The organism is Peribacillus sp. P4_D6, from assembly GCF_056401795.1.
Genome location: NZ_JBFUIQ010000006.1, coordinates 1 through 57671 on the forward strand (window position 1 = coordinate 1; position 57671 = coordinate 57671).

Genomic DNA, 57671 nt, shown 5'->3' on the forward strand with positions numbered 1-57671 from the left:
GTCCTGATCATACATGGTGAAAAAGATGACAATGTCGCCATAGAACACGCATACCGGCTGGAAAAAAGGTTGAAAATGCATGACAAAGAGGTCGAAAGCTGGTATTTCCCTCAATTCACGCATTTCTTCCCGCCTGCCGTAAACAGAAAAGTAGTCGAAGATTTAACATCTTGGATGAAAAGTAAAACCGAATAATGATAGAATGAAGGATATACTAAGTATATTGGCAAGAGGAGGAGATACACATGGGCATGCCTATGGAGCTAAATACCATGATCGTTACAAAAGGGAACGAAACCCGTGAAGAAGAAAACATTTTTCGGCTGGCGAAAGCTGGTTACAGGTTATACCCTATCGATATTCCAATCGATGTCCGCAAAACGATCCAATCTGATTCAAGCGGAACAGCCGTTATCCAAAAAATTGAATGGACCAGTGAAAAGACCATCATTACGTACCAACTGCTATCACTGAATTCAACTAACTAAATAGACAAGCGCTTGCCGGGAATCGCCTCCGCTGCAAGCGCTTTTTTTGTTTTGGCGGAATTCGACAGATGCACGGAAAATTCGTGAAAAAAATCCGACTCAAGTAAAACGGGATTTTATCAGCGTGAAATCCCTGGTGGATATTCAATCTTCGAAATGATTGTCACGAAAAGAGTGGTAAAATGGTGTAAAGTGCATGAGGCGGGGTGGTTTGATGATTTTGGTGAGTTCTTGTTTAGCGGGCCTTGAGGTAAGATACAATGGTACTCACAGCTTGGATGATGGAATTATGGCATTGATGAGGGAGAAAAAAGCTATAGCGGTTTGTCCTGAATTGCTTGGCGGTTTTTCGACACCGAGGGAACCTGCTGAGATAGTTGGCGGTGAAGGTGGGGATGTCCTTGATGGAAAAGCGAAGATCATTGAAAAGTCGGGCAGGGATGTAACGGAACTGTACATAAAGGGAGCGAATCTCACGTTATTGAAAGCACAGGAGGTAGGGGCGACATTAGTCGTTTTAAAAGAAAATAGTCCATCCTGCGGGAGTGCCACGATTTATAATGGGGAATTCAAGGGGAAGAAGAAGGTCGGGAATGGAGTGACCGCGGCTTTGCTTAGGAGGCATGGGTTCACGGTCATTTCAGAAGAAAGGTTATTCGATTATTTGGATGGAAAATGAGTAATGGCATTTTAGATAGTGCTTTTGAAAGAAGGGGAATACATGGAGGATATCAATCTCTATACTTTGCTATTTTTAGTACTTGCGGGTTTTATTGCCGCATTCATCGATTCCGTAGTGGGCGGGGGCGGGTTAATTTCCATTCCTGCTTTATTGTTCACGGGGATATCGCCTTCAGCGGCACTTGCCACTAACAAGCTGGCGGGTACCATGGGGTCTTTAACGAGTACGATTTCATTCATTCGGGCTGGAAAAGTGGATTTCAATTTCGTCATCAAGCTGTTTCCAATCACCGTGATTGGAGCGGCGTTAGGAGCATACGTTGTACATTTCGTTTCCGCAGAGATATTGAAGCCCCTCATTTTGATCTTGCTGGTCATTGTCGCGATTTATACGTTGGTAAAAAAGGATTGGGGTAAAGATGCAAAATATAAAGGGCTGACAAGGAAGAAAATGATTCTCTTGATAGTCATAATATTTGCGATTGGTTTTTATGATGGCTTTCTTGGACCAGGCACAGGTTCCTTTTTATTATTTTCATTTCTGATCATTGGGTTTGATTTTGTCCAGGCTGCCGGGAATGCAAGAATATTGAATTTTGGAARCAATATTGCCGCACTTATCATTTTTTTATCTATGGGGACCGTCAATTTTGCCTATGGAATCCCGATGGGTCTTGCAATGGTCGCGGGAGCATTGGTAGGAACGAACTTCGCCATAAAGAAAGGTGCTTCCTATGTCCGTATCTTATTCATTTGCGTCACGGTTTTATTGATTGGAAAAAATGCCCTTAATTATTTTCATATTTTTTGATGGAGTGTTCAGCGAATGAATTCCTATTAAAAATGGCCGTGGATACAAGGCGTATTTTCGGCCATTTTTAAACAAGGTCATTCGCTTCTTCAGGTGTTGGGAAATCAGCTTCCCCGTAGGTTTGCAGTACGCCATGAAATACTTCTACATAAAAGGCCAATGCGAATATTGCTGTCCATCAAAAATTAAATAGGGGGTAACTTGATTTTTCATACTAATCCTCCTGTTTCGTGTTGACTATTCATTCGGCAGAATTAAATTTTCTTATCAAAACAAGCTTCGCAGATGAAACTTCCTTCATTTTTTAAATATGCTTTTATTTCAGTCACCCCTTTACGCCTTGGATAACGCATTTTCACAAGAACGACTTCGTCCCCCTTCATTTCTTTACCACATTTAACACAATTGGGATCTTTCCCGAACATTACAGCACCTCCAAGGTAATAGATTGACTTCAATGAAACGCTAAATCTCCCCAAACTATCACATATGTATTTACCATTTACAAATCTAAATTGGACTTTGCTTTAATCCTTCGCTAATGAAAATGGAAGCAGCCGTTTCATAATCTGGCTAAATAGAAAAAGCCTGCCGCTTACGTGACAGGCTTTTCTCTCTATTTTATTTTTTATAATGGAAGGGGGGATTTCACTTCGCAATGCGTTAATAGGATATCGACAATCCGCTTTGAAGCGAATCCATCTCCATATGGGTTGGAAGCTGTCGCCATTTTTTTATAGGTTTCTTCATTTGTAAGTAATTCTGAGGCTAGTTGATAAATCCGTTCTTCCTCAATTCCTGCCAATAAAAGGGTACCGGCATCGATTCCTTCCGGACGTTCTGTTGTATCGCGTAACACAAGGACAGGAACGCCAAGTGAGGGAGCTTCTTCTTGCACCCCTCCGGAATCTGTCAATATGAGATGGGCGTGCGCCGCAAAATTATGGAAATCGAGCACCTCAAGCGGCTCTATTAAGTGAAGCCTTTCCGTTTCACCGAAAATCCGGTAAGCAATTTCACGGACAACCGGGTTTTTATGAAGCGGGAAAACAACTTGGATATCCGTGTAATCTTCAAGCAGCCGTTTGACGGAACGGAATATTTCTTCCATTGGTTTTCCAATATTTTCCCGTCTGTGCGCTGTCATCAATAACATGCGATCTCCATTCAAACCAGATAGAATCGGATGATCATAGTCTTTACTTACTGTTGTTTTCAAAGCATCGATAGCCGTATTGCCAGTAATATGGATACAATCACTCTTTTTATTTTCCGAAATTAGATTCTCTGCCGCCTGATTTGTAGGGGCAAAGTGCAAATCGGCCATGACGCCTGTCAGCTGCCTATTCATCTCTTCAGGATATGGAGAATACTTATTACCAGTCCGCAGACCAGCTTCAACGTGACCAATCTGTATCTTATTATAGAAAGCTGCCAGGCTGGCGATGAAAGTTGTCGTGGTATCCCCATGTACGAGGACGATATCCGGTTTTATGTCTTTCATGAGCGAACTCAATTTTTCAAGCCCTCGAGTTGTAATTTCTTCTAATGTTTGTCTATCCTTCATCATATCCAAATCGTGATCTGGATTTATCTGGAAACATCGCAAGACTTGGTCGAGCATTTCCCTATGCTGGGCGGTGACCACCACGATGGTTTCTATTTCTTCTGGATGCTTTTTCAGTTCCAAAACGACTGGTGCCATTTTGATAGCCTCTGGTCTTGTACCAAATACGGTCATGACCTTAATACGTTGTTTAGGCATGCTCATTTCCTCCCCTTCTGAATGTCTCCCCCATTATAACGGGAAGTTCAGGGGAAATATAAAAACGAAACAATTATTAACAGAATTTTTACAATATTAATAATGACTTTATACTTCTTTAACCTTAAGTTAATATCTGGCATTTACAATATAAAGCAGGAAGTAAGCCAAGCAGAATAGAGGTGATAGGCGAATATGAAAAGCGTCCTGATGATCGTGCAAAACTTTTATCCGGAAATCGGAAGTGCGGGAAATAGAATGAAAAATATATATCTCCATTTAAAAAGAAACGGATTCGAGGTAACGGTCATCACATTGAAGCCGAGTTATCCTAATCAAAGTTTATATCAAGATACAAAGTTTTGGGATGAAGATAGCATTGAAGAAGATGTCATCAGGATTAAGCCGGACAAAGTGAAGAGGTATACAAGCAATATGGGGAAGCGGTTGCTTCATTATCTTGAAGCGATGTGGCTTTTCATTTATACAATCATCCGTCTCGAAAAAAAATATGATTATGTGTTTGCCACGACCCCGCCGATCTTCCCTACATTGGCAGCGTTGATCGCCAAGAAAAAGATGAAGGCGAAACTCATTACCGATGTCAGGGATTTATGGCCGGAATCGTTGATAGGTGTAGGCGTATTTAATAATAAGTGGGTTTTGAAAATCGCTTTCTTCCTGGAAAGGAAGCTATATAGGCATTCAGATTTTATTATCATCAATAGTCCTGGTTTCAGGGATTATATCGTTGCAAAGGGAGTCAAGGAAGAGGCCATCCAATTCATCCCCAATTCGCTTACAGCGGATGAGCTGACGTTAAAGAACTTGCTTACACCCGTATCGGAAAAGGTAATCAAGGTCGTTTATGCGGGGAATATCGGACTGGCCCAGGACTTGAAAAAACTGATAGCCGTCGCTGAAAAGCTAAGAGAACATAAACAAATCGAGTTCTCGATGATTGGATATGGATATCGGATATCCGAAGTGGAGAAGGAGATAAGCTCTAGAGGGCTGACTAATATTAAGATGATTAATGCGATGAATCGAAGAGTGACTCTTCATGAAGTTTCAACGTCTCATATTGCCTATGTGAGCTTGGTTGAAAAAGAAGTCTTCAATAAGGTCCTGCCCGGTAAAATCATCGATTATATGTGTGTCGGAAAACCCATTGTCGGTGATGTGGACGGCAGGGCCAAGAAGATGCTCATAGAGGCGAAATGCGGGTTGGTGGCAGAGAGCAGAAATGTTGATGAAATCTGTCAGCATATATTGACAATGGCCTCAGATCCGGCCCTTCGTGAAGAACTGGGAGAAAACGGTCATCGGTATGCTAAACAACATTTTCAATGGTCTAAAAATATTAAAGGTCTCATCAACGTGATGGAAGCGTCAGGCTGAAAAATCCGGAAGTGGAGGACAACATGGCGAAGAAAGTATGTATGTTCGTGTGGAATCACTTTACGAACGATGCGAGGGTTCTAAGAGAATGCACAGCACTTACAGAAGCGGGTTATGAAGTCGATTTAATTGCCATTCATAACTGGAAAATCGAAGGTTTGGCCAAAAAGGAGAAACACCAAAATGGTTTCTCGGTCACTAGGGTGAATAACCGCTGGGAGGCGCTTAATAAGATTCTCAGGATAGTAGGCAAATTGAAGAAAAAGAAGTTTGAAATCGCCCTATTTGCCTTAGTGATCTGGAATACGTTGTGGAATTTGAACTTGATCAACGGCTGGGTGGGATCGGGAATACTGTTCGGTGCATTTGCACTCCTTGCGCTGGGCACCCTGTTCATCACGAAAACGAAGCTGCCGACACTATTAACGAGGAGCTACATTTTTGGTCAAATGATCTATCATGGCCGGAAAAGGAAATATGATTTCTATCATTCAAATGACTTGAATACGCTCATGCAGGGAGCGATCAGCAGTAAATGGCTGAGAAGGAAAAAGCTGATTTATGACTCGCATGAAGTACAAACGAGCAGAACGGGATATAATAGCCGAATTTACGGGATGATGGAGAAATTCCTATTAATGTTCGTCGATGAAATGATCGCCGAAAACCATACGAGAGCTAAGTATAACGAAGACTTATATGGTCTGTATCCCAAGGTGGTCCATAACTACCCGATTCCAACCAATCCGGAGGAAAGTACGGCCGTGAATTTGCATGAGCTGCTCGATTTACCAGAGAATGAACCGATATTGTTATACCAAGGCGGCGTTCAAATGGGAAGAGGGTTAGAGCAATTGGTTGATGCTGTCCCGATGATCGAGGGCGGAACGGTAGTTTTTATCGGGGATGGAAGGATCAAGGATGAATTAATGAAGAAAGTGAGCGACATGAACCTGGAGCATCGTGTGAAGTTCCTGCCGAAGGTTCCGGTCGACGAGCTGCTCCATTATACAAAAAATGCGTATTTAGGTTTTCAGATATTGAATAATGTCTGCTTTAATCACTACTCCGCTTCTTCAAATAAATTGTTTGAATACATGATGAGCGGTGTGCCAGTGGTTGCCTGCAGCTTTCCTGAAATTCAAAAGGTTGTCGATACGGAAAAAATCGGTGTATGTGTCGATTCGCATGATCCAAAATCAATTGCCGAAGGTGTCAATTACTTATTGAAGCATCCTGAAAAAAGGGCGGAAATGAGCCAAAACTGCCTGAAGGCGCGACAAAAATACAATTGGAAACAAGAGAAGGAAATCTTTATCGAAATCTATCAAACAGCCTAACAAATTTGAGTGCAGCAGAAAAATAGATAGGAGTGGTTTATATGAAACTTTGTACAATCGGACTAGGTTATATAGGACTTCCAACTTCTTTAATGTTTGCGAAATACGGTGTCGATGTTGTCGGCGTGGATATCCATCCTGAAATTATTTCCAATTTGAATAGCGGCAGGCTCCATATCGAAGAACCTGGGTTGGATGAGGTATTAGAAGAAGTGATTGCTTCCAATAAGTTCCGAGCTGCGTTAAGCCCGGAACATGCGGATGTTTTCATCATCGCGGTGCCTACTCCAAATAAAAAGGACATGCACCAATCCTGTGATTTAACACATGTCATGGATGCCACCTCAAACATTCTTCCTTTTATCAAAAAAGGAAATGTCATCATTATCGAATCGACGATAGCGCCAAGAAGCATGGATGATCATATTAAACCGATGATCGAGAGGACGGGCCTTACCATCGGAAAAGACATTTTCCTCGTACATTGTCCGGAACGCGTTTTACCTGGAAGGATTCTTGAAGAGTTGGTTCATAATAACCGTATCGTAGGGGGCATCACCGAAACATGCTCATATAAAGGAAGTCTTGTTTATAAAACCTTCGTTCAAGGGGAGATCATTCAGACCGATGCGAAAACGGCTGAAATGTCCAAGCTGATGGAAAACACCTTCAGGGATGTAAATATCGCCCTTGCGAATGAGCTGACGAAAATCTGTTTCGAGCTGGACATCAATGTTTTGGATGTCATATCGATGGCAAACAAACACCCTCGTGTCAATATACACCAACCAGGACCGGGAGTTGGCGGCCATTGTTTAGCGGTCGATCCGTATTTCGTCGTTGCAAAGGCGCCAGAGTATGCGAGAATCATTAAATTGGCCCGTGATACCAACGTATCGATGCCTTATTACATCGTTAATTCCGTAAGGATGATGCTAGAGGGGATCCGGAAGCCAAAAGTAGCTGTTTTCGGTCTAGCATACAAAGGAAATGTAGATGATATTCGTGAAAGTCCCGCGATTGATGTCGTCAATATCTTGATGGGGATGGAAAACATGGATGTAGCCTTGCATGACCCGCATGTCAAATCTGGAAAGATGCCAGTCGTATCAGTGGAAGACGCTGTAAATGATGCCGACTTGATACTTATCCTGACGGACCATGATGAATTTAAACAGATGGATTATGATAAGCTATCGAATCTCATGAGCAATAAATTAGTTCTGGATACACGCAATTGCATTGATGCAACTAAAACAGATATCCCGGTGGCCAACCTGGGCAATATATATCAATACAAAACGGTGTCCATGAAAAAAGACAGGAATAAAGCGATCATCTAAAAACTTGGACAACATCGATAACGGAATAACGATTAAGGGGGCACTGACTATCACAGTGCCCTTTTTCCACTGAAAAAAAGGACCATGCAAGAACGAGCCCCTTTCAGAACTGGAAACGATCCAGTTGTTTTCAGATCCGCTTCCTGTACGTCAAGCCTCCTCACCGCAAGCATCCTAGCAGAGTCTCTGCTAGCCAATTATTCGAGCACAGCCGCCATATTTCGGGTTATAAGGCAGTAAATTCGACCACAGATGGCGTATTTCGAGCTAAAAGGCAGTGAATTCGACGGTAGACGCGTATTCGTAAGGCAGTAAATTCGAGCGAAGATGGCGTATTTCGAGCTGAAAGGCAGTGAATTCGAGCGCAGCCGCTGTGTTTCGAGCTTCAAGGCAGTTATAATTCGACTACAGATGCCGTATTTCGGGGTACAAGGTAGTAAATTCGACTGAAAGAGCCGTATTTCGTGCTATAAGGAAGTAAATTCGACCACAGATGGCGTATTTCGAGCTGAAAGGCAGTGAATTCGACGGTAGACGTGTATTCGTAAGGCAGTAAATTCGAGCGAAGATGGCGTATTTAGGGTTACTTGGTACTTTATTCGACAGTAGACGAGGTATTTCCCTTTCCATGGCACTTAATAAAGTAATCCATAATCATGGTTCGGGAAGTGACGTTTCTTACCGACAAACTGAAAGGACCAAGCAAGAGCTTGGTCCTTTTGTGTACAATTTATTAAGCTGTCGGGCCGCCAAGTTCTTCGATTTCACTTGGAACGCTTTTGAATTTCTTGAAGTTTGCACGGAATTGTGCGGCAAGGTCTGTTGCTGCTTCTTTATAAGCGGCAGGATCTGCCCAAGTCTTGATTGGTTGAAGCACTTCATCAGGAACACCAGGAACATGAAGCGGGATATCCAAACCGAAGATATCATCTTTGATCGTTTCGATGTTCGCTAATTCACCTTCAAGCGCCGCTTGTACCATTGCACGGGTGTAAGCAAGTTTCATACGGCTTCCAGTTCCGTATGCACCGCCAGTCCATCCTGTGTTGACAAGGTATACCTTTGCATTGTGCTCGTCAATTTTATCACCAAGCATCTCAGCATAGCGTGTAGCAGGAAGCGGTAAGAATGGTGAACCGAAGCAAGTGGAGAATGTAGCTTCCGGTGAAGTTACGCCTCTTTCAGTACCAGCCAATTTACTAGTGTATCCGCTTAGGAAGTGGAACATTGCCTGTTCTTTGGAAAGCTTGCTGATTGGAGGCAGAACGCCTGAAGCATCAGCCGTTAAGAAAATGATTGTATTTGGATGTCCTGCAATACTTGGGTTCACGATGTTATCGATTGCTTGCATTTGGTAAGCAGCACGAGTGTTTTCAGTCAATGAACTGTCGTCATAGTTCGCTTCACGCGTATCCGGATCAACAACAACATTTTCCAATACAGCACCAAAACGGATTGCATCGAAAATTTGCGGTTCTTTTTCACGTGAAAGGTTGATTGTTTTCGCATAGCAGCCGCCTTCGATGTTGAATACGCCGTTAGAAGACCAGCCGTGCTCGTCATCGCCAATCAATTTACGGCTAGTGTCTGCTGATAAAGTTGTTTTGCCCGTACCGGACAGTCCGAAGAATAAAGCGACGTCCCCTTCACGTCCTACGTTGGCAGAGCAATGCATTGGAAGGATTCCAGCCTCTGGAAGTAAGTAGTTCATGATCGAGAAGATCGATTTTTTCATTTCTCCTGCATATTCCGTTCCGCCGATCAGGATCGTACGGCGTTCAAAAGAAACGATGATGAACGTTTCGGATGTAGTTCCGTCCACTTCTGGGTCCGCTTTGAAGTTAGGTGCAGAAACGATCGTGAATTCAGCTTCGTGACCTCTCAGTTCCTCTTCGTTTGGACGGATGAACAAAGTATGGGCGAAAAGGTTATGCCAAGCATATTCATTAACAACACGGATGGGAAGACGTGATGATTCGTCTGCACCAGCGAAACCTTTAAAAACAAAAATCTCTTCTTTTGCTTTTAGGTAGTCAACTACTTTATTATATAGTTTATTGAACACATCTTCGGAAATCGGCCGGTTCACTGGACCCCAATCGATTTTATCTTTAACTGATGCTTCTTCCACGATATATTTATCTTTAGGTGAACGACCAGTATATTTGCCAGTTTCAGCTTTTACCGCGCCGGTTGATGTTAAAACGCCTTCATTTCTGCTTAGTACTTTTTCGACCAATTGAGGAACTGATAGTTGAGTTTGCACATTGTTTCCTGTTAATAATTGGTGTAACTCATTAGAAACATCTACAGAATTCATATATGAGGTACCTTCCTTTGTTTGAGTTTTTAGATTACAATTAGTATAACACATTCATTTAATTAGTCTATACTATTTCTTTTAATTTGTGATTATTTTCAGCTAGCCGCATTAATCATTTTAATCCGGAAGGAACCGAGTCAGGATGATCGCATATACTTTCATGAGGAAAAATTTATTTAAATAGGAAGTAAGTAAACAATATATGTCTAAAGGGAAAGTCAGGATGTCGTTCCTTTTCGATGTTCAATACTTTATTATTAATGGCAATTTACAATATTTCTATTCGTATTTTGCGTTGTAAACCCCACTAGGACTTTGTATCAACATGTTTTTTCAAATGAACGCCATTCTGGGTGGAAATGTTCTTTTTAGAAAAGCATTGACAAATTCCAGCCAGATACGATAATATCTTAAATTGTACGGATTCTCTTATCCCGAGTTGGTGGAGGGACAGGCCCTTTGAAACCCAGCAACCTGCCATATTGAACTTGACTCCAAGATCAATCGCCGAAAATAAAGCGAAGGTCTTCAAGGAATAGTGGTGATGGTGCTAACCTGAGCAAGGTAAAAAACCCTTGAACGATAAGAGTGAAAGGATAGAAGACAGAATTTTAAACCTTTCCTCATTTGCCAGGGAAGGTTTTTGTGTTTTTTATAAGTAATTCTGTGTCTATAGTTGAAACTAATGAGGGAAACGAGTTCCGTAAAAATCAGGCTTATGCCTACAACATACTAACTTCCAAGGAGGAAATATGATGTCAAAGAAACGTCTATTTACTTCTGAATCTGTTACAGAGGGCCATCCGGACAAAATTTGTGATCAGATTTCAGATTCCATTTTAGATGCTATCCTAGCTAAGGATGCAAATGCACGTGTTGCGTGTGAAACTAGTGTAACTACAGGTCTTGTACTTGTTGCTGGTGAAATTACAACGTCTGCTTACGTGGATATCCCGCGTATCGTTCGTGATACGGTTAAAGGAATTGGCTACACACGTGCGAAATACGGTTTCGATGCTGAAACTTGTGCCGTTTTGAGTTCCATTGATGAGCAGTCTGCCGATATCGCAGCTGGAGTCGATAAAGCATTGGAAGCTCGTGAAGGAAACATGTCAGATGAAGAAATCGATGCAATCGGTGCAGGGGACCAAGGTCTTATGTTCGGATTCGCTTGTAATGAAACAGAAGAGCTTATGCCGCTTCCGATTTCATTGGCGCATAAACTTTCATTCCGTTTGACTCAAGTTCGTAAAGATGAAACTCTTGCTTACCTACGCCCTGATGGTAAAACACAGGTAACCGTGGAATATGATGAGAATAACCGTCCTGTACGTGTAGATACAATCGTCATCTCTACACAGCATGATGCAGAAATTACGCTTGAACAAATTCAAGCCGATCTAAAAGAACATGTGATCAAAGCTGTCGTTCCAGCCGAGTTGATCGATGCAGATACTAAGTACTTCATCAACCCGACTGGCCGTTTCGTAATCGGCGGACCTCAAGGGGATGCTGGTCTTACTGGACGTAAAATCATCGTTGATACTTACGGAGGATACGCTCGTCACGGCGGCGGTGCATTCTCTGGTAAGGATGCTACTAAAGTTGACCGTTCTGCTGCATACGCTGCACGTTACGTTGCGAAAAACATCGTGGCAGCCGGCCTTGCCGACAAAGCGGAAGTTCAATTGGCATACGCAATTGGTGTGGCAGAGCCTGTATCGATCTCCATTGATACGTTCGGAACTGGTACAGTTAGCGAAGAAGTCCTTGTTGACCTAGTTCGCGCAAACTTCGACCTTCGTCCAGCTGGTATCATCAAAATGCTTGACCTTCGTCGCCCAATCTACAAACAAACAGCTGCATACGGACACTTCGGCCGTACAGATGTTGATCTTCCATGGGAACGCACGGACAAAGCAGAAACATTAAAAGCTCAAGCGTAATTCATATAAAAAAAGGTGTCCCGTTATTTGCGGGGCACCTTTTTTATGGATTAACTTAGCCGTCTGCGGGAATAATTCAAGAAATCCCAAAGAAATTAAACTTTAAGGGCCATACTCGTGAGCTAGCTCGTGAATTTGGAGCAAATACTCGTGAGTTTCAGCGAAATACTCGTGAATTTGAAGCAAATACTCGTGAGTTGCGTTCACGTACTCGTAATTTTCAGTCAAGTGATCGTGCGTTACTTTATTCGTTCCGCCGTTTTATAGTATTGGCCTTTTTCGGCGTATTCGCGTACGATGCGTTCCATATCCTGACGATCTTCTTCATTGATTTCGCGGATGACTTTAGCTGGACGTCCGAATGCCAACATATTCGGTGGAATGACTTTGCCTTGGGGAACGAGACTGCCGGCACCGATGAAAGCCCCTTCGCCGATTTCGGCTTCATCAAGTACGATCGATCCCATGCCGATTAAAGCTCCTTTGCGGATTTTACAGCTATGTAATATGACCTGATGGCCAATGGTTACTTCATCCTCGATGATCAATGGATTATTTGGGCTTTGGTGCAGGACGCTGTTATCCTGTATACTGACTTTTTTTCCGATGATGGTTGGGGATACATCACCGCGAATGACGGAATTGAACCAGATTGATGTTTCGTCGCCAATTTTGACATCACCTGTGACGACAGCATTTTCAGCAATATAAGCGCTTTCAGCAATTTCAGGTTCTTTGCCTTTATACGGATAAATAATCATTTTCAATCATTTCCTTTCCGAAGTGAATGTTTTTATGTATTATTTTAATATACCGTATGCAAATACACTTGGCTATTTATAATAGCAATGTACAACTTGTTAGATTTCTTTTTTGTCGAAAATCACGAATATGGTTATAATTTATATATATTATTTCAACTATCATGGATCGTACACAACAAGTGAAAAGTGAAAGGGGGATTTCGAATGTGGAAATGGGAGACAGAAGGAGACGCAAAGGGCGTCATTGTCATCATTCATGGGGCAATGGAACATCACGGGCGTTATAAGTGGGTAACACAAATGTGGCTTTCGGCTGGATACCATGTCGTCATGGGCGACCTTCCTGGGCAGGGTATGACTACTCGCGCCTACCGGGGACATATCGATTCCTTTGATGAGTATTTGGACGAAGTGAAAAGCTGGATAGAAGAGGCTTATGAATATTCGTTGCCGGTCTTTTTACTTGGACACAGCATGGGCGGTTTGATTTCGATACGCCTTCTTCAGGAAGAGGAATGGGACATCGCAGGGGTGATTCTTTCTTCTCCTTGCTTGGGCCTCGTGACGAAGCCGCGGAAGTTCCTTACAATGCTCTCGCATGGTTTGAACATCGTTATGCCTCAGTTCAGGGTTGATTCCGGATTGACACCTGAAATGGCGACGAGAAGTGCGGAAATTCGTGAATCGGATAGAAACGATACCTTATATATCACAAAGGTTTCGGTTCGCTGGTATCGCGAGCTTGCACAGGCTATGAAGGATGCTTTTGAAGAGATTCCTGAATTTCAGGATGTTCCGCTTTTGGTGATGCAGGGCGGAGATGACCGAATCGTGAACAAGAAGGCGGTTCGTGAGTGGTTCAATTATAATTTGGCCAGTGAAAAGCAATATAAGGAATGGCCGAAGCTTTATCATGAAATCTTCAATGAACCGGAGCGTGATGATGTATTTCAATATGCGCTGAGTTTTGTTGAAAACCGTTTAAAGATATTAGGGTATGTCGTTTGATTCCGTACATACTTCAGGATAAATGAAAAACTGCCGAAGTTAGCCTTCGGCAGTTTTTTTGGATCAGCCTGCGTTTTTAAGCAATTCGTTCGACTTGATGACCGGTGCCCAGAAAGTAACCGGGTACATAAATTGGTTCAAATGAGGAAGTTCCTTTTTGTTGGATAATGCAGTGGATAGGAGATAAATGGATTTGAAGGTCAAGTCATTGGCGAATAGGTCCAAAAGCGTCGCTTTCATATTCATGATCGCTTCATGGTTTTGGGTGGAAATCATTAAATCTAGCTGTGGCAGGAACTTATCAAAATGATGGTCAAATTGTTTGAGGCCCTCCATGGTTTTTTGTTCTTCTGTCAACGAGTTGAGCGAGCTGACAAAATCCCCGTATTGCTCGCCTGAATCCCTTTTGATTTTTTCAGTCAGTATATCCGTCAGTATTGAAGTAGGCAAATGTTCCATTTTCTGCACCCTCTTATCTATTTTCTATCATTATAATCATTAAAGACGAAAAATTCAAAAAGTTAAGATTGGTAATTCTGCTGCCTGCGAGCTGGGATTGAAAAAACACCGTTCTTATAGAACGGTGTTCAGACTGTAGACAAACTCGATGAAAATCAAGTTTGTCTGCAGTTTTTATGAGGGTTGTAAAATCTCGAACGTCGATTTCCACTCCAGGCACTCGCTTTCCGCGGGCGGTCCGCCATCAGCGCCTGCTGGGTCTCCCTGGACGCGCTTTTCGTGTGGAGTCTTGCACACCCGCTCTAATCAAAATTTAGATAAAACCGCTTTTGTCTACGAATGAACACCGTTCGAATAGAACGGTGCCAGATTTATCATCTCTTTTCAATCGCGACAATGAATGGCGGATTGTTTGCTTGGTTGATGAAACCGTATCTCAGGATATGGGCTTTCTGTTGAGGGAAGTTCTCTACATAATCCATCAATGCATCCCGTTCTGCCGATCCCCCTGGATGACCATGGTATATGACGAGGATGATGATGCCTTCAGGCGCAAGCAATTCGAACAGCTGTTCAATGGCTGATATCGTCGTCGCGGCTTGGGTGATGATTGATTTGTCTCCGCCAGGTAGGTAGCCCAGGTTGAAGATGGCGCCTGTGACCTTTCCGGAATGTTCTTTCCTGATATATTTGCTTAAATGTTCATGCCCATCGTGAATGAGGGTGCAGTGCTCTTGTAAATTCTCGGCGTTCAGTTTTGCCATTGTGGTTTCGATCGCTTCTTTTTGAATATCAAAACTATAGACATGTCCGTCTTTACCTGTAAGTCCTGCAAGAAAGACGGTATCAAAGCCGTTGCCCATCGTGCCATCTATGGTTATATCCCCGTGGCGGACCGCTTTTTCCAGCAGAATCCTGGCGAAAGGCAAAATTCGATCTAGCTTCATGATTGTACCTCCATGTGATGATTTTTCCCCTGCCAGCTGTTGCGGCGTTTCAGTTCGGCGTCAATGGCATTCAGGACATCCCATTTATTGACGCTCCACATTGGACCGATCATCAAATCGATCGGACCGTCACCAGTAATGCGGTGAACGATCATTTCTGGAGGGATTATTTCCAGCTGGTCACATACAAGGCTGACATAATCGTCACGGTCAAGAAACTCGAGCAGACCTTTTTCATATTGTTTGACCATCGGTGTCCCTTTTAATAGATGAAGTAAATGGATCTTTATCCCCTGCACATCGAGTTTGGCGACTTCACGGGCTGTTTCCATCATCATGCCGTAATCTTCCTGAGGCAGGCCATTGATGATATGGGAGCAGACACGGATGCCATGTTTGCGCAGTTTATCGACGCCTTCTTTGTAGCAATCGAAGTCATGGGCGCGGTTGATCATCGTTGCGGTCTTTTCATGGACCGTCTGGAGACCCAGCTCGACCCAAAGGTAAGTGCGTTCGTTCAATTCCGCTAAATACTCGACTACATCATCTGGAAGGCAATCCGGGCGTGTCGCGATGGAGAGTCCGACGACACCTTCCTGGGTCAATACACTTTCATATTTCTCGCGAAGCTCTGCCACGGGTGCATGCGTATTCGTGAATGCTTGGAAATAGGCCATATATTTTCCATCTTTCCATTTGTGGTGCATCCGTTCGCTGATTTTCTTAAACTGGACGTCCAAGGGTTCAACCCTGCTGCCAGCGAAGTCACCAGAGCCTGAGGCACTGCAGAAGGTACAGCCGCCATGTGCGACGGTGCCATCACGGTTCGGACAGTCAAAACCGCCATCCAGGGCAACTTTAAAGACCTTATGTCCAAAATGTTCTCTCAGGTGGTAATTCCATGTATGATATCGTTTGTTGTCCGTTGCATATATAAACGGGTTTGCTTGATTCAAATCAGCAACCTCCTAAATAAAATAAAGCGCAACATATATTATACAACATTCTCGCAGCTAGGTCTTTTTTTGAAAAATAAGCGTATACTGTATACTTGAAGGCTAAATATTTTGCCGCTATTTCCAGTTTATCTTTGAATGACTATATCCAATCGGGAGCTGATGGACATGACCGGTCAAGTTGAAGAAGCGATCAAACAAATGAAAAAGAAATTAGCCGAAAATAATCAGGTGATCGAAGTAAATGAAGATGGGTTCACATACAAAGCCACTTGCACCTTCAATTCACCTGCTTCGGATGAGCAAATTCATTCCTTTGAAAAGAAAACCGGACTGCTTCTGCCTGAGGATTATAAGGAGTTTTTAAAAATAACCAATGGATGCCGTCTGTTCGATAATGTGGAATCAGGCGGGGAAAACGATTTATACAGCTTGGATGATATTATTAATTACACATATGAAAATTCCTACGAGGGATGCTATAAAGTGGCCTGCATTTATCAAGATAATATTGTGATCGATGGGGAAGCCGTCGCCAAAGGCGATAAGGAGTATTTAATGGTAAAAGGCCATATCGATGATTTTGAAGAAGGCGAGAAGCTCCATATGGGCTTTGCCGAATGGATCGAGCAGTTCATTTCCCATCAAGGTGAGAAGTTTTGGGATAAGGGTTGATTGCTCAAAAAAAAATGATAATCCTCCCGTTATTTGCTCAAACTAGAAAAGATGATTCCGAATCATCCAAATGAGACGCGAAGGAGAGGGTTTGAAATGGCAACCAGACAATCCGTCGATCATTTTTTAGAGCAATGTGAAGGGGCTCTCCATTTTGCAGAGTTTGAATGTAACGAGGCCTCACGGCAGGAGCATTATGATGATGAACAATTTCAAAATTCGCAAAGGTATATCGAAGAGGCTTTGACGGATATGGAACGATTGTATGCCAGTTCGAATGACCAGCAACGGGAAATGCTTTCGCGGATGAAGCAGCAGTTGAACGAATTGAGGAATGAAATGATTTTACTGCGACATTAAATGGAAGCAGGGGAGCTATGAATGAATAGCTCCCTTTTTTGCACGAATTTTCCTGATTTCGCATATATAATGAAAAACCTGTCGATAATGTTTATGTACGGCTATTGCAATTATCGGTGAAATTGACTAGAATGAAATAAAATCAATATTCTCATAAAGACTATGATGAGGAATAGTAGCGGTTTAAACCAGTAAAGAGAGTTGACGGGTGGTGCAAGTCAACCTGGGACGGTCGCGAACTCGCCTTGGAGTCCCGGGTGTGAATTAATAAGTAATGCCTGGCGTTTTAATCCATGTTACGGATGTTTTAAGCTGGGCGGATTTTAGCTATCGCCAATGTGGGTGGTACCGCGGGAAGATATACATAATCCTCTCGTCCCTATTTTGGGATGAGGGGTTTTTTATTGTTTTTTAAACGGAAATTAGGAGGAAATCATATGAGTTTTGACCATAGAAGCATAGAAACGAAATGGCAAAAGTATTGGGAAGGCAATAAGACATTCAAAACGGGTGAAGATAGCGGCAAACGCAAATTCTACGCGCTGGATATGTTCCCATATCCTTCAGGGGCCGGTCTTCATGTGGGGCACCCGGAAGGTTATACGGCAAGCGACATCCTGGCACGGATGAAACGGGCACAGGGGTATAATGTATTGCATCCGATCGGGTGGGATGCCTTTGGACTTCCGGCAGAGCAATATGCGATCGATACGGGAAATGATCCAGCTGAATTCACGGAGCACAACATCAACACGTTCCGCCGCCAAATCAAAGCCCTTGGTTTTTCTTATGACTGGGATCGTGAAATAAACACGACAGATCCCGACTATTACAAATGGACGCAATGGATTTTCTTGAAATTATATGAAAAGGGCCTTGCCTATATTGATGAAGTGGCCGTTAACTGGTGTCCGGCACTTGGCACGGTATTGGCGAATGAAGAAGTCATCGATGGGAAAAGTGAGCGTGGAGGCCATCCTGTTGAGCGCCGCCCAATGAAACAGTGGATGCTTCGTATCACGGCGTATGCTGACCGTTTAATCGACGATCTGAATGATGTGGATTGGCCGGAAAACATCAAGGATATGCAGCGTAACTGGATTGGCCGTTCCGAGGGAGCGGAGGTTACATTCAATATCGATGGTTTTGATGAAACATTCACGGTGTTCACGACTCGTCCGGATACGTTATTCGGTGCAACATATGCCGTATTGGCACCTGAACATCCGTTTGTCGATAAAATTACGACAGCTGATCAAAGTGCGGCAGTTGAAGCCTATTTGAATGAAGTGAAACATAAAAGCGACTTGGAAAGAACAGACTTGGCAAAGGATAAATCAGGCGTGTTCACGGGGGCTTATGCGATTAACCCGGTAAATGGCGAAAAAATGCCGATCTGGATTGCCGATTATGTGTTGATCAGCTACGGAACAGGAGCAATCATGGCCGTTCCTGCCCATGATGAGCGAGATTATGAATTCGCAGTAAAGTTCGACTTGCCGATCAAGGAAGTCGTAGCTGGCGGAGACGTGACAAGTGAAGCATATACAGGCGATGGACTTCATGTGAATTCGGAATTCCTTGATGGGTTGAATAAGGAAGATGCCATTTCGACCATGATCAAATGGCTGGAAGAAAAAGAAATCGGCACGAAGAAAATAACATACCGCCTTCGCGACTGGTTATTCAGCCGTCAGCGTTACTGGGGTGAACCGATTCCAATCATCCATTGGGAAGACGGCACGATGTCTCCAGTGAAGGAAGAAGAACTTCCATTGATTTTACCGAAAACTACGGACATCAAGCCTTCGGGTACAGGCGAATCACCACTTGCGAACATATCGGAATGGGTGAATGTAACGGATGAAAACGGACGAAAAGGACGCCGTGAGACGAATACGATGCCACAGTGGGCAGGAAGCAGCTGGTACTTCCTTCGTTATATCGATCCGGATAACAAAGAAGCACTTGCCGATCCTGAAAAATTAAAAGAATGGATGCCGGTCGACATTTATATTGGCGGCGCTGAGCATGCGGTGCTTCACTTGCTTTACGCTCGTTTCTGGCATAAATTCCTGTATGATATCGGTGTCGTGCCAACGAAGGAACCGTTCCAGAACCTATTTAACCAAGGAATGATCCTTGGTGAGAATAATGAAAAAATGAGTAAATCCAAAGGGAACGTCGTGAATCCGGATGATATCGTGGAAAGCCATGGTGCCGATACACTTCGCATGTACGAAATGTTCATGGGGCCATTGGATGCTTCGATTGCCTGGTCCACAAACGGATTGGACGGTTCCCGCAGATTCCTTGACCGTATCTGGCGTTTATTAGTCAACGATGACGGGACGATCACAGATAAGATGACTGAGACGGATGACACGGGCAAGCTCGAAAAAGTCTATCATCAAACGGTTAAAAAAGTGACCGAGAACTATGAGGAATTGAAATTCAATACGGCGATTTCACAATTGATGGTATTCATTAATGATGCTTATAAAACGGATTCGCTTCCTAAGGTGTATATCGAAGGATTCGTAAAGCTGCTTGCACCAGTTGCACCGCATATCGCCGAGGAGCTTTGGTCTAAACTGGGCCATTCCGAGAGCATCACGTACGGAACATGGCCGGCTTTCGACGAAGCGAAGTTAGTGGATAACGAAGTCGAAATCGTCATCCAAATCAACGGAAAAGTCAAAGCGAAATTAATGGTGCCGACTGACACTACGAGAGAAAAACTGGAAGAAATCGCGATGGGTGATGATTCCATCAAAGAACAAATCGATGGGAAAACCATTCGTAAAGTGATTGCCGTACCAGGCAAATTAGTCAATATCGTCGCAAACTAAATAAAAACGATTGGAAGCTGTCCCGCATATTTTTACTGCGGGGACAGCTTTTTTTCGTGGCATTGGCTGATTATAGGAAAAAGGTCATGTTAGGATACTCACCGATTTAACTCTATTAGCGATCAATCTGCCAAATGGACATCTACTATCGTCATGAGAGGAAATCGGAACGTAAATAACTTGCCTAATTGGTTCATGCGAATCATTTTTCAGCTCTTTGGCCAAATAAATCAAGCATTTGACATAAAAAAGGGAAAAAATTGGTTGATAAAATTTTACAGTGTGATAGTTTGGTATAGTACTATATTTTTTTAACCAATTATTGGAGGGAAAACCGTGAAATTTAAGAATGTGAGTCGATTTACGGCGTTTGCACTAATTTTTGCACTGATTTTCAGCTTGATGGTTCCACTGAATTCTCAAGCAGCAGCTGCAGCACCCATTGAAAATGTAAAAACGATTAAAAATGGGGACACCCTGGACGGAAAGTTTGAAAAACCGGATGTTCAATGGTACCAAATCAGTCCCACAACAGAAGAAGTACAAAAGTTCTCCCATATTGAGTTCGAAGTCAATTCGGACAAAATCTTGAATATCTCCGTATATCAAGATAAAGAAAAAGCAGAAAAAGATGAGAGCAATTATATTGTCTCTGCTTATCCTGATGAAAAAGCTGTAGTCGATTTCCCATATGCATGGGAAGGCACATATTATGTTAAAGTTGAATATTTCGGCGATACGGATGATGAGGGAAATCCCATTCCGGATGCGGAAAATGTAGCTGAATACTCCATCAATGCGCATTCAGTAACATTGCCGCCATCTGCCGGGGACGAAGGGGAGGAGCTTGAATCTTGCCCGGTTGAAGTGAGTGTAAACGATAAGAAAACGGGAGAATCCATGTTAAAAACACTCCGCGTGTTTAGAGATGAAGTTCTCACGAAGTCGTCTGAGGGACGCACCCTTTCCTCTTTATACTATAAAGCTTCGCCATTCCTGGCCCTTCACCTGGCTGGTAATAAAACGGCAAGGGAAGCCGTTTATAAACACTTAGTCGAGATTAAGCCGCTTATTGAGGATCTTAATGAAAATGGAGCAAGCAGTACGGCAGTCATTAGCAACAAGCAGCAAGAAGCGATCAAGGCCTTATTCAAAAAGTCGGCAGACGTTGCTCCGGCCGGATTGAAAAAGGATATGGACTCCATTGCAAAGAAAATCAATCTTGATAAGCTTGCAGGTGAGAGGATCGTTGATATCGCAAGCAAAGCGGGAGTCGAACTTCCTGCTTCGAAAAATGTAAAGAACAAATATATCGTCAAACTTAAACCTGGGAAGTCATTAAGCGCTGTCCAATCCAAGATAAGCGGAAAAGGATATGGAACATTATCGGCACCTAAGCAACAAGAGGTTCTGTATGATGATATGTATGTCGTCGAGTTAAAGAATCAAGCTAAAATGAGCACAGCAGCTCTATCCGGTATCGAAAAACTTCCAGAAGTGGAATATATCGAAGCGGTAAAAACGTACAAGGCACTTTCTTCCGACATTCAATCACCGTATCAATGGTCTTTGAATAACGCCGGCGGGGAAGAAGGCGTTAAGGGAGCGGACATCGATAACGAAAAACTGCAGAACCTTATCAAGAAACGCAATTTAAAAGATACGTTGGTAGCGGTTATCGACACAGGTGTCGATGATTCACTTGCGGATCTACAGAGTGTCGTTGAAATGGAGTCAGGTAAGAATTTCATCGATAAGAAAGAAAAAGCAATCGATGACAATGGACATGGTACACATGTATCCGGAATCATCGCTGCCAAAGCGGATAACGGTTATTCCATGCAAGGAATCAATCCGGCAGCTAAAATCATGCCTGTGAAGGTCTTGGACTCTTCAGGATTTGGAGACAATGAGAAAATTGCACTAGGCATTAAATATGCCGTGGATCATGGTGCAAAGGTCATAAACCTTAGCTTGGGCGGAGAATATAGCAGGACGATTGAATATGCCTTGAAACATGCCGCTGCCAAGAATGTAATGGTTGTCGTGGCAAGCGGTAATGATGGGATGGAAGGTCTTTCTTATCCTGCATCATCAAAATACGCCATATCCGTCGGTGCAACCAATGCCCTTGATTTAGTATCCGATTATTCCAATTATGGATCGAAGTTGGACATGGTCGCACCAGGGACAGCCATCCCAAGCCTTGTGCCTAACGGGAATGTTACTTACATGGATGGTACATCAATGGCAGCTCCCCATGTTGCGGCAGCCACAGCCTTATTATTATCCGGAAACCCTGGGTTGAAAGTGAATGAAGTAAGGGAAATCCTTCATGAGACATCGGAATATGTCGCTTTTGAAGAAGAAGATAATGTAGACCCTTATGAGGACTATGTACCGGAAGATGGCGAAATCATCATACCGGAAGAAGAACTTCCTGTCGGAAAAGATTTAGTCTCTGGATACGGAAGATTGAATGCGTACAGTGCACTTAGTACAGTGGACTTGAATGCTAAAGTCAATCTTGTGATGGATACGCAAACAAAACTGACTGGTTCAGCTAAAAAAGGGTCAGTGATCGAAGTGAAAAGCGGAAGCAAAACGCTCGGAAAAGGAACGGCGTCAGCCAACGGAACGTTCAGCGTTACGATTCCGGTCCAAAAAGCTGCGCAGCTGCTTACTGTGAATATCTCTGATTCTTCCAAACTAGCAGTATCTTCAATCAAAGTATTCGTGAATAAGGGTGCAACCCCTAACAAGCCAACTGTCAAAGCTTTAAGTGACAAAGATACGTATGTAACGGGTCAATCGCAAGCGGACATGAAAATCTTGATCAAAAATAGTGCCAAAAAAGTGATTGGTTCAGGTAACACGGACAGCAAAGGGAATTTCAAAGTGAAAATCAGCAAGCAAAAGGCCGGAACTAAACTTTCAGTCACGGCTACAGACTTAGCGAAACGTGAAAGCAAGGCGGCAACCGTGACGGTTCTCGATAAAACAGCCCCGGATGCACCGAAAGTGAATGAAGTAAGCGATAAAGCTACTTCAGTAACTGGTAAAGCGGAAATCGGTTCAACCGTTACCGTGAAGCACAGCAATAAAAACATCGGAACGGCAAAAGCTGATAGTAAGGGGAACTTCTCCATCAAAATCAGCAAGAAAAAAGCAGGGTCCGCATTATACGTCTCAGCAAAAGACAAAGCGGGCAATACAGGAAAAGCTGCAAAAGTAATCGTTAAAGATAAAACGGCTCCAGGAGCACCAAAGGTGAATGAAGTAAACGACAAAGCAACAAAAGTAACAGGTAAAGCGGAAATCGGTTCAACCGTTACCGTGAAACACAGCAATAAAAACATCGGAACGGCAAAAGCTGATAGTAAGGGGAACTTCTCCGTCAAAATCAGCAAGAAAAAAGCAGGGTCCGCATTATACGTCTCAGCAAAAGACAAAGCGGGCAATACAGGAAAAGCAACAAAAGTAACCGTAAAGAAAGCTAAATAGTAACAGGGGAAGGCCGTTTAACTACATGTTAAACGGCCTTTTTTTTGTGAGAAAACGAATGAAAACACCGCTCGATGATATGCGGTGTTTTTGTCATGAGCGTGTCTTGCGCCTGTGCGTTGTCATAGCATGATATCAGATCGGGAGCTTCGTGTTTTAATTCTGAAACCTCATGTACTCGCCGTTCTTACATCATTAATCTGTTCAATAATAAATATCAGGAGGAAATATAATGAAAAAAGGAAGAGTAATAGCATAAGGTATTATTTTAGCTTGCTCAATTGGGTTAGGAACGCTTTCGGTTGAGGCTGGGAATGAGCGTTTGGGGTAACTTCCTGCTTAAATCCAATCTCTTACTATGTGCTAAAAATGTTAACATTAACAGTTTAATGCATTATAAGAATCAAACTTTTATAAATCATTCCTTATTTTAAATGTATATACCTAGGGCGGGATTTTCGAGGGTCCATATATCCGCCGTTTATTTGATGTCCGAGAGAGCTTGCAATGACTACTGCTGCAAAGAGGAGGAGGATTTTCTTCAATTAAATATCTTCTTTCCGTTTTTTATTTTTAAAGAATACACCCAAATGCCTCTTTCTTCAACCGCCTTTTTATGGATGTCGAATTAATTGTGACAAACATTAAATGATCGTTTTTAACAAATGTAACAAAGATAAAGTAGATGGTATTAATTTAGAAGTGAAAGACTTTAAATAATTCACTAATATAGATGAGAATAATAAGAGGATGTGAATTTATGGGAGTCAGCTCTTGGGGGACTCTCATATGCTTTTGGATCCGCTAATTCCACCACTTCGATATTGAATTGCTCTTAAAGCATGAGTTTTTATCTAGCTTGATGCAGAATATATGTAATTCGTCGGGCGGCTAATTGGGATTACTGTAAGGCTAGGGAGATGACTGAAAGGGGAGGTCTTGATGCGGTAAATAGGGCGGAATGAAAAAACAATGCAGGGGCATGTTCGATTTAACTTGCCCCTTTAATTTGTCAGCTCATTTAGTGAATTCACTTCTCAGGAGGTAGACCACATCGTATTCCTTCAACTCGTCCATATGTCCTTCCGTATCACCATAAAAACCAGTGGAAAGTGAACGTATGCCTTCATTTCCGCTTGAGTAACATATACTCGCCAATGCAAGCTTGTTTGTGCTGTTTATTTTGAGTTTGCCAGCACCGCCCCATACGCTGGAATCCATTTCATCAATGGTTTCAGGATAAGTAACCGTATCCGTACCATCATCGTTTTGAATGCTGACGTTGAACATCGATCGTTTTTGGTCATTATCCGTTTTCGATGTCGTAAAGATGATTGTCCCATTCTTTTCAATCCCCGTTGTCATGCGTCCCATTTCAGGTTCGACAAGTTTGCCAAATTCATATTTTTCGACCCAGACGGACATCTCCTTGTATGTATCATCCACACTGAAATCGATAAGAAAGGAATGTTCACTTGAATTATCCAGGATGGCTTTCTCCCTTGCTGTCAGCTCAGGTACTGAAAGAATATTCTCGGATTTTGGCTCATCGGCCTTACAGGCAACTAAAGAAAATGAGAGCAGGGATAGAATTATGGATAAATAGATCTTTTTCATGATTATCACCTCTTGAATACTGTTGACCTAATTAAATCCAATTCTTATATATTATAACATTATATTGAAAAATGGAATCGGAACGGGGCAAAAAAGGCGAGCGATCAGTATGCTTGCCTTTTTTGTATTTAGAAAGGTTGGGAAAGAGCCTTATTGGCAACATCGACGTCATTTTGAAGCAATTGGTTCAAGTCGTAAGCAGGATAGAGATTTCTTTCATAAAGGTAGTTGAAAATCTTGGCATGGGTATCGATGGCTCCATTTAAATGTTTCTTAAATACCTTTCGAAGGGAAGGGGTGGCTGTTTCCGTAATCGCCATTGCGTAATTTTTGATAGATGATTTGGCAAAGCCCAGCAATTCCCCGGCAGCGGCGGCCGATGCGTCATCTCTTGATGCATCGTCATCCCTGCCCGTTTTAGGCGTCAACGGGTAAAATTGCAGCAGCTCCATGATGTTTTGGGTAAGGGTGTCGATCGTTTGCTTATATATCGTTTTTAGAATGGGGTCTTTTATTTTTGGATAAGCAATTTTAAATTTCATAAGGGCATTGGACTGGGAGGCGACCAACTCATGAAGCTCGAGTGTCTCATGCCAAGCAAGATGTGAATGGGTGGGTTGCATGTAAATTCCTCCTGAACGAATAATCTTGATACACTATTCGTTCAGTGGGCTATAGGTAAGTTGTCTAGTGAAATATTTATGGGAAGATCTGTCCCATCTTCAATTTCCATTAACAGTTTTGAAGGCCATGTTTTATTGATATTGTTCGAGAACAGAGAAGAACTTTTTGGCAAATTGGTAAAAAAGTTTTTCTGATGGAGCCAAGTCCCTGTTTCTAGGAGTGATGATGCCGACCGTCCGTTTGACTTCGGGCGTATCGATCGGGATCTTGACAGTGAGTCTTGGAATGACTTCATAAAAGGTACTGTCAGGGAGCAGACTGACTCCGATTCCGGCAGAAACGAGCCCTTTTATGGAATCCATGTCTTCACCTTCCGAGGCGATGTTCGGTGTGAAACCGGCTGCTTTGCACGCTTCGAGAGCGATAGTGTGAAAGATATATCCTTTTGGAAACAAGACAAAGGGATCATTTCTTAAATCACTTAGGCGCACACTCTTCCTATCAGCCAATGGGTGAGTGATTGGCAGTAAAGCGGATATGTTTTCCGTAAACAGGATATGACCCTCGATATCTGGATCGTTTGTCGGGATCGGTCCAAGGAAGGCTAATCCGATTTCGCGATTTTTGACCGCTTCCTTTAAAGAGGAATAAGATCCCTGTCTTAAGTGGAAGCCGATATTCGGCTGCTCATCTTTAAAAGCGGAAATGACGGTAGGCAGTAAATGGGTGGAGAGGCTGGTCGGGAACCCGATTTTAATGCTTCCGTGTTCAGGGTCCAAAAATTCCTCAATTTGATATTTGGCATATTCAATCGCCTGTATCGCCGTTTTGGCATGGATCAAGAAAATTTTACCAATTGGGGTTAACTGGATATTCCGGCCGACTTTCTCGAATAAAAGTACGCCAAGCTCATCTTCCAGTCTGGAGATTTGCCGGCTGATTGCTGATTGTGCGATATGCAGATGCTCTGCGGCTTCTGAGACGTGTTCCCTCTCGGCGACTTCAACAAAATAACGTAATTGTCGTAGTTCCATTTATTCATCCTCCTGCCATTCATCTCAAATTGAGATGGATTCTACTAGAATTATATATTGTTTATATCGATTTGAAAACCTAGAATAAATGTAAGTGACATAACGGTGTAAGAATACGATGGGGGCGATTAATATGACATACAATCAAATACCAAAAGCACAAGGGCTCTACCATCCTGAATTTGAACATGATGCATGTGGAATCGGTTTATACGCTCATTTAAAAGGGCATGCTACACATGACATCGTCAAACAAGGACTGAATATGCTGTGCCAATTAGATCATCGCGGCGGACAAGGCAGCGATCCCCTTACAGGAGATGGCGCAGGATTAATGGTACAGATTCCTGATGAATATTTCAGGCTGGCATGCCCGGAAATGAATTTGCCGGCAAAAGGACGCTATGGTGTAGGCATGCTCTTTTTCTCTAACAATGATGATGAACGGAATGAAATCGAAGCTCGTTTGAATGCATTTATCGAACAAGAGGGCCAAACGTTATTAGGCTGGAGAACGGTTCCTGTTGATGCAACGAAAATCGGGGAGGTCGGCAAGGAGACATGTCCGACGATCCGCCAAGTATTCATCGGGGCAAGTGTAGAGATTACCGATGATTTAGCTTTTGAGCGCAAATTGTTCGTTATCAGAAAACAAGCTGAAAACTGGGCCCGGGAACGCGGCAATCGTTTTTATTTTGCCAGCCTTTCAAGTGCTACGATCGTATACAAAGGATTGTTGACGCCAGAGCAGGTGGATGCTTTTTATCTTGATCTCCAACAGGAGTCTTTCGTTTCCGCTTTCGCTTTAGTGCATTCCCGCTTCAGTACGAATACTTTTCCTAGCTGGGAACGGGCACATCCAAACCGTTACCTGATCCATAATGGTGAAATCAATACGCTTAGAGGCAATGTGAATTGGATGAAAGCACGTGAGCAGCAGTTTGTTTCGGAAGCATTCGGGGATGACCTGCAAAAGGTCCTGCCTATTCTGGATATAGACGGCAGTGATTCCTCGATTCTTGATAATGCACTTGAATTCTTCGTGCTTGCCGGGCGTAAACCGGCACATGCGGCGATGATGCTCATTCCTGAACCGTGGACGGAAAATCCGCATATGACGAAGGAAAAGAAAGCATTTTACGAATATCATAGCATGCTCATGGAGCCATGGGATGGACCGACGGCCATATCCTTTACGAATGGCAAGCAAATCGGTGCCATCCTGGATAGAAATGGTTTAAGGCCGGCAAGGTATTATGTAACAAAAGATGATTACATCATTTTCTCCTCTGAAGTCGGCGTGATCGATGTGGAGCCGGAGAATGTATTATATAAAGATCGTTTAAGTCCAGGCAGAATGCTTTTAATAGATTTAGAGGAAGGCCGTATTGTTTCCGATGAAGAGATCAAGTCGGAAATGGCCGAGGAAAATCCATACCAGCAATGGCTGGACGAACAGCTTGTTCAATTAAGTGACGAAGAACCTGTGCTCGAAGGGGAGCCTTTGAGTGATTTATTATTCAGGCAAAAAGCGTTTGGATACACGTATGAAGATGTCCAAAAGTATTTACTGCCGGTCATTAACGAAGGCAAAGATCCACTGGGCAGCATGGGCAATGACATTCCGTTAGCGGTCTTATCAGATCGCCCGCAATCGCTTTTCAACTATTTCAAGCAATCTTTTGCACAGGTAACCAATCCGCCGATCGATTCGCTGCGTGAACAGATCGTCACGTCAACGATGACATTTCTCGGTGCGGAAGGAGATTTGCTGAAGCCGGATGAAACGAACAGCCGCCGCATTCAATTGGATTCGCCTGTTTTGACGCCGGGTCAAATGCAGCAGTTGAAAGAAAATGCCTATCCTGAATTCAGGAGCAAAGTCATTCACACTTTATTTTCAGAAGATTTAGAGAGTGAACTCGATCGCATCTGCCGTGAAGCGGAACAAGCGATCGCTGATGGTGTCAGCCTTTTGATATTATCTGACAAGGATATGAGCAAAGAAAAAGCTGCGATTCCTTCCCTGCTGGCTGCGAGCGCCCTTCATCAAGAGCTGATCCGCCATGGTAACCGTACGAAGGTGAGCATTATCGTTGAATCGGGGGAAGCAAGGGAAGTCCATCATTATGCATCCCTAATCGGGTATGGAGTGGATGCGATTTACCCGTATCTTGCCTATGAAACATATAAGCAGGCGGTATTGGAAGGCAGTTTGGCCACCAGCTACGAAGAAACGGTAAGGAAATATGTAAGCTCTGTGACAGAAGGCATCGTAAAAGTGATGTCGAAAATGGGGATTTCAACGATTCAAAGTTATCGCGGCGCACAAATTTTCGAAGCGGTCGGAATCGGTGCTGATGTAATCGAACGCTATTTCAGCGGTACGGCATCGCAGCTTAGTGGAATCGATTTGGTAACGATCGCAGATGAAGCGTTGATTCGCCATAGGAAAGCTGCAGCCGATTCCCTTGATGAAACGCTTGAAAGCGGAAGTGATTTTCAATGGAGAAAAACAGGGGAACATCATGCTTTCAATCCTAAAACGATCCATACATTGCAATGGGCGTGCCGGAAAGGCGATTATAATTTATTTAAGCAATATTCAAACTTGGCGAATGAAGAGAGACTTGGGTTTTTACGGAATTTATTCTCGTTCGATCAAAAACGCCAAAGCATTTCAATAGATGAAGTGGAATCCGTGGAAACCATCGTCAGCCGATTCAAAACGGGCGCGATGTCATTCGGTTCATTGAGTCAGGAAGCACATGAAACATTAGCGATCGCGATGAACCGTTTAGGCGGAAAAAGCAATAGCGGTGAAGGCGGGGAGCATCCTAGCCGTTACCAACTGGATGAAAACGGCGATAATCGCCGCAGCGGTATTAAACAAATTGCGTCCGGCCGTTTTGGAGTGAAAAGCCATTACCTTGTTAATGCCGATGAACTTCAAATCAAAATGGCGCAAGGTGCTAAGCCGGGTGAAGGCGGCCAGCTGCCCGGAAACAAAGTATATCCTTGGGTTGCAGAGGTCCGCGGTTCCACACCGGGTGTCGGCCTGATTTCACCGCCTCCGCATCACGATATCTATTCGATTGAAGATTTGGCACAGCTGATCCATGATTTGAAAAATGCGAACCGTGATGCCAGGATCAGCGTCAAGCTTGTGTCAAAAGCAGGCGTAGGCACGATCGCAGCCGGCGTGGCCAAAGGAGCCGCAGATGTCATCGTTATCAGCGGGTATGATGGCGGTACGGGTGCATCACCAAAAACGAGTATCAAACATACTGGTCTTCCTTGGGAGCTGGGTCTTGCCGAAGCACACCAAACATTGATGCTGAATGGCCTGCGCAGCCGTGTCGTCCTTGAAACGGATGGGAAGTTAATGACGGGACGCGATGTGGTCATGGCAGCTATCCTTGGAGCGGAAGAATTCGGCTTTGCTACAGCACCGCTTGTGGTCCTAGGCTGTGTCATGATGCGTGCTTGCCATTTGGATACATGTCCTGTCGGGGTAGCTACCCAAAACCCTGAACTTCGCAGCAAATTCACTGGAGATGCGGATCATGTCGTGAATTTCATGCGCTTCATCGCTGAGGAAGTCCGGGAAACGATGGCTGAGCTTGGCTTTAGAACACTGGAAGAAATGGTCGGCCGCACTGATGTTTTACAAGTGAGCGAGCGGGCRCAAAACCATTGGAAAGCGAAGCATCTGGACTTGACGACACTTCTTTTCCAACCGGAGGGGATTCGTACGTATCAACTTCCGCAAAACCATAAAATAGAAGAATCTTTGGATATCCGTGAGATTTTACCTGTTGTGGAGCCTGCTTTAAATGACCAAACCCAGGTGGATGTCAGCTTCCCGATTACCAATGTGAACCGTGTGGTCGGAACGATCGTCGGCAGTGAAGTATCCAAACGCTACGGTGAGGAAGGGTTGCCTGAAGATACGATCACACTTCGTTTTACAGGATCGGCGGGCCAGAGCTTCGGTGCGTTCATTCCAAAGGGGATGTCGATGTATTTGACTGGTGATGTGAATGACTATGTTGGGAAAGGCTTATCTGGCGGGAAGATCATTGTCACGGCACCTTCTGGAAATCAGATCGAGGCCGGGGACAATGTAATTGCCGGAAATATCGCCTTATATGGTGCAACAAGCGGCGAGGCCTACATTAATGGGCGTGCGGGAGAAAGATTTGCCGTACGGAACAGTGGAGCCAATGTCGTCGTTGAAGGAATTGGAGATCATGGCTGTGAGTATATGACTGGCGGACGCGTGGTCATTCTGGGTGACGTCGGCAAAAACTTTGCGGCAGGCATGTCAGGCGGCATCGCTTATGTACTTGCTGATGATGCAGAAGAATTCAAGGCATTATGCAATGGCGAAATGATAGAATTCGAGACGCTTGATGATATGGATGATGCCAACGAAGTAAAAGAAATGCTTTACAGCCACCTTCATTATACAGAAAGTGCCAAAGCATCGTATGTACTGGAGAACTGGGAGGATTTCGCCAAGAAATTCGTAAAAGTCATTCCGAAAGATTACAAACGGATGATCAAAAGCATCAATGAGCAGAAGCGTGCAGGGCTATCGGATGAAGAAGCGATCATGAGTGCATTCCAAGCAAATGCCGTTCAAGATAAAAAAATCACTAAACAAGCTGTGATGCAGTAAGGAAGGGGAGAGAAAGATGGGAAAAGCAACAGGATTTATGGATTATCCGCGAGAAAAACCAAAAGACCGGAATCCTCTCACTCGTTTAAACGACTGGAGAGAGTATACAGCTCCTTTCTCTGACGAAAAGTTAAGTAAACAGGGAGCGCGGTGTATGGACTGCGCCACCCCTTTCTGCCATATGGGCATGGAATTGAACCGAGTCACTACGGGCTGTCCGATTCATAACCTTATTCCGGAGTGGAATGATTTGGTGTACCGCGGCAGATGGAAAGAAGCATTGGACCGTTTATCGAAAACAAATAATTTCCCTGAATTCACCGGGCGCGTCTGCCCGGCCCCTTGTGAAGGGTCTTGTACGGTAGCGATAAGCGATCCTGCCGTTACCATCAAGAACATAGAACGGACCATCATCGATAAAGGATTTGAAAATGGCTGGATAACGCCTCGCATCCCTGAAAGCAGGACCGGCAAGAAAATTGCCATCATCGGTTCAGGCCCGGCAGGAATGGCGAGTGCCGACCAGTTGAATCAAGCAGGTCATTCGGTCACGGTTTATGAGCGCTCAGACCGTGCAGGCGGGCTGTTGACATACGGAATCCCGAACATGAAACTTGAAAAGGATATCGTTGCACGCCGAATCAAATTATTGACCCAGGAAGGCATCGATTTCATTACCAATACAGAAGTAGGCAAAGATATAACAGCTGAAGAACTGCAAGATCAGTATGATGCAGTCATCCTTTGCACAGGTGCCCAAAAGCAGCGTGACCTGGTAATTGAAGGACGCGGGGCATCAGGCATTCACCTTGCAATGGATTACTTGACTACATCGACTAAAAGCCTGTTGGACTCCAAGTTTGAAGACGGCAAGTTTATAGACACAAAGGGGAAGGATGTCATCGTCATCGGCGGCGGGGATACAGGAGCTGACTGTGTCGCAACTGCCCTTCGCCAGGGATGTAAGAGCGTCGTACAATTCGGGAAGCATCCAATCCTTCCGACGGCCCGTACATCTGATAATATGTGGCCGGCCTACCCGAATGTCTTTTCCCTTGATTATGCGTATGAAGAAGCGGAAGCGAAATTCGGTGCAGATCCGCGTCAATATTCAATCCAAACAAAAAAAATCGTCGCCGATGAAAATGGCAACGTTAAAGAACTGCACACAATCTCCATGGAAAAAATCAAAGGCGATGACGGAATGTACATTTTCAGGGAAGTTCCAGGAACTGAAAAAGTATGGCCTGCACAATTCGTTTTCATCGCAATCGGATTTGAAGGAACGGAAATGCCGCTATTAACTCAATTTGGCGTAGAAACAGTCAATCAAAAAATTGATGCCGTCTATGGCGAATACAGAACGAATGTCGAAGGAGTTTTCGCTGCCGGAGATGCAAGAAGAGGGCAAAGCCTCATCGTTTGGGCAATCAATGAAGGCCGAGAAGTGGCAAGAGAAGTGGACCGCTACTTGATGGGTGCAACCGTATTGCCTTAAATTCAAAAAAAAAGAAGTGCCATTATGGCGCTTCTTTTTTTTCTGTGGTGGGAAATATGTACTCACGAGTAAATGCTCCGAATTCACGAGTAAAACGTCAAAACTCACGAGTAAAAGAGCCGAATTCACGAGTAAAACGCCGAAACTCACGAGTAAAAGGGCCGAATTCACGAGTAAAGCGCCGAAACTCACGAGTAAATGCCCGGAATTCACGAGTAAAGCGCCAAATTCACGAGTAAAACGCCGAAACTCATCTCACGTATAAAGATACCGTATTGATGGTAAACAAAATAGGCGAGCAGCATAAATACTGTTCGCCTAATTTACTTTCAGTCAGCTTCTATAGTCAGCTTCTTGAAGAACGCCAAGTGATGTGTGATTCAGTGCATGGACAGCCGCTATTATTTTCTCTGTCTCTACTTCATCTCCTATGGCTTTATGCAATTTTTCTATTAGCTGGGGTTTTGTTAATGGGTTCCCAGGACTTCCTTTAGGTGTATCGATTCGTTTCGATAGTACGTCCCCACTCGTTGTGGTCACGGTCACAATTGTAAATCTTCCCACTGGGAGTGCTGCTTTGGCAGGCTTGATCGTTGCATCCGTCTCCCTATTTACTTTTTGCAAGGATTTTCTCCATGAATGGGGAAGAGGTTTCGATTCAAAAGAAGCAAAGGTCAGGGGCTTGCCTGTAAGTGCGAGCCATACAATATACTCAATCGAAAATCTTCCTTCTTCACCGGTTGAAGGGCTATGGTGAATCAAAGCGGAATCACCATTTGGAGGAAAGCAAACACTCACCGATTCAATATCTTCTTCCGACAAATCGTACGTCTTATGTAAAAAGACAGCTGCATCAGCGCCATGTGCCGCAGCAGAACAAAAAGGGTACTGTTTAAACCATAATCCCGGTGTTACGATCCGCCATGTCTTTCCCCAATTTTCCGTCAAATCGGGAACTCCATTTTCTGCATATACCTCAAAGAATCCATTCTTATCATTCAAAAAGTCGGGGTTGCTATGTAATCCCATCCGAATCCAATCAGCGGAATCCACAGCGTTTTTAGCGGCAATCCCTACATGGAGCGGCTTTATTACAGTGCCAAATTGGAGTCGTAAACCCGCCGATTGGGTAGCTGCAAGACTCATGGTTTCAGCTATTAAGCGTGGTGAGTATTCCCGTAAATACGCAACCGCACCAGCTGCAGCTATTACGCCAAGTGTAGCTGTATTATGCCAGCCTTTTGTATAATGATATGGGTTCATAGCTTCCCCGAACCGAGCCATGATTTCCACACCAACCACATAGGCAGCTAAAAAACGTTTTCCTGTCATTTCAGGTTCTCCAACTGCTAACAAAGCAGACAAAATGACTGCGCTTGGATGACCTCGTACGTCTGAATGCACATCATCATAATCTAGTAAATGAGCTTGAAAGCCATTGAAGAGTGCGGCCTGGGATCTTGTTGCATGTATGTGGCTTCCAATCAAGTAACTCGTCCCATTTCCGCCTTCTTCCAAAATGATTTGCTTTAAAATCTTAATTTCCTTTTCGGATTTCGTTTGATAGGAAACAGCAAGATAATCAAGAAGTCCATCAATTGCAGCTTGTAATACTCCTTCATTTACCAACGRATTGGAATGATAAATCATTTCAGATAACCTTTCCGTGTTCATGCACTTCACTTCCTTTTTTGCCTGGCAGATCCTTCCGTTTCATCTCCCATCTGCCGTAAAAAACGCTGAGTTCGCGGATTAAGAGAATGCTCAATTACTTGTTCTGGGGTGCCTTGTTCGATAATATGTCCGTCTGCCATGAATATGACATGGTCAGCAACTTCCTTGGCAAATTGCATTTCGTGCGTCACGATCACCATTGTGGTATCCTCTTTCGCTAACTCCCGTATGACTTGTAAAACCTCATTAACCAACTCGGGATCTAGAGCGGAGGTAGGTTCATCAAATAAAATGGCATGTGGTTTCACAGCTAATGCCCTAGCGATGCTGACACGCTGCTGTTGCCCGCCGGATAAGGTAGCGGGGTATTGTTGGACTTGTTTTTCCAAGCCAACCCGTTTCAATAAATCAACGCCGATTTGAATGGCTTCCTCTTTTTTCATTTTTTTGCTGACAAGCAATGCTTCAATCACGTTTTTTAAGGCCGTTTTATTTTTAAAAAGGTTATAGTGTTGGAATACCATCGCTGTTTGCTGTCTTAATTGATAGGCGTCTTTCTCTTTATATTTTTGGGTATCCAATTTTACATCCTTGATTTCGATGGTGCCGCTGTTGGGCTTTTCCAACAAGTTCAGACAGCGTAATAACGTTGATTTTCCAGAACCTGAAGGGCCAATAATGGCGACAACTTCCCCGGTTCTTATTTCCAAGTTAATATCGTTCAATACTTGTTTATCATCAAAATATTTAGATAAGTTTCTTACTTTTATCATATGATCACCTTCTAAGTGGTTTGCTGAGCCAAATTTCCAGGTATTTTTGTATCCAAGAATAAAGAATAACCAATAGCCAGTAAATCAAGCCAACCACCAAATACGTCTCGAAAAAGCGCATGTTAGCGGATGCAATAATTTTTCCCTCTGCAAATAGTTCCGTAATTCCTAATGTAAAGGCAAGGGACGTTTCTTTAATCAAAGATATAAATGTATTCCCTGTTGCGGGCAATGCATTTAAAGCAGCCTGTGGTAATATGATTCGCGAGTAAATCTGCACTCTTTTCATGCCTGTTGCAAGGCCCGCTTCCATCTGCCCTTTGTCCACGGAGTTCAAACCAGCTCGAAAAATTTCTGCTAAATAAGAGGATTCCTTCAAACTAAATCCAATGATTGCCGCCGTCATTGCTTCCATCGTTGACAACGACGGGAATAACTGTGGTAAACCGTAATAAATGATGAATAATTGTACCAATGTTGGCATTCCACGGAATAAAGAGATATATAAGCCTGCCAATTGGGTGATTCCAAATATATTGCTATTTCTTATTAAGGCTACTACAAGTCCGATAATAATGGCTAAAGCCATCGAAATGATGGCTAAAACCAGAGTGATTGGAATAAATTTTGCGATTTGCAGGGAAATTTCCAACATATATTGTAAATCAAAATTCATAATGCTTTAAAACCTCCGCTATGCTTATTCGCCGGAATTCGTGGTGATGTCTTCACCAAAATATTTATTGGACAGCTTCGCTAATGTACCATCTTCTTTAAGTTTTTTGATTTCTGCCGTGAATTCATCATTTAATTTTTTGCCTTTTTCTGTTTTGGTAAATGGATACCCTACATTTTCATAGGCCACTGGATCGCCAACCAGTTTTAGCGGAAGATCATTTTTCTTTATCTCGGCAACAAGGATTGGGCGGGAATTGATATAGCCATCTACACGGTTGTTAATGGCATCTTGCATCGCACCATCCCGGGTTTCATAGGTTCGTATTTTGATTTCGCCATTTTTATCATATTTTTCTAGGTTTGTGACGTTATTAGACCCCAGCACACCGGAAACGGTCTTGCCTTTAAGATCAGCCAAACCTTTAATATCATCGTTTTTTGTGCTTGATACAATTTGTGCACCATAATAACTATACGGCTCTGTAAAATTAAATTGCTCTTCGCGTTCCGGTGTTATAGCAACGGCATTCGCAACGGTGTCCAGTTTACCTGATCCCAATTGCCCCATTATCCCACTGAAATCAGAAGTGACCCACTCTACCTTGTATCCTAAATTCTTGGCGATGAGTTCTGTAAGTTCTACGTCAAAACCTATTAATTTACCATCCTCTTGATAACCATTTGGATAGCTTTGGCCAGTGGATCCCACTTTAATTGTTTTTTGTTCGGAATCATTGGCCGCATTCTCTTGTTTTGAATTGCCACATGCTGCAAGTACTAATATGAAAAGTAATGCGAGTCCAAGGGAAAGAATTTTTTTCATCGTTATTTACCTCCTGTTATTAAATGGTTTGATTATGTTTTTCAGTCCAAGCTTGATATTGTCCAGGCTGCAAGATTTTCCTCAAATAAATTGTGAGATGGCCTTTGCCTAAATCTTTTTGCCCGATCTCTTCAAATCCACTTTTTTCGTACATTTCCTTTAGCCATGGATGATTATCCGCGGTTCCGAGCGTAACCGCAGGGGCTCGCAGTTGCTTCTTCAAAATTTCTTCTTCGAGCCATGACAGCACTTTTTTCCCTATTCCTTGACGCTTATATGCAGGGTTTGTAGCGAACCAGCCTATGTGTGGCAATACGAGCGGGCCAGGATTAGGGCCCCAAGGCAACCGAATCGATACGGTCGAAATAAATATCCCATTTTCCTCCAGGACATATACCTTATTTTCGGATATATGCTTTATCGCTTCCTCCCTCGTGGCCGTTGCTGCAGAGAAGTGAATATCCAACTCTCTAATACTCGCATAAGCATCCAATGTTAATTGGAGGAATTTATCCACATCTTCTACACGTACTTCACGAAATGTTTGACTCATCTTGCGCCTCCTATACTCTATCTAGTTAATTCCTCTTCGGGTGGGTGATTCCGTCTTTGAGAACTATCCGTCAGGTGTAAGTGTTTAAAGCTGGGAATATTGGTTGGCCGGTTTATCCAAGCCGAGATTCCCTCGTAATGTGTTGCTTTCATACTCAGTACGGAAAATTCCTTTCGATTGCAGTTCAGGGACAACAAGTTCTACAAAATCCGTTAAAGAATCAGGCAAGAGGGCTGGCATGATATTAAAGCCATCAGCCGCATTTCCATTCACCCAATCTTCAATCTTATCCGCAATCTGCGTTGGTGTTCCAATTGCGATATGATGTCCACGTGATCCTGCAACCCACTGATATGTCTGACGTAACGTCAAATTTTCATTGATCGCCCGTTTAACGATCAAATCATATTTACTTTGGATGCCGTCTACATGTTCTGGTAGCGTAATATCAGCGAACGGTGTATCCAAAGGGATGTTCGAAAAATCCACATTTCCAAAATATCTTCCCATAACAGCCAATCCTATTTCGGGAATGATCAGCTCCTGCAATGCCTCGTACTTTTCTTTGGCTTCCTTCTCGGTCTGTCCCACAATCGGGAACAAACCTGGCATGATGCTCAAGCTGTTTTTCTCCCGATTGAAAGCGGCCAATTGACCTTTTAATTCATGGTAAAATGAAACCGCGTCCTCCTTGTTCTCCTGGGCAGTAAAGACGATCTCTGCGTGCTTTGCTGCAAGCAATTGCCCAGGGCCAGAAGAGCCTGCTTGTACAATGACCGGATGCCCCTGGGGGGAGCGGGAAATATTTAATGGTCCTTTTACATTGAAAAACTCACCTTGGTGATTGATTTCATGAAACTTGCTTTCATCAATGAATTGGCCAGTTTCTTTATCGATGACCAATGTATCGTCTTCCCATGAGTCCCACAATTTCTTGGTAACTTCAACAAATTCAGTCGCCCTTTTATAACGGAGTCCATGTTCTAAATGTTCTGACTTATTGAAGTTTACTGCAGTGGAGGCAAGGGACGTTGTGACTACGTTCCAGCCAGCGCGGCCGGAGGTAATATGGTCTAAAGAAGCAAATTTCCTAGCAACATTAAAGGGTTCTTCGTAAGTGGTGGAGGCCGTTGAAACCAAACCAATATTGGAAGTCGCCGAGGCTAGATAAGATAACAGGGTCAATGGCTCGAATCGAGTCAGAATATTAGGATGCGAGTCCTTTGCAACTGACAAACTATCTGCCAAAAATAATAAGTCAAATAAACCTTTTTCGGCAGTCTGGGCCAACCCTTTAAAATAATCGATGCTCATATTACCTTTCGGATTGGCGTTAGGATGTCTCCAGGAAGCAACGTGATGTCCTGTTCCGGCCAAAAATACACCAAGCTTTACAGTTTTCTTTTTCATGTGTCAATTGCTCCTTTATGTCTTCACTTTTAAACGCAGGGGATTTATAATGGTAATATCCTTACTGGTTTACTATGAATTAATGCTGAAATAAAACCCGCTTCAGTTTAGAAGAGGGTTTCTTCCGACTATATATTTCCTTACTTGTTTTCTACTAAATTGAATCCTTTTTCGGGTTGATACGTTAATATAATATAGAAATTAAATCAAATGGTAGCATCTTATATAATAAATTGTCAATGTTAAATATTCGGAATATACACATTTATCATTTCCGGAAAACATTGTTATGGTGCTTATGACTCGACCTAAATTAGAGCTCAGTCTTTATACGTTAATCAAATAGCTTATTTGAAAGCTGTTTCAATTGATATTCCTTGGCTATTAGCTTTCGTTCTTTACTATTCGGATTTTTAAGGAGATGGACAACCGTTGACCATGAGCAATGTAGAATTGGAAAATTATTTATTGGAATTCAGACGCGATCTTCATATGACACCTGAATTATCAAACCAAGAATTTGAAACGACAAAAAAAATTAAAGAAGCGCTTCAAACTCAAGATATCAAGATACTTGATTTCCCATTGAAAACTGGTGTCGTAGCTGAGATAAAAGGGAGTAAGCCGGGACCTACGATAGCTCTTCGCTCCGATATTGATGCTTTACCAATTTTAGAGCAATCTGAGGTGGATTTTCCTTCAAGGCACAGCGGCGTGATGCATGCATGTGGTCATGATTTTCACACTTCCGTCATTTTGGGGACTGCTTTTTTATTAAAAAAAGAAGAAAGAAATCTATCCGGAACGATTCGCTTGATTTTTCAGCCTGCGGAGGAAACGGGGCATGGTGCAAGTGCTTTAATGGAAACCGGTGTGCTGGATGATGTGGATGTGATTTTTGGCCTTCATAATGATCCGACATTGCAAGTTGGGGAGTTAGGGACAAAACATGGAGCTCTGACAGCGGGAGTCGATCGCTTTGAAGTGCATGTTAAAGCAACTGGTTCTCATGCGGCCAAACCGGAAGAGGGTAATGATCCGATTATCATAACAGGACATATTATCTCAACGTTGCAAACCATCATCAGCCGCAATGTGGCGCCAAAAGAGTCCGCGGTTTTGAGCATCACCCAAATTCATAGCGGCTCAACGTGGAACGTTATCCCGGATAGTGCATATATGGAAGGAACCGTCCGCACCTTCAGTAAAACTCAACGAGAGTTCGTTCAGAAACGTATGAAACAGGTCCTGCACGGTATTAGTGAAACATTCAATGCAAATGTTGAATTATCATGGCATCCTGGCCCGCCATCAGTTGATAATACGCCTGAATGGGCAGATTTGGCGCTTCAGGTTGGAGACACAGCAGGTTACACGACAAAAACCTTGGAAGCTAGTTCAATAGGGGAAGACTTCGCTTTTTACCAAGAAAAAATTCCAGGTGCTTTCGTCATGATAGGGTCGGGCGGTCCTTATGACCTGCATCATCCTAAGTTTATAGTAGATGAAAAAGCACTTTTTCCAGCTGCTTCTTATTTCCGCTTATTGGCTTTAGAAGCGTTAAAAAAAATTCCTGTATGAAATATTAGAAGAGAAGGAGGTCCAGTCATCAAAACTTATCCATTGAATGAGTCGGATCGTGATTTAATAGAAGCTGCAAGATTAGAGGTCTTTACGAGGAAAATAGGCATCATGTTGGCGCTGCATTAAAAACGAGTTCTGCTGCGTTAACGTATTGAAGCGTATATTGGCCGGGTTACTGTATGTGCAGAAGCCATTGCGATCGGCAAGGCGATATCGGACGGGGAAAAGGGATTCGATACCATCGTGGCGGTTAAGCATCCCTATTCCGATGATGAAGAAAGAGCTTTTAAAGTGGTTAGCCCGTGTGGGATGTGTCGGGAATTAATCTCGGATTATGCAAAAGAGTGCTTTGTCATCCTGAATATTAATGGGGAACGGTAAAGACGAAGGTCGGTGAATTAATGCCGTATAAATACACGAGGGATTCATGATAAATGCAACGGAAAAAACACGCTTAGGGGAATTCCTAAGCGTGTAAGTGTATTATTTCAAACAGATGGCAAGTATTGTTCACAGATGGTGATATCATCGTCTTCTAGAACATAAGGATGTGTTTCCAGCAAAATGGTTTTCAGGTATTCTGGCATCCTCTCACCTTTGTACGCACAAATTAATGGAAATGACAGCAGATTTACAGCTTTGTCTACTGTTCTCTCAAATTCCTCTATGATATGCAGGGGCTCTTCCAAGGTTGCCCATTCCACATGTGCCCATGATCGGAAAGAGATTTTATTTTCGACATAGGGCTGAACCGTTTTATTAAAGTATTCTTCGATTGCAGGAGGATGATAACTGCCGCTTGAGCAATAGAAATCGAAGTTGTTCACAAAGTGAAGGAGCTTCATTTGATCTTTCGTTAACCGAGTTAGTTCTTTATGGATAATGGGGTAAATACGGTCATTTTCAACAAGAATGACGTAATCCCCCGCCATGATGCCATCTTGGATATAACTTAAAACTTGTTTAATGTAATTTTCCATTTCATTATAGGAATATAGCACATGAACATTTTTTTGGTCTTCGAACAACTGATTCATTTTGCTTTTCAATATATCCATTCCTTCTTTCATGTATTGTTTCCATTATACTAGAATTCCATAGCAGGACAAAATGAGAGTTTTTTAACAAGGGCAAAAAGCAATCCTTCTCCATTGAAGGATTGCTTTTCCGTTTTATTTCAGCCGTTCGATCAGGTCGGTCATTTTATCCAAAGTGGTTATGTTCTGGTTGCATTTCATGCTGTCCAGACAAATATAATTCCCTTTTTTAATGAATGTCCCTTGGACGGTTCCTTTTGTTTCAGACATGAACATCCCTACTTCTTCAAAGCGGCTGCATATGGCACAGATCCCTTTTTTGTTGGCAGGTTTAATGGTTCCATGCAATCCGGTGAGTTTATGATGATGGGGGGCAATGATGAATTTCTTTCCGGATCCGACATCATCCCATCCCAGGTATGAAATCTCTCTCAAATCGATGTTTTCCAACAAAGGGGTTTTTAATTTCTTTGCTTTAGGAAATAGTTTTTTTATCGTTTTTTCGGTTACTTCTTTAAATGGGATCACAAATGGCTTCACCTGTAGTAGAAAGGCTTCGGCTTGTGCGGGATCTTTGATGGTATCCACTGGATCCAGCAGTTGTTTTTGCTCTTCGCTCAAGTCACTGAATAAGCTTAGTACCCTTTCTTTGGCGACTGTTTTCAGGGTGTTGATCACATCCTTATCGTTGGCAGTCGCGTGTCCATTTATGAGAATTTGTGTTTGGGATTTTATGAAGTTATACTGCTCGCTCCTGATAAAAGGTTCCATTTTCTTCACTCCTGTTTCTTCAAGTGTTACCGTTTCTCTTTACTTTACATAAATTGCATCTGCTTTAAAAGGGGGGAAACGACTAAGAAACATACTCGGCATACAAATAGCACTGATATCATTATCAGTGCTACCCGTGTAATCTTTATTTAGAATATACGATTTTCTTGATGGTTTCCGCGGAGAGAAAATGTTCCTCGGCTAATTGATGGATGGAATGCCCGTCTTTGAAAGCATATTTTATAGAGGCATTTCGGTCATCGATCAATTCCCTTGATCCCGAACGGGTTCCCCATTTGTGATGGGCTTTTTCGGGTTTAGGGATATATATGGTTTCACCTTGCACATACTTTTGAATTTCAACGATCAGCTTTTCAGGTAAAACGGCCGTCGCTTTTACATACTTCATTTCTGCCAGCCCCTTATTCTTTATTAAGAATGAAATAAGGTGCAAAGCCGAATATTAGAAATGATAAGGCGGGCGATTAAATTTAGCTTAATTCAACCCCATGCAAAGTATCGCCTCCAATACTAGGCTTTGCATGAGACGCTGCAGAAGGTGGCATTAACATTCGTATTGCCATCTTTACACCTCCCCTTTGTGTTTCTGAAGAACACGTGTTGTTCTTATTATAAAATAGAATAGGGTGAGTTGCCAAACTTTTTCCAATGTTAAAGCTGAATCGGCGGGCTGATTGTTTGATAATGTTCTGAGTCCATGAAATAATTTGGAGGGAAACCAAACTAAACATTATGGGAGCTGACTTTATGAAAGTATTCGTAGTTGGGGCAAATGGGCAGATCGGTAAACATCTTGTAGATTTATTAAACGACAGCCCGGATCATAGTGTACGGGCAATGGTTCGCAAAGAAGAACAAAGTGAGCATTTAAAGAAAAATGGAATTGAATCTGCAGTCGTCAGTTTAACTGGATCAGTGGATGAGATTGCGAATGCGGCAAAAGGCTGCGATGCCATCGTGTTCACAGCAGGGTCCGGAGGTAGCACCGGTGCTGATCAAACGCTGTTGATTGATCTGGATGGTGCAGTTAAAACGATTGAAGCGGCAGAAAACCTGGGAATCGACCGATTCATCATGGTGAGTGCTTTTCAGGCCAATAATCGCGAAAACTGGAATGAAGCCATCAAACCGTATTATGTGGCCAAGCACTATGCGGATAGGGCATTGTTACAAAGCGATTTAAATTATACGATCATTCGGCCTGGCGGTCTGGTTAATGAACCGGGAACGGGCAAAGTGACCGCCGCCGAGGAATTGGAAAGAGGATCGATTGCCCGTGAAGATGTGGCTCGAACGATTCTTGCTTCATTGACCGATGAAAATACCTATAAGCGTTCATTTGATTTAATCTCTGGCGATACTGCAATCGCGGAAGCCTTGAGGGAAATTTAACGTAAAACAGGGGCAGAGCCACTCAGTGGACTCTGCTTATTTAATTCCTTCGATATGCTTGATGACCTTCGCTGGATTTCCACCGACAACAACGCCTTCAGGAACATCCTTTGTTACGACGGCCCCTGAGGCGACAACGGAATGACTCCCTATTGTAACGCCAGGATTGATGATGGCCCTTCCTCCAATCCATACATGATCCCCTATCGTAACCGGTTTTCCGTATTCCACTCCAGAACTGCGTTCAAAGGGATCCAGCGGATGTGTAGCTGTATAGATATGCACTCCGGGAGCCAACATGCAATCCCTGCCAATTTTCACTTCGCAAACATCCAAAATGACACAATCAAAATTAGCATAAAAGTTTTCCCCGACAGAAATATTGTATCCATAGTCACAACGGAAAGTGGGTTCAATATATACATTTAGCCCAGTGGAACCTAAAAGCCGTTTCAGCAGTGCGGTCCGTTCATCTCCTTCGCTTTCCGTTGTCTGATTGTATAACCGGGTCAACTTTCTGGCATTTTCCCTATCTCTGATTAATTCCGGATCAGCGGCGATGTAAGGTTTCCCGCTCACCATCTTTTCTTTTTCAGTATTCATGTATGCGCCTCCTGTTTCTTTTTTTATATAGTTTGAAAAAATATCTGAATATTAAAACATTTTTCCCGCAAAATAAATTGCAGTACTTTTTACTCAACTTTTCTGTTGAATCTAAATGTCTCTCTCGTTTTTTAAAAAAGAAGTTAGAAAAGAAAGATTTTTCCGAATAATGAATGAAATAGCTTTGACAAACGTTCCACCGGATTTTATAGTAAGAAGAGTTATGGATGATTCATAGTTTCATGAAGGTCCATTTAAACAGATCAGTAGAATGGTTCGAAGTTCATGTCATTTTTTTTCGGAAATTGTGGACAACTCTTTTCTTGGTTAAGATAATCACAAAACAATGGAGGGCTCTATATGTCACAGAAAGCACCGCTGTCTTTCGTCATTGTAACAGGATTAATGCTTTTTGCTTTATTTTTTGGTGCAGGAAACTTAATTTTCCCTGCCATGCTCGGTCAATCCGCGGGGACCAATTTATGGTCGGCCAGTTTAGGATTCATCATTACTGGTGTTGGACTGCCATTCATTACAATATTGGCCTTTGGTTTTTCAGGAAAAAATGATGTTCAATCGCTTGCAAGCAGGGCACACCCCTTATTCGGCATCATTTTCACCGTCGTTCTTTATTTATCTTTGGGACCGCTTTTCGCACTTCCCAGAACGGGGAGTGTATCCTACGAAATAGGGATTAAACCTTTCCTATCTAATGATGTCGGTTTTTTACCATTGCTGATATTCACGATCATATACTTTGGGATTGCCTGTTTATTATCCATCAATCCATCAAAAATGCTCGATATCGTCGGAAAAATATTAACACCTTTATTATTGATTTTCATCGGGATTCTCATTGTGGTCGCAATTATTAACCCAATGGGTGAAATCCAGGCACCAGCGGCTGATTATTCAGATAATTCTTTCTTTAAGGGATTTAAAGAAGGATATTTGACCATGGATACGCTGGCCGGATTTGCATTTGGGATCATCGTCATCAATGCAATCAAAGATAGAGGGATAACATCAAGAAAAGAAGTGTTGGGCTTCTGTCTGAAAGCCGGCTTAATAGCTGCCACCTTGTTGGTGATCGTTTATGCGTCTATAACTTATGTAGGTGCAACAAGTGTGGAAAAGCTCGGTCAACTGGGTAATGGCGGAGACGTTTTGGCTCAAGCCTCGAACCATTTTTTCGGACAGGGTGGTGCCGTGTTGTTAGGATTGATTGTAATCGCGGCTTGCCTGACGACAAGCATCGGTTTGATAACGGCTTGTGCTACGTATTTCAATAAAATACTGCCTGCCGTATCGTATAAATCATATGTCGTCATCTTCTCCGTTTTCAGTGCGGCCGTTGCCAATGTAGGTTTGACCAAGCTGATTTCCATTACAGTGCCTGTGTTAACTGCGCTTTATCCCGTGGCGATCGTTTTGATCGTTCTTACGTTCTTCCATTCCTTATTCAAAGGGAAATCGGAGGTATATTTAGGAAGCTTATTATTAACGGCCATCATCAGCATAATGGATGGAATAGTGGCATCAGGCATTAAACTGGATGCCGTTTCGGACCTTTTCACTCAATACCTTCCACTATATAGTGTAGGGGTGGGATGGGTGATTCCTGCCATCATCGGCGGTGTATTGGGCTATATGGTATACCTATTGAAAGGTGACCCTAAGGAAGCCTATTAAGGGATATCAGAGTGAACCTCGAATAACGTTGATTTCCACTCCAGGCACTCGCTTTCCGCGGGCGGTCCGGGAGCCTCCTCGGCGCTCTTTGCGCCTGTGGGGTCTCCCTTGGCCGCGCTTTTCCACAGGAGTCTCGTACCTTCCGTTCCAATCAACTGGATTGTCTTTAAAGAAAAAACTGTAGTTGGTTTCATCTTTAAGCTTGATTAAGTGGTTACACTTTCGGTTTTTATTGTTTATGAACCCTATTGGATTGAAGAAATTTGCGACACTCCTGCCGARTAWCTGGCTAGCMRAGACCCCACARCCGCTTGCGGTGAGGAGGCTTGGCAGACAGTCGGCGGAAAGGGAGCGGATTTCAGAAATCAAGCTGRAACGTCTTTTATATAAAAAAGCTGCAGCAATCTAGTTCAATATGGTTTTTTATTGTTTTATGAACCCTTGTTGGATTGAAGAAATTTGCGACACTCCTGCCGAATATCTGGCTAGCCAAGACCCCACAGCCGCTTGCGGTGAGGAGGGGCAGACAGTCGGCGGAAAGGGAGCGGATTTCAGAAATCAAGCTGAAACGTCTTTTACATAAAAAAGCTGCAGCAATCTAGTTCAATATGGTTTTTTATTGTTTTATGAACCCTATTGGATTGAAGAAAWTTGCGACACTCCTGCCGAATATCTGGCTAGCCAAGCCTCCACAGCCGCTTGCGGTGAGGAGGCTTGGCAGACAGTCGGCGGAAAGGGAGCGGATTTCAGAAATCAAGCTGAAACGTCTTTTACATAAAAAAGCTGCAGCGAACTAGTTCAATATGGTTTTTTATTGTTTTATGAAACTCTTATTGTATGGAAGAAAGCTGCGCCACTCAGTTTGTTTTGATGAGTCTTGGTTAGAGTAAGGAAAAGATTTCTGAAATGAAAAACTAACTTTACTCCGAGTTTATCTACAGTCGGGGAGCTGTCTTGATGACAGCTCCTTTTCTTAGTGTTTGTTTTTAAAGGGAAAGAGCCTTAAAATGTTCAGAAAGGGGTGTAGGAACATAATGATCAATCGATTACCAACAGAAATAGCAAATATATTACAAGCAAGCAAAAAGAATCCTGCTCAATTTGAGGAATTGATCAGGAGCGGCGGATATCTCCCTCCCGAGATGGAGTTGATGGTGGATGCCATCACGGCCTTGAGCATGGGGAAGAATATCCTTTTGAAGGGTCCGACAGGGGCTGGAAAGACAAAGTTTGCCGAGACTTTATCGAACTTATTCAATCAGCCGATGTTCAGCGTCAACTGCTCAGTCGACTTGGATGCAGAAAGCTTATTGGGCTTCAAGACGCTGGCTTACAAAGAGGAAAAACAAGTGATAGAATTCGTACCTGGACCAGTGACCAATTCGATGAATCACGGTCACTTCTTATATATAGATGAAATCAACATGGCAAAACCGGAGACTCTGCCGCTTATCAATGGTGTGCTTGATTACAGAAGGACKATAACGAATCCGTTCACCAATGAAGTGATAACGGCAAAAGAGGGCTTTAATGTGATTGCTGCAATCAACGAAGGGTATGTCGGGACAGTGCCGCTGAACGAAGCGCTAAAAAATAGGTTTGTCATCATTGAAGTTCCTTATATCGAAGGGGAGCAGTTAAAGCAATTGATAGAAACCAATACAAAGCTGAAGGACCCAAGAAGTATTGATTTGTTCGTTAAACTGTCGAGTGATTTGATAAATGCCGTGAATCAAGGGAAGGTGGCTGAAGATGCGGCGTCGATCAGGGCTTTGCTTGATGCTTGCGATCTGAGTGTGTTGATCCCGCCGAAACGGGCGATCCTTCGTTCCATTGTGGATAAGTTGGACGAGGAACGGGAGCGTGAGTTCGTGAAGAACTTGGCTGACACATTATTCTAACTAGGAGAATGCCTCATGAAGTATATCCGGTTCAATGATTCAATAATAGATACGGCACTTTTTTTACAGCTTCAGGATCTCTCGACTGTTTTATCCGGCATTCCTGAGCTGGAATTCGAATACAATTATGGCTCCTTCATTGACCTGATCGAGAATAAGGTCACTGCCAGCCACTTTTGGGAAAATGGCAATAAGGAAGTGAAGGAAGCAGGGCTGAAAACGGACGTGCTTCTTAGAACGATAGGCACGCTGCATCATACAACAATCCGGAGCATGAAGGAGTACCAGGACAGCATCGGGGAAAGTTCACTCCCGAAGTTTGCAGCCCAATTATTCGCTTTGCTGGAAGATTTGCGATTGGAAGAATTGGTGAAGAAAGAAAGACCAGGCACGAAAAAATGGTTTTCGGTAAGGGGGGCTTACCTTAAACAATATTTCGAAAGCCAATTGGCGACGAATGTCACAAGAAGTTTTGCACTGGATGAATTATATTGCCTCATATATTTACTGCTTCAATCCGACAGGCCGGATCCGATTTTTCCGAGAGCCAACGAAAGGCAGCTGGAAGAACTGGAGAAACTCAAACCGTTCATCCATTCGGTCTTTGATGCCACTAAAACCAGTGATATCACGAGGATTTGCGAGCAAATCGTTTTCCGTGTGAACGATGGGTACGAAGATACGATGAATGAATATTTCATTTTCCCCATTGCAAGTGTGGAAAAGTATAAAGCAAATACCTTATTTGATGAACTAACTAGAAATGATGAACTGTTGAACGATGATACAGATGATGCAGACGAAGAAAAAAGTGAGTTCATTGATGAAAAATTTTCGACTTGGCATCGGGAGAACAAGAACGGTGAAAGTAATTCGACGTTTCTCCAATTTGAATTGGAGCAGGGAACGAAAACAAGCCTGATGGGCGGAGGTGCCCGGGAAGCGGAAGATGCCGACCAAGCACTGGCTTCGATCCAGGGTTCATCAGGGGAAAGTCAACAAAAGGAATACAATCAGCAAGAAACGCTGGAGAAGAAACAAACCAATATGGGCAAAAGCGGTGAACATCCATTTGGTGAAGAAAATAAAGACGTCGTTCAGGTAATCAAAGAAGCCAAAGTACCAACACTTATGGAAGAGAAACGCTACCGAGAGTTTGTTGCGGATATCGAACCGTTCAAGAGGAAACTCTCCAGTACCATTGAAAAGACGCTGGAAAATAAAAAGAACGCACCAAGAAAAGATTTGGTTTTTGGCCGTTTATCAAAGAAATTACTCCCGCTTGTATTTGAAGAAAATCCAAGGGTCTTTTATAAAAAGAACCAGGATTCTAATGAAATGGATGCGGTATTCACATTGCTTATCGATTGCTCGGCTTCCATGCATAACAAAATGGATGAAACGAAACGAGGGGTCGTCCTGTTTCATGAAGTGCTGAAGAAATTAAGGATCCCCCACTCGATCGTGGGTTTCTGGGAAGATGCCAATGAAGTGAGGGAAGGATATCAGCCGAACTACTTCCATGTGATCCAGTCCCATTCCGATTCTCTTTATCTAAACTCAGGAGCTAAAATCATGCAGCTTGAGCCAGAGGAAGACAACCGCGACGGATACAGTATCAGGGTTGCCACAATGGAATTGGAAAAAAGGCGCGAAAAAAACCGTTTCTTGCTCGTATTTTCCGATGGTGAGCCGGCGGCAAGCGATTATGATCAAAATGGAATTGTCGATACACACCTTGCTGTTTCGGAAGCCAGGAAAAAGGGCATCGAGGTCATCGGCCTGTTTTTAGCGGATGGAGGCATCGATGAGAGTGAAGAGATGACGATGAAAAACATCTATGGCAAAGAACGCCTGATGATTCCGAGTGTAGCTGAATTGCCAGAGCAATTTACACCGCTGTTAAAAAAATTGCTGCTGAAGACCATTTAAGAAATATGTAGATAAAAACGCAGTAGGATTCAAGTTTTGGATCTTACTGTTTTTTTTTGGCTTTGTCAGCAATTGGTGGAAACTTAAAATGAACGTCGAATGGGATTTCTTTTGTCGTGATTGGGGTAAACCATAGATGAGGAAGTGATCATTTTGATGAATGTACTTTTTATGCTGCTTTATTTTATAATCATTGTTCTTGTAATTGAAATATCGGTCACCTTGATGAAATTGACTGGATTAAAAGGCACAGTGGCAAGATTTCAGGTTATTTCCATGCTGACGGGCACTGGTTTTACAACTGACGAGTCAAAATCCATTATCGATCACCCCATTCGACGGAAAATAAGCATGTTCTTAATTTTATTTGGTGCATTCTCGCTTGCTGTCATCATTTCATCGATCAGTACATTGCTTACAGATGATCTGCGTTTGATGGAGTTAAGCATCATTATTGGAATCCTGTTGGTTTTAACCGTTTTAGTGAAGGTTCCATTCCTGAATAATAGATTATCTAATAAGATGAAAAGTGAAATGTACAATCATTATGAATTATGGGAACACCCGATAGAAGAGGTCTTATTTTTAGAAGATGAAGACGTGGTCATGGAGATCGATATTTATGAGGACTCGGAGTTCATCGATGTCAAAGCCTTTGATGTCATTTCAGATGGAGCCGACATCAACATTTTATTTATTGAAAGCGGAGAAGTGAAAATCAGAAAAGAGCTATATGAGTATAAAATCAAATTAGGGGATAATCTCTTTTTATATGGAAATAAAAAAGAGATAGAAGAAACATTCTCAAAAGAAATCGAAGAGATGAAGAAGAAAAGTGCATCAGACTGAAAAGATCCCAGCCTATATTAAGACTGGGTCTTTTGAAGATTGTCTTCATTAATGTTTTTTATTCGGTAACTTCTGAGCGGGATTCCCATTACCTTGACGGCGCATATTGCCTTCTTCCTTTTTTTGCTGCTCTTGAATGCTTTCAACAAACTCCTTTGAACTTTTCATGGAATGTACCTCCTTCGTTATTTTCTTTTTTACTATAACCAGAAGAGGTGGAATTCATGAGTAAGCAAAAAGTAACGGTGGTCATACATGGACTTAAGTGGTAATTTTGTTCCACAAGTGAGTTGAAAAGAATATGGGTCAATCGTTTTAAATATCGCTATCTAATGTTAGAATACATTACATTAGAATATTTTGAATATTGACAAAAATAGGGTCGGTATCTATAATAATCAATAATAATATCCATGAATAAACGTTTATTGGGGTTTTGCCTATGGAACGGACAATGACCGTCCGGGATTTATGTGCGTTGCATACTCATTTATTGAACAGTGATATTCAAATTCTTGAAAACCTATCAATGAATTTACCGTTGATAGCCGATTTGAATAAAGCGAATGTGTTTATTGATTGTCCGGTGCGTGAAGGGAAGCATGCCATTGTCGTTGCAGAGGCATGCGGACACTCCGTGAAATCGGTTTACGATCATCCGGTTGTCGGTAAATTTGCTTATGAGGCATTCGAACCGGCCGTATTTTATGTATTGCGCACCGGAAAGGACATGTTCGTGAATCGGGCATTGACTCAAGAGGGAGCGATGGTCCAGCAAAGTGTCGTTCCAATCAAGGGGGAATGCAATCGGGTCATCGCCGTTTTGATCATGGAAAAGGTGATTCATGAAGAACGTGAATCTTTCAATCAGTTTGATAGGCAAGATCAACAAAATTCCTTAGTTCCTGAATTTATTGAGGAGTCCATTTTCCTGATTAATAACCAAAACCGACTTGTTTATACGAATCCTGCTGCCATTAATTTAGTATCGGAAATATGTTTGACGGACTGTGTTTTAGGTGAATCGATTTTCGATTATTTTCCTGGCTTTGCCGATGTTCTTGCTTCAAAAGAGGACATTTTGATGAAGGAAATGAACATTGGTAAAAAGATTATCCAACTAAAGAAGTTCCATTTGGGCAACAAGAATTCCAATGAAACGTTCATCATCATCCGGGACCTGACTGAACTGCGGGATAAAGAAAGGGAGCTGATCAGCAAGTCAGTGGCGATTCGTGAAATTCATCATAGGGTGAAGAATAATTTGCAGACAGTGGCCAGTTTACTTCGGCTGCAAATGAGGTTAGGAGCCCCTGAAGAAAGCAAGCCCCATTTATTGGTCAGTTTGAACCGGGTGTTAAGCATATCGTCGGTTTATGAAATCATTTTGGCAAGCAGTCAGGTCGATCATGTGGATCTGCTGGAGCTTATTAGAAAAATAGGCGATATGATCGTTCATACGGAGGGTCAAGCTCGCCAATGCGTAAGCATTGAATATAGGGGTGAGCTTCATTCGATTGATTCCGACATTGGCATTTCGGTCGCGCTGGTGGTGAATGAGCTCATTCATAATTGTGTGAAACATGCTTTCAAGGAAGGGACGGAAGGGAACATTACCGTATGCTTACAAAAGGATGGTCCTGAATTGGAACTTCAAGTAAGAGATGATGGGATTGGATATTCACCTGCAATGAAACCTTCTTTGGGGCTGGATATCATCCGCATGACGGTGGAAAATGATTTGGATGGGGAGTTTTCGATTCAGCGGATTAAAGAAGGTACCCTGGCTTCTGTAAGATTTCCATACAAGAGGTAGGTGGGAGAAGTGGACAAGAGGATTTTGGTCGTGGAGGATGAATCGATTGTTCTGCTTGATATAACGATCATGCTCAAGGATGCAGGCTTCGATGTGGTTGGACATGCCCGTAATGGCGAGAAGGCGATTGAATTGGCACATGCACTGCAGCCGGATCTCGTTTTGATGGATATCAAAATGCCGAAAATGAATGGGCTTAAGGCTAGCGATGTGATATCCAATACCTTTCAGATTCCGGTCCTTCTTTTAACTGCATTCAGCCAGCGTGAATATATCGACGAGGCGAAGCGAGCGAACATCGTCGGATATCTTGTAAAGCCAATTACGGAGGCGAATCTGATTCCGGCAGTGGAGATAGCTTTGCTGCAAGCAGCCAATACAAAGAAGTATCAGGAACGAAATGCTCAATTGGATGAAACGCTCACAAATCGCAAAGTCATTGAAAAGGCAAAAGGAATCATCATGAAAAGGAAGAATGTCACCGAAGAAATCGCTTACAATAAACTGAGAAGGCTTAGTATGGATAAGCAGCTTTCCATGGAGACGGTGGCACGTCGAATCATTGCAAATGATCAAAAACAAGTAAATAGATGAAGCAATGGCGCTTTGATGGACCAAATTGGTTGTAGGCAGGCATTTCTGCCGAAAAACCTAAGTTTGGGCTATAAGAGGCGTCTTTTTTATACCCTTTTTTTAAGTCGATAGGCCAAATCAAATCGGAATTCAGGGGGAATATGTATGGAGATGGTAGGTAAATTCGTTATTTATATCATTATGGTGTGTGCCGTTGTCGGTGCTATTGCATCGATTAAAGACAGTGAGCAGGGCTTGGGGAAACAGTTCATGGAAGGTTTGCATACCGTTGGCCATATATTTATCCCGGCAGCTGGAATCATGGCCTCGATCCCTTATTTATCTTGGTTCATCAATACAGTATGCGGCCCGGTTTTCGCTGCGATCGGTGCAGATCCAGCCCTCGCCGCAACAACGATTTTGGCGACGGATATGGGGGGTTACCAATTAGCGGCCGAGCTGAAGGAATCCTATGAAGGCTGGATCATGGCGATGATTGTCGGCTTTATGTCCGGGGCAACGATTGTATTCTCGATTCCAATGGGGCTTGCGATGCTGGAGAAGCGTGATCATAAATACATGGCACTTGGTGTCATGTCAGGAATCCTGACGATTCCGATTGGCGCTTTTATCTCAAGCGTGCTGGTGGTGGCGACGAATTCGAAAATCCGCGAGGTGATTTCCACGAATGCGGATTCTACATACGAATTCGCGTTGAGCTATTTGAAAATTGCCCTGAACCTTTCTCCGCTTCTTATTTTTGTGGTCTTGCTCGCGTTAGGTCTTTATTTCCTGCCGGATTTGATGATCAAAGGTTTCATGTGGTTTGGAAAAATATTGGACGCCGCGATTAAACTAGTGCTCGTGTTTTCGATCGTGGAAATTTTCACCGGATTGTTTTCCAAAGTATTTGGTGCTTGGGGCTTCCATCCGATCATGGCCGATAAGGCAGACCAGTTCCGTGCCCTGGAAACGGCGGGGTATATCGGGATCATGCTGGCAGGTGCATTTCCAATGATTTACCTGATTCAAAAATATGCAGGCAAGCCATTGGAAGCGATGGGCGGGAAAATCGGGTTGAGCAAAGCCGGGAGTGCAGGGATATTAGCCACAGTAGCCAATATATTGGCAATGTTCAAGCTTGTTAAAGAAATGCCGCCGAAGGATAAGGTCATAAACATTTCCTTCGCTGTGTGTGCGGCCTTCCTATTGGGTGATCATTTATCATTCACAGCCAACTTTCAGCCTTCCTTAATATTACCGATCATTGTCGGGAAGCTATCTGCCGGAGCGATTGGGATCGGTCTTGCTTACTGGCTGTCCGTTCCGAAAGCTTTGGAATTAGAAGAAAAGGATCGAGCAGCAGGAGTTATCGGCATAAATGAATATAAAACGAAAAACGAGGAAGAAAACAGCAATGAAATCCAAGTGGTGTAAAACTGGGGTGTGATTTTAGTGAATGAACAGGTGGAACGAATCATCAGTGCAGGAATTGATATTGGCACCAGTACTACGAAACTTGTTATCAGCGAGCTTTCGCTTAGGAATGTGGCGGGTGGCGGACAGGTGCCAAAAATTGAAATTACCGATAAGGAAATTCTGTATCGAAGTCCCATTTTCAGGACCCCGCTTGTATCCGAGACGGTAATTGACATACCTGCTGTTCAAAGAATGGTGGAAAGTGAATACCAAAAAGCAGGAATCACGATCGAAAACATACGAACAGGGGCTGTCATCATCACTGGGGAAACGGCAACCAAACAAAATGCAGAAGAAATGGTGTACCGGTTATCTAATGCGGCGGGTGAATTCCTTGTAGCGGCAGCCGGTCCGGATTTGGAAGGGATCATTGCCGCCAAGGGATCCGGCGCCTATCAACATTCCATCAAGACAAGAAAGACTGTAGCGAACATAGACATTGGCGGGGGGACAGCGAATATTGCCGTATACCGTTCAGGCATGCTTTGCGGAACCTGCACACTGCATATAGGAGGCCGTTTGGTGGAGTGGGAAGGAGCGAAGGTGAAGGTTGCTCCTTCAATAGGAAAATGGCTGAAATCAATAGGGCGCTCTCCTTTGAATGGTGAAGGGGCAATCATCGCAAATGAAATGGCGAAGGTGCTTTCGAGGTTTTTGGCTGGCTCCTTCACAAAAGAAGATGAACTTCTATTAGTTGGGAAGGAGCCATCTTGGACAGAACGAATAGACGTGTTGATGTTCTCGGGCGGTGTCAGTGATTGCATCTATCATGAAGAACGGGAGGACGAAAGCTTCCGGGATATCGGCATGATGCTTGCCGCCTCCATCAAGGAAAGTGAAGAATTGGCCGCATGGGAGTGGGAACAGCCAGTTGAAACGGTTCGGGCGACTGTACTTGGAGCAGGAGCACATACAACTGAAATCAGCGGAGCAACCATCGAAGTGAATGATTCTCATCTGCCAGTTCGTAATATTCCAGTCTATCGGGTCGATTTTCATGGCGGGCTTGATGATGTAACCGCGAAAATGACACAGGCTGTTCAGGATGCGATCACAATATACGACGCTTTGCAGGAGGGGCTGAATTTTGCCTTTTATTTAACGAATTTACCTTATCAATCATTTCGGGACATTCACCGGCTTGCAGTCGCTTTTACCGAGGCACTGAAGCAAAAACCGAATCGGCAGCAGCCTCTGATAATTGTCATGGATAGTGATTATGGAAAGGCACTTGGTCAAACCATTCTAGCGAACCAAGCGGATCTGCCGGTCATCTGCATTGATCAGACAGAAGTGGAACATGGTGACTATTTAGATATAGGAAGGCTGCTGCGGACAGGGGTCGTTCCGGTTGTAGTAAAAACGCTAACCTTCCACAGTTAGGAAAAGGAGGATCATACGATGAAATTATCCACTCAATACTTTGGGGAAATCCATCAATTCAAATCGTTGAAAGAAGTCCTGGCCAAAGCGAATGAAGAGAAATCAGGAGATAGGCTTGCGGGAATTGCAGCAGATTCCGTTCAAGAACGGATTGCGGCGAAAGCGGTGCTTAGCGAATTGACTTTGGCGGACATCAGGAACTATCCCCTGCTTTCCCCGGAAGAGGATGAGGTGTCGCGGATCATAGATGGTCTCATCAATGGAACCATCTATCAATCCGTGAAGAATTGGAGCGTTGCCGAACTGCGTGAATATATTTTGAGTGACGAAACGACAGGCGAGGACTTAAAGCGATTAAGCAGGGGATTGAATAGTGAAATGATTGCAGCGGCAGCCAAGTTGATGTCGAACCTCGACCTTATCCATGCAGCCAATAAAATCGAAGTGCTCACCAAGAATAATGGCACGATCGGATACAAAGGAACGCTTGCTTCGCGCCTTCAGCCTAATCACCCGACAGACAATGTGGATGGTATGCTGGCTTCTTTAAAAGAAGGCCTCTCCTATGGAATCGGGGATGCACTCATTGGAATCAACCCTGTCGATGATTCGGTCGAAAGCGTAAAGCGGCTGCTTCATGCGACACAGGATGTCATCCAGAAATGGAACATCCCGACACAAAATTGTGTGCTTGCGCATGTGACCACGCAAATGAAGGCCGTTCAGCAGGGGGCGCCTGCTGATATGATCTTTCAAAGCATAGCCGGAACGGAAACGGCCAATCGCTCTTTTGGAATTAACGTACAATTGCTCGAAGAAGCTAATGAGATAGCGAAGGCCTATGGCACCGGCACAGGCCCGCAGCATCTTTATTTTGAAACGGGGCAAGGCTCCGAGTTATCGGCCGAAGCGCATTTCGGTATCGATCAGGTGACGCTTGAAGCCAGGAACTATGGATTTGCCCGTTATTTTGACCCGTACATTGTCAATACGGTCGTCGGTTTCATCGGACCTGAATATCTATATAACAGCAAGCAGGTCATCCGGGCTGGGTTAGAAGATCATTTCATGGGGAAAATGCATGGACTGCCGATGGGGGTGGATATTTGCTATACGAATCATATGAAGGCGGATCAAAATGATATCGAGGACTTGGGTGTACTTTTAGCGGCGGCTGGTGTGAATTTCATCATCGCTACTCCGATGGGTGATGACTGCATGTTAAACTATCAGTCTTTGAGTTATCACGATATAGCGACTTTGAGGCAAACGATGGATAAGCGGCCTGCCCCATTATATGAAGCTTGGCTGGAGAAGATGGGGATTATGGAGAACGGAAAATTAACGAAGCTTGCCGGTGATCCAACTATATTTAACCATTAGGAGTGGATGATATGGGAATGAATAATAAGGAAGATTTGGATGCCATGATAGCGAAAACCCCTGCGCGGATAGGGGTAGGCAGGTCAGGGACCCGGCCGAAAACGGATTCGTGGCTGAAATTCCGTTTTGACCATGCAGCGGCCGTCGATGCTGTATATGGTGAAGTAAGTGATATTCTTTTGAAGCGCTTGGATTTATTCAAGGTGAAAACGAAGGCCGATGATAAGGAAGTCTATTTACGGCGTCCGGATTATGGCAGGAAGC

47 protein-coding genes, 2 pseudogenes, 1 riboswitch and 1 other annotated feature (1 of these 51 running past the window's edge) are annotated in these 57671 nt (G+C 43.2%); of the genes and pseudogenes, 28 read left to right on the plus strand and 21 right to left on the minus strand.

The window, feature by feature from the left end; genetic code table 11:
* The 4 genes from AC1DVB_RS04030 to AC1DVB_RS04045 all read left to right on the plus strand — a co-directional run.
* Nucleotides 1–195: alpha/beta hydrolase family protein (locus AC1DVB_RS04030; protein ID WP_477588243.1), on the plus strand; the 195-nt coding region annotated here is incomplete at its 5' end.
* Between the two features lie 50 nt (nucleotides 196–245).
* On the plus strand, nucleotides 246–488 hold the full coding sequence (locus AC1DVB_RS04035; protein WP_034310541.1) for a DUF2584 domain-containing protein: 243 nt from the start codon (nucleotides 246–248) through the stop codon (nucleotides 486–488).
* 214 nt (nucleotides 489–702) lie between these two features.
* Nucleotides 703–1167 (plus strand): 2-thiouracil desulfurase family protein, encoded by a 465-nt coding sequence (locus AC1DVB_RS04040; RefSeq protein ID WP_057279178.1) that lies wholly within the window; start codon nucleotides 703–705, stop codon nucleotides 1165–1167.
* 42 nt (nucleotides 1168–1209) lie between these two features.
* On the plus strand, nucleotides 1210–1980 hold the full coding sequence (locus AC1DVB_RS04045) for a sulfite exporter TauE/SafE family protein (RefSeq protein WP_477588245.1): 771 nt from the start codon (nucleotides 1210–1212) through the stop codon (nucleotides 1978–1980).
* Between the two features lie 254 nt (nucleotides 1981–2234).
* Here the strand turns inward: AC1DVB_RS04045 and AC1DVB_RS04050 are convergent, their stop codons facing one another.
* The gene (locus tag AC1DVB_RS04050) at nucleotides 2235–2405 is read right to left on the minus strand and encodes a Fe3+ hydroxamate ABC transporter substrate-binding protein (protein ID WP_230134846.1); all 171 of its coding nucleotides are present in this window, start codon (nucleotides 2403–2405) and stop codon (nucleotides 2235–2237) included.
* Nucleotides 2406–2608: 203 nt separating this feature from the next.
* Nucleotides 2609–3745 carry a non-hydrolyzing UDP-N-acetylglucosamine 2-epimerase gene (wecB, locus tag AC1DVB_RS04055; protein WP_477588247.1) on the minus strand — a complete coding sequence of 379 codons (1137 nt, stop codon included), beginning with the start codon at nucleotides 3743–3745 and terminating at the stop codon, nucleotides 2609–2611.
* A 195-nt stretch (nucleotides 3746–3940) separates the two neighbouring features.
* On the opposite strand from wecB, the gene AC1DVB_RS04060 reads away from it, so the two are divergent.
* Genes AC1DVB_RS04060 through AC1DVB_RS04070 form a run of 3 tightly spaced genes read left to right on the plus strand, consistent with a single transcriptional unit; the run spans nucleotide 3941 to nucleotide 7829 of the window.
* On the plus strand, nucleotides 3941–5146 hold the full coding sequence (locus AC1DVB_RS04060) for a glycosyltransferase family 4 protein (RefSeq protein WP_063574846.1): 1206 nt from the start codon (nucleotides 3941–3943) through the stop codon (nucleotides 5144–5146).
* A 23-nt stretch (nucleotides 5147–5169) separates the two neighbouring features.
* Nucleotides 5170–6486 (plus strand): glycosyltransferase, encoded by a 1317-nt coding sequence (locus AC1DVB_RS04065; protein ID WP_057279174.1) that lies wholly within the window; start codon nucleotides 5170–5172, stop codon nucleotides 6484–6486.
* 41 nt (nucleotides 6487–6527) lie between these two features.
* On the plus strand, nucleotides 6528–7829 hold the full coding sequence (locus tag AC1DVB_RS04070) for a nucleotide sugar dehydrogenase (protein ID WP_034310561.1): 1302 nt from the start codon (nucleotides 6528–6530) through the stop codon (nucleotides 7827–7829).
* A gap of 733 nt (nucleotides 7830–8562) precedes the next feature.
* Here the strand turns inward: AC1DVB_RS04070 and pckA are convergent.
* A complete protein-coding gene (gene pckA / locus AC1DVB_RS04075) occupies nucleotides 8563–10149 on the minus strand; it encodes a phosphoenolpyruvate carboxykinase (ATP) (protein ID WP_063574849.1) in 1587 nt (528 codons plus the stop codon).
* Between the two features lie 429 nt (nucleotides 10150–10578).
* Nucleotides 10579–10741: riboswitch (SAM riboswitch) on the plus strand.
* 163 nt (nucleotides 10742–10904) lie between these two features.
* On the opposite strand from pckA, the gene metK reads away from it, so the two are divergent.
* The gene (gene metK / locus AC1DVB_RS04080) at nucleotides 10905–12098 is read left to right on the plus strand and encodes a methionine adenosyltransferase (RefSeq protein WP_048686467.1); all 1194 of its coding nucleotides are present in this window, start codon (nucleotides 10905–10907) and stop codon (nucleotides 12096–12098) included.
* A 239-nt stretch (nucleotides 12099–12337) separates the two neighbouring features.
* On the opposite strand, the gene AC1DVB_RS04085 is transcribed toward metK, so the two are convergent.
* A complete protein-coding gene (locus AC1DVB_RS04085) occupies nucleotides 12338–12856 on the minus strand; it encodes a gamma carbonic anhydrase (RefSeq protein WP_063234974.1) in 519 nt (172 codons plus the stop codon).
* A 210-nt stretch (nucleotides 12857–13066) separates the two neighbouring features.
* On the opposite strand from AC1DVB_RS04085, the gene AC1DVB_RS04090 reads away from it, so the two are divergent.
* Nucleotides 13067–13870, plus strand: coding sequence for an alpha/beta hydrolase (locus AC1DVB_RS04090; protein WP_034310569.1), 804 nt, complete (start codon nucleotides 13067–13069; stop codon nucleotides 13868–13870).
* 63 nt (nucleotides 13871–13933) lie between these two features.
* Here the strand turns inward: AC1DVB_RS04090 and AC1DVB_RS04095 are convergent, their stop codons facing one another.
* The 3 genes from AC1DVB_RS04095 to mnmL form a co-directional block, all read right to left on the minus strand.
* On the minus strand, nucleotides 13934–14329 hold the full coding sequence (locus tag AC1DVB_RS04095) for a hypothetical protein (protein ID WP_057279172.1): 396 nt from the start codon (nucleotides 14327–14329) through the stop codon (nucleotides 13934–13936).
* A 374-nt stretch (nucleotides 14330–14703) separates the two neighbouring features.
* Nucleotides 14704–15276, minus strand: a complete 573-nt coding sequence (mnmM, locus tag AC1DVB_RS04100; protein ID WP_057279171.1) for a tRNA 5-(aminomethyl)-2-thiouridylate-methyltransferase MnmM — start codon at nucleotides 15274–15276, stop codon at nucleotides 14704–14706.
* On the minus strand, nucleotides 15273–16232 hold the full coding sequence (gene mnmL, locus AC1DVB_RS04105; RefSeq protein ID WP_048686310.1) for a tRNA modification radical SAM protein MnmL/YtqA: 960 nt from the start codon (nucleotides 16230–16232) through the stop codon (nucleotides 15273–15275). Before mnmL ends, mnmM begins: the two co-directional genes overlap by 4 nt.
* 168 nt (nucleotides 16233–16400) lie before the next feature.
* On the opposite strand from mnmL, the gene AC1DVB_RS04110 reads away from it, so the two are divergent.
* From AC1DVB_RS04110 to AC1DVB_RS04125, 4 genes are all read left to right on the plus strand, one after another.
* Nucleotides 16401–16907, plus strand: a complete 507-nt coding sequence (locus AC1DVB_RS04110; protein WP_052137365.1) for an SMI1/KNR4 family protein — start codon at nucleotides 16401–16403, stop codon at nucleotides 16905–16907.
* A 96-nt stretch (nucleotides 16908–17003) separates the two neighbouring features.
* Nucleotides 17004–17267, plus strand: coding sequence for a DUF2524 family protein (locus tag AC1DVB_RS04115; protein ID WP_477588251.1), 264 nt, complete (start codon nucleotides 17004–17006; stop codon nucleotides 17265–17267).
* Nucleotides 17268–17420: 153 nt separating this feature from the next.
* Nucleotides 17421–17651 (plus strand) — a binding site (T-box leader).
* Nucleotides 17652–17704: 53 nt separating this feature from the next.
* Nucleotides 17705–20119 (plus strand): leucine--tRNA ligase, encoded by a 2415-nt coding sequence (gene leuS / locus AC1DVB_RS04120; protein WP_477588253.1) that lies wholly within the window; start codon nucleotides 17705–17707, stop codon nucleotides 20117–20119.
* Nucleotides 20120–20455: 336 nt separating this feature from the next.
* Nucleotides 20456–23623: an Ig-like domain-containing protein gene (locus AC1DVB_RS04125; RefSeq protein ID WP_477588255.1), complete on the plus strand. Its 3168-nt coding sequence runs from the start codon at nucleotides 20456–20458 to the stop codon at nucleotides 23621–23623.
* Between the two features lie 1017 nt (nucleotides 23624–24640).
* Here the strand turns inward: AC1DVB_RS04125 and AC1DVB_RS04130 are convergent.
* The 3 genes from AC1DVB_RS04130 to gltC form a co-directional block, all read right to left on the minus strand.
* Nucleotides 24641–25240, minus strand: coding sequence for a hypothetical protein (locus tag AC1DVB_RS04130; protein WP_454861878.1), 600 nt, complete (start codon nucleotides 25238–25240; stop codon nucleotides 24641–24643).
* Nucleotides 25241–25368: 128 nt separating this feature from the next.
* On the minus strand, nucleotides 25369–25863 hold the full coding sequence (locus AC1DVB_RS04135) for a spore coat protein (protein ID WP_230135678.1): 495 nt from the start codon (nucleotides 25861–25863) through the stop codon (nucleotides 25369–25371).
* A gap of 132 nt (nucleotides 25864–25995) precedes the next feature.
* Nucleotides 25996–26898, minus strand: a complete 903-nt coding sequence (gltC, locus tag AC1DVB_RS04140; protein ID WP_230135676.1) for a glutamate biosynthesis transcriptional regulator GltC — start codon at nucleotides 26896–26898, stop codon at nucleotides 25996–25998.
* Nucleotides 26899–27031: 133 nt separating this feature from the next.
* Between gltC and gltB the strand changes: the two genes are divergently transcribed.
* Together gltB and AC1DVB_RS04150 are read left to right on the plus strand one after the other, a co-directional pair.
* The gene (gene gltB / locus AC1DVB_RS04145) at nucleotides 27032–31582 is read left to right on the plus strand and encodes a glutamate synthase large subunit (RefSeq protein ID WP_477588258.1); all 4551 of its coding nucleotides are present in this window, start codon (nucleotides 27032–27034) and stop codon (nucleotides 31580–31582) included.
* 16 nt (nucleotides 31583–31598) lie between these two features.
* Nucleotides 31599–33080 (plus strand): glutamate synthase subunit beta, encoded by a 1482-nt coding sequence (locus AC1DVB_RS04150; RefSeq protein ID WP_477588260.1) that lies wholly within the window; start codon nucleotides 31599–31601, stop codon nucleotides 33078–33080.
* A gap of 333 nt (nucleotides 33081–33413) precedes the next feature.
* On the opposite strand, the gene AC1DVB_RS04155 is transcribed toward AC1DVB_RS04150, so the two are convergent.
* The 6 genes from AC1DVB_RS04155 to AC1DVB_RS04180 form a co-directional block, all read right to left on the minus strand.
* Nucleotides 33414–34754, minus strand: a complete 1341-nt coding sequence (locus AC1DVB_RS04155; RefSeq protein WP_477588262.1) for an MmgE/PrpD family protein — start codon at nucleotides 34752–34754, stop codon at nucleotides 33414–33416.
* Between the two features lie 5 nt (nucleotides 34755–34759).
* Nucleotides 34760–35527 (minus strand): amino acid ABC transporter ATP-binding protein, encoded by a 768-nt coding sequence (locus AC1DVB_RS04160; RefSeq protein ID WP_095679322.1) that lies wholly within the window; start codon nucleotides 35525–35527, stop codon nucleotides 34760–34762.
* A gap of 4 nt (nucleotides 35528–35531) precedes the next feature.
* Nucleotides 35532–36203: an amino acid ABC transporter permease gene (locus tag AC1DVB_RS04165; protein ID WP_057279163.1), complete on the minus strand. Its 672-nt coding sequence runs from the start codon at nucleotides 36201–36203 to the stop codon at nucleotides 35532–35534.
* A gap of 24 nt (nucleotides 36204–36227) precedes the next feature.
* Complete coding sequence (locus AC1DVB_RS04170) at nucleotides 36228–37028, minus strand: amino acid ABC transporter substrate-binding protein (RefSeq protein ID WP_095679321.1); 801 nt, start codon at nucleotides 37026–37028, stop codon at nucleotides 36228–36230.
* Nucleotides 37029–37047: 19 nt separating this feature from the next.
* The gene (locus tag AC1DVB_RS04175; RefSeq protein ID WP_264639690.1) at nucleotides 37048–37581 is read right to left on the minus strand and encodes a GNAT family N-acetyltransferase; all 534 of its coding nucleotides are present in this window, start codon (nucleotides 37579–37581) and stop codon (nucleotides 37048–37050) included.
* A gap of 84 nt (nucleotides 37582–37665) precedes the next feature.
* Nucleotides 37666–38991, minus strand: coding sequence for an LLM class flavin-dependent oxidoreductase (locus tag AC1DVB_RS04180; protein ID WP_095679319.1), 1326 nt, complete (start codon nucleotides 38989–38991; stop codon nucleotides 37666–37668).
* Between the two features lie 438 nt (nucleotides 38992–39429).
* Here AC1DVB_RS04180 and AC1DVB_RS04185 point away from each other — a divergent pair, with 438 nt between their 5' ends.
* Nucleotides 39430–40572 carry an amidohydrolase gene (locus AC1DVB_RS04185; RefSeq protein WP_477588298.1) on the plus strand — a complete coding sequence of 381 codons (1143 nt, stop codon included), beginning with the start codon at nucleotides 39430–39432 and terminating at the stop codon, nucleotides 40570–40572.
* A gap of 27 nt (nucleotides 40573–40599) precedes the next feature.
* Nucleotides 40600–41006 (plus strand): annotated as a pseudogene (locus AC1DVB_RS04190) (cytidine deaminase).
* A gap of 57 nt (nucleotides 41007–41063) precedes the next feature.
* On the opposite strand, the gene AC1DVB_RS04195 reads toward AC1DVB_RS04190, so the two are convergent.
* The 3 genes from AC1DVB_RS04195 to AC1DVB_RS04205 form a co-directional block, all read right to left on the minus strand.
* Nucleotides 41064–41645, minus strand: coding sequence for an MEDS domain-containing protein (locus tag AC1DVB_RS04195; protein WP_477588266.1), 582 nt, complete (start codon nucleotides 41643–41645; stop codon nucleotides 41064–41066).
* Between the two features lie 102 nt (nucleotides 41646–41747).
* Entirely contained in the window at nucleotides 41748–42383 is a 636-nt protein-coding gene (locus AC1DVB_RS04200) for a FusB/FusC family EF-G-binding protein (protein ID WP_034310600.1), read from the minus strand.
* A 145-nt stretch (nucleotides 42384–42528) separates the two neighbouring features.
* On the minus strand, nucleotides 42529–42792 hold the full coding sequence (locus AC1DVB_RS04205; protein WP_034310602.1) for a CD3324 family protein: 264 nt from the start codon (nucleotides 42790–42792) through the stop codon (nucleotides 42529–42531).
* A 359-nt stretch (nucleotides 42793–43151) separates the two neighbouring features.
* Between AC1DVB_RS04205 and AC1DVB_RS04210 the strand changes: the two genes are divergently transcribed.
* Nucleotides 43152–43796, plus strand: coding sequence for an SDR family oxidoreductase (locus tag AC1DVB_RS04210; protein ID WP_095679318.1), 645 nt, complete (start codon nucleotides 43152–43154; stop codon nucleotides 43794–43796).
* 36 nt (nucleotides 43797–43832) lie between these two features.
* Here AC1DVB_RS04210 and AC1DVB_RS04215 read toward each other — a convergent pair whose 3' ends face one another.
* Nucleotides 43833–44399, minus strand: coding sequence for a sugar O-acetyltransferase (locus AC1DVB_RS04215; protein WP_095679317.1), 567 nt, complete (start codon nucleotides 44397–44399; stop codon nucleotides 43833–43835).
* A gap of 360 nt (nucleotides 44400–44759) precedes the next feature.
* Between AC1DVB_RS04215 and brnQ the strand changes: the two genes are divergently transcribed.
* The 4 genes from brnQ to AC1DVB_RS04235 all read left to right on the plus strand — a co-directional run bounded on the left by brnQ (nucleotide 44760) and on the right by AC1DVB_RS04235 (nucleotide 50773).
* On the plus strand, nucleotides 44760–46091 hold the full coding sequence (brnQ, locus tag AC1DVB_RS04220; protein WP_477588268.1) for a branched-chain amino acid transport system II carrier protein: 1332 nt from the start codon (nucleotides 44760–44762) through the stop codon (nucleotides 46089–46091).
* Nucleotides 46092–47125: 1034 nt separating this feature from the next.
* On the plus strand, nucleotides 47126–47992 hold the full coding sequence (locus AC1DVB_RS04225) for an ATP-binding protein (RefSeq protein ID WP_082609479.1): 867 nt from the start codon (nucleotides 47126–47128) through the stop codon (nucleotides 47990–47992).
* Between the two features lie 15 nt (nucleotides 47993–48007).
* Nucleotides 48008–49924 (plus strand): vWA domain-containing protein, encoded by a 1917-nt coding sequence (locus tag AC1DVB_RS04230; protein ID WP_034310612.1) that lies wholly within the window; start codon nucleotides 48008–48010, stop codon nucleotides 49922–49924.
* 156 nt (nucleotides 49925–50080) lie between these two features.
* Complete coding sequence (locus AC1DVB_RS04235) at nucleotides 50081–50773, plus strand: hypothetical protein (protein ID WP_230136496.1); 693 nt, start codon at nucleotides 50081–50083, stop codon at nucleotides 50771–50773.
* A 48-nt stretch (nucleotides 50774–50821) separates the two neighbouring features.
* On the opposite strand, the gene AC1DVB_RS04240 is transcribed toward AC1DVB_RS04235, so the two are convergent.
* Entirely contained in the window at nucleotides 50822–50941 is a 120-nt protein-coding gene (locus AC1DVB_RS04240) for a DUF4023 family protein (RefSeq protein WP_048686276.1), read from the minus strand.
* Between the two features lie 274 nt (nucleotides 50942–51215).
* Between AC1DVB_RS04240 and AC1DVB_RS04245 the strand changes: the two genes are divergently transcribed.
* From AC1DVB_RS04245 to eutC, 6 genes and pseudogenes are all read left to right on the plus strand, one after another.
* On the plus strand, nucleotides 51216–52589 hold the full coding sequence (locus AC1DVB_RS04245; RefSeq protein ID WP_477588271.1) for a sensor histidine kinase: 1374 nt from the start codon (nucleotides 51216–51218) through the stop codon (nucleotides 52587–52589).
* 9 nt (nucleotides 52590–52598) lie between these two features.
* On the plus strand, nucleotides 52599–53183 hold the full coding sequence (locus AC1DVB_RS04250) for an ANTAR domain-containing response regulator (RefSeq protein ID WP_053537393.1): 585 nt from the start codon (nucleotides 52599–52601) through the stop codon (nucleotides 53181–53183).
* 144 nt (nucleotides 53184–53327) lie between these two features.
* Nucleotides 53328–54599, plus strand: coding sequence for an ethanolamine utilization protein EutH (gene eutH / locus AC1DVB_RS04255; RefSeq protein ID WP_034310619.1), 1272 nt, complete (start codon nucleotides 53328–53330; stop codon nucleotides 54597–54599).
* Between the two features lie 18 nt (nucleotides 54600–54617).
* A complete protein-coding gene (locus AC1DVB_RS04260) occupies nucleotides 54618–56024 on the plus strand; it encodes an ethanolamine ammonia-lyase reactivating factor EutA (protein WP_430756255.1) in 1407 nt (468 codons plus the stop codon).
* Between the two features lie 18 nt (nucleotides 56025–56042).
* Nucleotides 56043–57407, plus strand: coding sequence for an ethanolamine ammonia-lyase subunit EutB (locus tag AC1DVB_RS04265; RefSeq protein WP_477588274.1), 1365 nt, complete (start codon nucleotides 56043–56045; stop codon nucleotides 57405–57407).
* Between the two features lie 23 nt (nucleotides 57408–57430).
* A pseudogene (gene eutC, locus AC1DVB_RS04270) lies at nucleotides 57431–57671 on the plus strand (ethanolamine ammonia-lyase subunit EutC) (its annotated part continues 494 nt past the right edge of the window); the annotation flags it as partial.

Bases quoted from the DNA above. Each gene is read 5' to 3' on its own strand.
- AC1DVB_RS04035 (WP_034310541.1), top strand. From the start codon at position 246: ATGGGCATGCCTATGGAGCTAAATACCATGATCGTTACAAAAGGGAAC.
- AC1DVB_RS04040 (WP_057279178.1), top strand. From the start codon at position 703: ATGATTTTGGTGAGTTCTTGTTTAGCGGGCCTTGAGGTAAGATACAAT.
- AC1DVB_RS04050 (WP_230134846.1), bottom strand. From the start codon at position 2,405: ATGTTCGGGAAAGATCCCAATTGTGTTAAATGTGGTAAAGAAATGAAG.
- wecB (WP_477588247.1), bottom strand. From the start codon at position 3,745: ATGCCTAAACAACGTATTAAGGTCATGACCGTATTTGGTACAAGACCA.
- AC1DVB_RS04060 (WP_063574846.1), top strand. From the start codon at position 3,941: ATGAAAAGCGTCCTGATGATCGTGCAAAACTTTTATCCGGAAATCGGA.
- AC1DVB_RS04065 (WP_057279174.1), top strand. From the start codon at position 5,170: ATGGCGAAGAAAGTATGTATGTTCGTGTGGAATCACTTTACGAACGAT.
- AC1DVB_RS04070 (WP_034310561.1), top strand. From the start codon at position 6,528: ATGAAACTTTGTACAATCGGACTAGGTTATATAGGACTTCCAACTTCT.
- pckA (WP_063574849.1), bottom strand. From the start codon at position 10,149: ATGAATTCTGTAGATGTTTCTAATGAGTTACACCAATTATTAACAGGA.
- metK (WP_048686467.1), top strand. From the start codon at position 10,905: ATGATGTCAAAGAAACGTCTATTTACTTCTGAATCTGTTACAGAGGGC.
- AC1DVB_RS04090 (WP_034310569.1), top strand. From the start codon at position 13,067: ATGTGGAAATGGGAGACAGAAGGAGACGCAAAGGGCGTCATTGTCATC.
- AC1DVB_RS04095 (WP_057279172.1), bottom strand. From the start codon at position 14,329: ATGGAACATTTGCCTACTTCAATACTGACGGATATACTGACTGAAAAA.
- mnmM (WP_057279171.1), bottom strand. From the start codon at position 15,276: ATGAAGCTAGATCGAATTTTGCCTTTCGCCAGGATTCTGCTGGAAAAA.
- AC1DVB_RS04110 (WP_052137365.1), top strand. From the start codon at position 16,401: ATGACCGGTCAAGTTGAAGAAGCGATCAAACAAATGAAAAAGAAATTA.
- AC1DVB_RS04115 (WP_477588251.1), top strand. From the start codon at position 17,004: ATGGCAACCAGACAATCCGTCGATCATTTTTTAGAGCAATGTGAAGGG.
- leuS (WP_477588253.1), top strand. From the start codon at position 17,705: ATGAGTTTTGACCATAGAAGCATAGAAACGAAATGGCAAAAGTATTGG.
- AC1DVB_RS04130 (WP_454861878.1), bottom strand. From the start codon at position 25,240: ATGAAAAAGATCTATTTATCCATAATTCTATCCCTGCTCTCATTTTCT.
- AC1DVB_RS04135 (WP_230135678.1), bottom strand. From the start codon at position 25,863: ATGCAACCCACCCATTCACATCTTGCTTGGCATGAGACACTCGAGCTT.
- gltC (WP_230135676.1), bottom strand. From the start codon at position 26,898: ATGGAACTACGACAATTACGTTATTTTGTTGAAGTCGCCGAGAGGGAA.
- AC1DVB_RS04150 (WP_477588260.1), top strand. From the start codon at position 31,599: ATGGGAAAAGCAACAGGATTTATGGATTATCCGCGAGAAAAACCAAAA.
- AC1DVB_RS04160 (WP_095679322.1), bottom strand. From the start codon at position 35,527: ATGATAAAAGTAAGAAACTTATCTAAATATTTTGATGATAAACAAGTA.
- AC1DVB_RS04165 (WP_057279163.1), bottom strand. From the start codon at position 36,203: ATGAATTTTGATTTACAATATATGTTGGAAATTTCCCTGCAAATCGCA.
- AC1DVB_RS04170 (WP_095679321.1), bottom strand. From the start codon at position 37,028: ATGAAAAAAATTCTTTCCCTTGGACTCGCATTACTTTTCATATTAGTA.
- AC1DVB_RS04175 (WP_264639690.1), bottom strand. From the start codon at position 37,581: ATGAGTCAAACATTTCGTGAAGTACGTGTAGAAGATGTGGATAAATTC.
- AC1DVB_RS04180 (WP_095679319.1), bottom strand. From the start codon at position 38,991: ATGAAAAAGAAAACTGTAAAGCTTGGTGTATTTTTGGCCGGAACAGGA.
- AC1DVB_RS04185 (WP_477588298.1), top strand. From the start codon at position 39,430: ATGAGCAATGTAGAATTGGAAAATTATTTATTGGAATTCAGACGCGAT.
- AC1DVB_RS04195 (WP_477588266.1), bottom strand. From the start codon at position 41,645: ATGAAAGAAGGAATGGATATATTGAAAAGCAAAATGAATCAGTTGTTC.
- AC1DVB_RS04200 (WP_034310600.1), bottom strand. From the start codon at position 42,383: ATGGAACCTTTTATCAGGAGCGAGCAGTATAACTTCATAAAATCCCAA.
- AC1DVB_RS04205 (WP_034310602.1), bottom strand. From the start codon at position 42,792: ATGAAGTATGTAAAAGCGACGGCCGTTTTACCTGAAAAGCTGATCGTT.
- AC1DVB_RS04210 (WP_095679318.1), top strand. From the start codon at position 43,152: ATGAAAGTATTCGTAGTTGGGGCAAATGGGCAGATCGGTAAACATCTT.
- AC1DVB_RS04215 (WP_095679317.1), bottom strand. From the start codon at position 44,399: ATGAATACTGAAAAAGAAAAGATGGTGAGCGGGAAACCTTACATCGCC.
- brnQ (WP_477588268.1), top strand. From the start codon at position 44,760: ATGTCACAGAAAGCACCGCTGTCTTTCGTCATTGTAACAGGATTAATG.
- AC1DVB_RS04230 (WP_034310612.1), top strand. From the start codon at position 48,008: ATGAAGTATATCCGGTTCAATGATTCAATAATAGATACGGCACTTTTT.
- AC1DVB_RS04235 (WP_230136496.1), top strand. From the start codon at position 50,081: ATGAATGTACTTTTTATGCTGCTTTATTTTATAATCATTGTTCTTGTA.
- AC1DVB_RS04240 (WP_048686276.1), bottom strand. From the start codon at position 50,941: ATGAAAAGTTCAAAGGAGTTTGTTGAAAGCATTCAAGAGCAGCAAAAA.
- AC1DVB_RS04245 (WP_477588271.1), top strand. From the start codon at position 51,216: ATGGAACGGACAATGACCGTCCGGGATTTATGTGCGTTGCATACTCAT.
- eutH (WP_034310619.1), top strand. From the start codon at position 53,328: ATGGAGATGGTAGGTAAATTCGTTATTTATATCATTATGGTGTGTGCC.
- AC1DVB_RS04265 (WP_477588274.1), top strand. From the start codon at position 56,043: ATGAAATTATCCACTCAATACTTTGGGGAAATCCATCAATTCAAATCG.